Source organism: Pseudoalteromonas sp. XMcav1-K (assembly GCF_044005875.1).
Classification (GTDB): Bacteria; Pseudomonadota; Gammaproteobacteria; order Enterobacterales; family Alteromonadaceae; genus Pseudoalteromonas; species Pseudoalteromonas spongiae.
In genome coordinates this window covers 1-57,671 of record NZ_JBIPJE010000051.1, presented here as the reverse complement: position 1 = coordinate 57,671, position 57,671 = coordinate 1, and the positions used below count along the sequence as shown (strand labels likewise).

57 protein-coding genes (1 of these 57 running past the window's edge) are annotated in these 57,671 nt (G+C 41.1%); 39 read left to right on the top strand and 18 right to left on the bottom strand.

Features of this window, described 5'->3' with window-relative positions:
• The 8 genes from pilW to ACHSBP_RS20100 form a co-directional block, all read left to right on the top strand.
• Positions 1-796: the 3' portion of a type IV pilus biogenesis/stability protein PilW gene (pilW, locus tag ACHSBP_RS20135; RefSeq protein ID WP_138630037.1), read on the top strand. Its footprint begins 590 nt before the window's first position; only the last 796 of its 1,386 coding nucleotides appear in the window; its start codon lies off the left edge, out of view; it ends in the stop codon at positions 794-796.
• A complete protein-coding gene (locus ACHSBP_RS20130) occupies positions 793-1,680 on the top strand; it encodes a RodZ domain-containing protein (RefSeq protein ID WP_138630039.1) in 888 nt (295 codons plus the stop codon). The genes pilW and ACHSBP_RS20130 overlap by 4 nt, the downstream gene beginning before the upstream one ends.
• A 5-nt stretch (positions 1,681-1,685) precedes the next feature.
• A complete protein-coding gene (gene ispG, locus ACHSBP_RS20125) occupies positions 1,686-2,804 on the top strand; it encodes a flavodoxin-dependent (E)-4-hydroxy-3-methylbut-2-enyl-diphosphate synthase (RefSeq protein ID WP_395390285.1) in 1,119 nt (372 codons plus the stop codon).
• A gap of 88 nt (positions 2,805-2,892) precedes the next feature.
• Positions 2,893-4,167 carry a histidine--tRNA ligase gene (gene hisS, locus ACHSBP_RS20120; protein ID WP_395390284.1) on the top strand — a complete coding sequence of 425 codons (1,275 nt, stop codon included), beginning with the start codon at positions 2,893-2,895 and terminating at the stop codon, positions 4,165-4,167.
• A 9-nt stretch (positions 4,168-4,176) separates the two neighbouring features.
• A complete protein-coding gene (locus ACHSBP_RS20115) occupies positions 4,177-4,809 on the top strand; it encodes a YfgM family protein (RefSeq protein ID WP_395390283.1) in 633 nt (210 codons plus the stop codon).
• 7 nt (positions 4,810-4,816) lie between these two features.
• Positions 4,817-6,004 carry an outer membrane protein assembly factor BamB gene (gene bamB / locus ACHSBP_RS20110; RefSeq protein ID WP_395390282.1) on the top strand — a complete coding sequence of 396 codons (1,188 nt, stop codon included), beginning with the start codon at positions 4,817-4,819 and terminating at the stop codon, positions 6,002-6,004.
• Between the two features lie 91 nt (positions 6,005-6,095).
• Entirely contained in the window at positions 6,096-7,574 is a 1,479-nt protein-coding gene (gene der, locus ACHSBP_RS20105) for a ribosome biogenesis GTPase Der (protein ID WP_100912819.1), read from the top strand.
• 127 nt (positions 7,575-7,701) lie between these two features.
• Positions 7,702-8,079: a VOC family protein gene (locus ACHSBP_RS20100; RefSeq protein WP_010560874.1), complete on the top strand. Its 378-nt coding sequence runs from the start codon at positions 7,702-7,704 to the stop codon at positions 8,077-8,079.
• Here ACHSBP_RS20100 and ACHSBP_RS20095 read toward each other — a convergent pair.
• Together ACHSBP_RS20095 and ACHSBP_RS20090 are read right to left on the bottom strand one after the other, a co-directional pair.
• Complete coding sequence (locus ACHSBP_RS20095; protein WP_395390281.1) at positions 8,068-8,910, bottom strand: alpha/beta fold hydrolase; 843 nt, start codon at positions 8,908-8,910, stop codon at positions 8,068-8,070. The two genes, ACHSBP_RS20100 and ACHSBP_RS20095, sit on opposite strands and share 12 nt — an antisense overlap.
• On the bottom strand, positions 8,907-9,503 hold the full coding sequence (locus tag ACHSBP_RS20090; protein WP_395390280.1) for a TetR/AcrR family transcriptional regulator: 597 nt from the start codon (positions 9,501-9,503) through the stop codon (positions 8,907-8,909). The genes ACHSBP_RS20095 and ACHSBP_RS20090 overlap by 4 nt, the downstream gene beginning before the upstream one ends.
• Before the next feature lie 137 nt (positions 9,504-9,640).
• On the opposite strand from ACHSBP_RS20090, the gene ACHSBP_RS20085 reads away from it, so the two are divergent.
• Positions 9,641-10,585: a GAF domain-containing protein gene (locus ACHSBP_RS20085; RefSeq protein WP_395390279.1), complete on the top strand. Its 945-nt coding sequence runs from the start codon at positions 9,641-9,643 to the stop codon at positions 10,583-10,585.
• Here the strand turns inward: ACHSBP_RS20085 and argE are convergent.
• Entirely contained in the window at positions 10,582-11,739 is a 1,158-nt protein-coding gene (argE, locus tag ACHSBP_RS20080) for an acetylornithine deacetylase (RefSeq protein ID WP_395390278.1), read from the bottom strand. The genes ACHSBP_RS20085 and argE overlap by 4 nt on opposite strands.
• A gap of 193 nt (positions 11,740-11,932) precedes the next feature.
• Here argE and argC point away from each other — a divergent pair, with 193 nt between their 5' ends.
• The 7 genes from argC to ACHSBP_RS20045 all read left to right on the top strand — a co-directional run bounded on the left by argC (position 11,933) and on the right by ACHSBP_RS20045 (position 19,197).
• On the top strand, positions 11,933-12,949 hold the full coding sequence (gene argC / locus ACHSBP_RS20075) for an N-acetyl-gamma-glutamyl-phosphate reductase (RefSeq protein ID WP_395390277.1): 1,017 nt from the start codon (positions 11,933-11,935) through the stop codon (positions 12,947-12,949).
• Complete coding sequence (argB, locus tag ACHSBP_RS20070) at positions 12,942-13,703, top strand: acetylglutamate kinase (RefSeq protein WP_010560868.1); 762 nt, start codon at positions 12,942-12,944, stop codon at positions 13,701-13,703. The genes argC and argB overlap by 8 nt, the downstream gene beginning before the upstream one ends.
• An 8-nt stretch (positions 13,704-13,711) precedes the next feature.
• Positions 13,712-14,632, top strand: coding sequence for an ornithine carbamoyltransferase (locus tag ACHSBP_RS20065; protein ID WP_010560867.1), 921 nt, complete (start codon positions 13,712-13,714; stop codon positions 14,630-14,632).
• Positions 14,633-14,644: 12 nt separating this feature from the next.
• Positions 14,645-15,847 (top strand): argininosuccinate synthase, encoded by a 1,203-nt coding sequence (locus ACHSBP_RS20060; protein ID WP_395390276.1) that lies wholly within the window; start codon positions 14,645-14,647, stop codon positions 15,845-15,847.
• 31 nt (positions 15,848-15,878) lie between these two features.
• Positions 15,879-17,744 (top strand): argininosuccinate lyase, encoded by a 1,866-nt coding sequence (gene argH / locus ACHSBP_RS20055; RefSeq protein ID WP_395390275.1) that lies wholly within the window; start codon positions 15,879-15,881, stop codon positions 17,742-17,744.
• A 345-nt stretch (positions 17,745-18,089) separates the two neighbouring features.
• The gene (locus ACHSBP_RS20050) at positions 18,090-18,614 is read left to right on the top strand and encodes a hypothetical protein (protein WP_395390274.1); all 525 of its coding nucleotides are present in this window, start codon (positions 18,090-18,092) and stop codon (positions 18,612-18,614) included.
• 67 nt (positions 18,615-18,681) lie between these two features.
• Positions 18,682-19,197 (top strand): hypothetical protein, encoded by a 516-nt coding sequence (locus tag ACHSBP_RS20045; RefSeq protein WP_395390273.1) that lies wholly within the window; start codon positions 18,682-18,684, stop codon positions 19,195-19,197.
• 2 nt (positions 19,198-19,199) lie between these two features.
• On the opposite strand, the gene ACHSBP_RS20040 is transcribed toward ACHSBP_RS20045, so the two are convergent.
• Both ACHSBP_RS20040 and coaD read right to left on the bottom strand, forming a co-directional pair.
• Positions 19,200-20,612, bottom strand: coding sequence for a capsule assembly Wzi family protein (locus ACHSBP_RS20040; protein WP_395390272.1), 1,413 nt, complete (start codon positions 20,610-20,612; stop codon positions 19,200-19,202).
• Positions 20,609-21,091, bottom strand: a complete 483-nt coding sequence (gene coaD, locus ACHSBP_RS20035; protein ID WP_395390271.1) for a pantetheine-phosphate adenylyltransferase — start codon at positions 21,089-21,091, stop codon at positions 20,609-20,611. Before coaD ends, ACHSBP_RS20040 begins: the two co-directional genes overlap by 4 nt.
• A gap of 145 nt (positions 21,092-21,236) precedes the next feature.
• Here coaD and ACHSBP_RS20030 point away from each other — a divergent pair, with 145 nt between their 5' ends.
• Positions 21,237-21,893, top strand: coding sequence for a TetR/AcrR family transcriptional regulator (locus ACHSBP_RS20030; protein WP_395390270.1), 657 nt, complete (start codon positions 21,237-21,239; stop codon positions 21,891-21,893).
• On the opposite strand, the gene ACHSBP_RS20025 is transcribed toward ACHSBP_RS20030, so the two are convergent.
• A complete protein-coding gene (locus ACHSBP_RS20025) occupies positions 21,890-22,435 on the bottom strand; it encodes a DUF1415 domain-containing protein (RefSeq protein ID WP_395390269.1) in 546 nt (181 codons plus the stop codon). The genes ACHSBP_RS20030 and ACHSBP_RS20025 overlap by 4 nt on opposite strands.
• Positions 22,416-23,684, bottom strand: a complete 1,269-nt coding sequence (gene waaA, locus ACHSBP_RS20020) for a lipid IV(A) 3-deoxy-D-manno-octulosonic acid transferase (RefSeq protein WP_395390268.1) — start codon at positions 23,682-23,684, stop codon at positions 22,416-22,418. Before waaA ends, ACHSBP_RS20025 begins: the two co-directional genes overlap by 20 nt.
• A gap of 111 nt (positions 23,685-23,795) precedes the next feature.
• On the opposite strand from waaA, the gene ACHSBP_RS20015 reads away from it, so the two are divergent.
• On the top strand, positions 23,796-25,208 hold the full coding sequence (locus tag ACHSBP_RS20015) for a capsule assembly Wzi family protein (protein ID WP_395390267.1): 1,413 nt from the start codon (positions 23,796-23,798) through the stop codon (positions 25,206-25,208).
• Between the two features lie 26 nt (positions 25,209-25,234).
• Here ACHSBP_RS20015 and ACHSBP_RS20010 read toward each other — a convergent pair whose 3' ends face one another.
• A complete protein-coding gene (locus ACHSBP_RS20010; RefSeq protein WP_395390266.1) occupies positions 25,235-26,353 on the bottom strand; it encodes a glycosyltransferase family 9 protein in 1,119 nt (372 codons plus the stop codon).
• Between the two features lie 183 nt (positions 26,354-26,536).
• Between ACHSBP_RS20010 and ACHSBP_RS20005 the strand changes: the two genes are divergently transcribed.
• Entirely contained in the window at positions 26,537-27,118 is a 582-nt protein-coding gene (locus ACHSBP_RS20005) for an SIS domain-containing protein (RefSeq protein ID WP_010560855.1), read from the top strand.
• A gap of 9 nt (positions 27,119-27,127) precedes the next feature.
• Positions 27,128-28,573, top strand: coding sequence for a bifunctional D-glycero-beta-D-manno-heptose-7-phosphate kinase/D-glycero-beta-D-manno-heptose 1-phosphate adenylyltransferase HldE (hldE, locus tag ACHSBP_RS20000; RefSeq protein ID WP_395390265.1), 1,446 nt, complete (start codon positions 27,128-27,130; stop codon positions 28,571-28,573).
• A gap of 22 nt (positions 28,574-28,595) precedes the next feature.
• Here hldE and ACHSBP_RS19995 read toward each other — a convergent pair whose 3' ends face one another.
• The gene (locus ACHSBP_RS19995) at positions 28,596-29,318 is read right to left on the bottom strand and encodes a 3-deoxy-D-manno-octulosonic acid kinase (protein ID WP_395390264.1); all 723 of its coding nucleotides are present in this window, start codon (positions 29,316-29,318) and stop codon (positions 28,596-28,598) included.
• A gap of 101 nt (positions 29,319-29,419) precedes the next feature.
• On the opposite strand from ACHSBP_RS19995, the gene ACHSBP_RS19990 reads away from it, so the two are divergent.
• From ACHSBP_RS19990 to glpG, 6 genes are all read left to right on the top strand, one after another.
• A complete protein-coding gene (locus ACHSBP_RS19990) occupies positions 29,420-30,472 on the top strand; it encodes a glycosyltransferase family 9 protein (RefSeq protein WP_395390263.1) in 1,053 nt (350 codons plus the stop codon).
• Positions 30,472-31,029 carry a D-glycero-beta-D-manno-heptose 1,7-bisphosphate 7-phosphatase gene (gmhB, locus tag ACHSBP_RS19985; RefSeq protein ID WP_395390262.1) on the top strand — a complete coding sequence of 186 codons (558 nt, stop codon included), beginning with the start codon at positions 30,472-30,474 and terminating at the stop codon, positions 31,027-31,029. The genes ACHSBP_RS19990 and gmhB overlap by 1 nt, the downstream gene beginning before the upstream one ends.
• Positions 31,030-31,263: 234 nt before the next feature.
• Positions 31,264-32,460, top strand: coding sequence for a glycine C-acetyltransferase (locus ACHSBP_RS19980; RefSeq protein ID WP_395390261.1), 1,197 nt, complete (start codon positions 31,264-31,266; stop codon positions 32,458-32,460).
• Positions 32,461-32,507: 47 nt separating this feature from the next.
• Positions 32,508-33,533: an L-threonine 3-dehydrogenase gene (gene tdh, locus ACHSBP_RS19975; RefSeq protein ID WP_054978625.1), complete on the top strand. Its 1,026-nt coding sequence runs from the start codon at positions 32,508-32,510 to the stop codon at positions 33,531-33,533.
• A 58-nt stretch (positions 33,534-33,591) separates the two neighbouring features.
• Positions 33,592-33,915, top strand: coding sequence for a thiosulfate sulfurtransferase GlpE (glpE, locus tag ACHSBP_RS19970; protein WP_100912840.1), 324 nt, complete (start codon positions 33,592-33,594; stop codon positions 33,913-33,915).
• Positions 33,916-33,920: 5 nt separating this feature from the next.
• Positions 33,921-34,748, top strand: coding sequence for a rhomboid family intramembrane serine protease GlpG (gene glpG / locus ACHSBP_RS19965; protein ID WP_395390260.1), 828 nt, complete (start codon positions 33,921-33,923; stop codon positions 34,746-34,748).
• A 28-nt stretch (positions 34,749-34,776) separates the two neighbouring features.
• On the opposite strand, the gene ACHSBP_RS19960 is transcribed toward glpG, so the two are convergent.
• Positions 34,777-35,172, bottom strand: coding sequence for a flagellar basal body-associated protein FliL (locus tag ACHSBP_RS19960; RefSeq protein WP_395390259.1), 396 nt, complete (start codon positions 35,170-35,172; stop codon positions 34,777-34,779).
• 168 nt (positions 35,173-35,340) lie between these two features.
• Here ACHSBP_RS19960 and ACHSBP_RS19955 point away from each other — a divergent pair, with 168 nt between their 5' ends.
• Positions 35,341-35,874: a chorismate--pyruvate lyase family protein gene (locus ACHSBP_RS19955; protein ID WP_395390258.1), complete on the top strand. Its 534-nt coding sequence runs from the start codon at positions 35,341-35,343 to the stop codon at positions 35,872-35,874.
• 2 nt (positions 35,875-35,876) lie between these two features.
• The gene (gene ubiA, locus ACHSBP_RS19950; protein WP_395390257.1) at positions 35,877-36,743 is read left to right on the top strand and encodes a 4-hydroxybenzoate octaprenyltransferase; all 867 of its coding nucleotides are present in this window, start codon (positions 35,877-35,879) and stop codon (positions 36,741-36,743) included.
• Here the strand turns inward: ubiA and ACHSBP_RS19945 are convergent.
• The 4 genes from ACHSBP_RS19945 to ACHSBP_RS19930 all read right to left on the bottom strand — a co-directional run bounded on the left by ACHSBP_RS19945 (position 36,733) and on the right by ACHSBP_RS19930 (position 40,685).
• Positions 36,733-37,365 (bottom strand): 2OG-Fe(II) oxygenase, encoded by a 633-nt coding sequence (locus ACHSBP_RS19945; RefSeq protein ID WP_395390256.1) that lies wholly within the window; start codon positions 37,363-37,365, stop codon positions 36,733-36,735. The two genes, ubiA and ACHSBP_RS19945, sit on opposite strands and share 11 nt — an antisense overlap.
• A gap of 51 nt (positions 37,366-37,416) precedes the next feature.
• Positions 37,417-38,328 carry a LysR family transcriptional regulator gene (locus tag ACHSBP_RS19940; RefSeq protein WP_395390255.1) on the bottom strand — a complete coding sequence of 304 codons (912 nt, stop codon included), beginning with the start codon at positions 38,326-38,328 and terminating at the stop codon, positions 37,417-37,419.
• 298 nt (positions 38,329-38,626) lie between these two features.
• Entirely contained in the window at positions 38,627-40,144 is a 1,518-nt protein-coding gene (locus tag ACHSBP_RS19935; RefSeq protein ID WP_395390254.1) for a DUF3369 domain-containing protein, read from the bottom strand.
• Between the two features lie 109 nt (positions 40,145-40,253).
• On the bottom strand, positions 40,254-40,685 hold the full coding sequence (locus ACHSBP_RS19930) for a DUF2721 domain-containing protein (protein ID WP_138634940.1): 432 nt from the start codon (positions 40,683-40,685) through the stop codon (positions 40,254-40,256).
• Positions 40,686-40,952: 267 nt separating this feature from the next.
• On the opposite strand from ACHSBP_RS19930, the gene ACHSBP_RS19925 reads away from it, so the two are divergent.
• Together ACHSBP_RS19925 and ACHSBP_RS19920 are read left to right on the top strand one after the other, a co-directional pair.
• On the top strand, positions 40,953-42,347 hold the full coding sequence (locus tag ACHSBP_RS19925; RefSeq protein WP_395390253.1) for a hypothetical protein: 1,395 nt from the start codon (positions 40,953-40,955) through the stop codon (positions 42,345-42,347).
• Positions 42,348-42,451: 104 nt separating this feature from the next.
• Positions 42,452-43,042: a YjaG family protein gene (locus ACHSBP_RS19920; RefSeq protein ID WP_395390252.1), complete on the top strand. Its 591-nt coding sequence runs from the start codon at positions 42,452-42,454 to the stop codon at positions 43,040-43,042.
• A 12-nt stretch (positions 43,043-43,054) separates the two neighbouring features.
• Here the strand turns inward: ACHSBP_RS19920 and rsmD are convergent, their stop codons facing one another.
• Complete coding sequence (gene rsmD / locus ACHSBP_RS19915; protein WP_105170831.1) at positions 43,055-43,642, bottom strand: 16S rRNA (guanine(966)-N(2))-methyltransferase RsmD; 588 nt, start codon at positions 43,640-43,642, stop codon at positions 43,055-43,057.
• A 121-nt stretch (positions 43,643-43,763) separates the two neighbouring features.
• On the opposite strand from rsmD, the gene ftsY reads away from it, so the two are divergent.
• The 4 genes from ftsY (at position 43,764) to rpoH (ending at position 48,359) form a co-directional block, all read left to right on the top strand.
• Positions 43,764-45,626 carry a signal recognition particle-docking protein FtsY gene (gene ftsY, locus ACHSBP_RS19910; RefSeq protein ID WP_395390251.1) on the top strand — a complete coding sequence of 621 codons (1,863 nt, stop codon included), beginning with the start codon at positions 43,764-43,766 and terminating at the stop codon, positions 45,624-45,626.
• Between the two features lie 21 nt (positions 45,627-45,647).
• Positions 45,648-46,322, top strand: a complete 675-nt coding sequence (gene ftsE, locus ACHSBP_RS19905) for a cell division ATP-binding protein FtsE (protein ID WP_010560835.1) — start codon at positions 45,648-45,650, stop codon at positions 46,320-46,322.
• Positions 46,322-47,308, top strand: a complete 987-nt coding sequence (ftsX, locus tag ACHSBP_RS19900) for a permease-like cell division protein FtsX (RefSeq protein WP_010560834.1) — start codon at positions 46,322-46,324, stop codon at positions 47,306-47,308. The genes ftsE and ftsX overlap by 1 nt, the downstream gene beginning before the upstream one ends.
• Before the next feature lie 187 nt (positions 47,309-47,495).
• Positions 47,496-48,359, top strand: a complete 864-nt coding sequence (rpoH, locus tag ACHSBP_RS19895) for an RNA polymerase sigma factor RpoH (protein WP_010560833.1) — start codon at positions 47,496-47,498, stop codon at positions 48,357-48,359.
• 78 nt (positions 48,360-48,437) lie between these two features.
• Here rpoH and rdgC read toward each other — a convergent pair whose 3' ends face one another.
• Positions 48,438-49,349, bottom strand: a complete 912-nt coding sequence (gene rdgC / locus ACHSBP_RS19890) for a recombination-associated protein RdgC (RefSeq protein ID WP_395390250.1) — start codon at positions 49,347-49,349, stop codon at positions 48,438-48,440.
• Positions 49,350-49,465: 116 nt separating this feature from the next.
• Positions 49,466-51,232 carry an ATP-binding protein gene (locus tag ACHSBP_RS19885; protein WP_054978612.1) on the bottom strand — a complete coding sequence of 589 codons (1,767 nt, stop codon included), beginning with the start codon at positions 51,230-51,232 and terminating at the stop codon, positions 49,466-49,468.
• Between the two features lie 259 nt (positions 51,233-51,491).
• Here ACHSBP_RS19885 and ACHSBP_RS19880 point away from each other — a divergent pair, with 259 nt between their 5' ends.
• The 5 genes from ACHSBP_RS19880 to ung all read left to right on the top strand — a co-directional run bounded on the left by ACHSBP_RS19880 (position 51,492) and on the right by ung (position 57,505).
• A complete protein-coding gene (locus ACHSBP_RS19880; protein WP_395390249.1) occupies positions 51,492-51,863 on the top strand; it encodes a response regulator in 372 nt (123 codons plus the stop codon).
• Positions 51,864-52,085: 222 nt separating this feature from the next.
• Entirely contained in the window at positions 52,086-54,500 is a 2,415-nt protein-coding gene (gene thrA, locus ACHSBP_RS19875; RefSeq protein ID WP_395390248.1) for a bifunctional aspartate kinase/homoserine dehydrogenase I, read from the top strand.
• A gap of 9 nt (positions 54,501-54,509) precedes the next feature.
• Positions 54,510-55,469: a homoserine kinase gene (gene thrB / locus ACHSBP_RS19870; protein ID WP_395390247.1), complete on the top strand. Its 960-nt coding sequence runs from the start codon at positions 54,510-54,512 to the stop codon at positions 55,467-55,469.
• Positions 55,456-56,739, top strand: coding sequence for a threonine synthase (thrC, locus tag ACHSBP_RS19865; protein ID WP_395390246.1), 1,284 nt, complete (start codon positions 55,456-55,458; stop codon positions 56,737-56,739). The genes thrB and thrC overlap by 14 nt, the downstream gene beginning before the upstream one ends.
• 94 nt (positions 56,740-56,833) lie before the next feature.
• On the top strand, positions 56,834-57,505 hold the full coding sequence (gene ung, locus ACHSBP_RS19860; RefSeq protein WP_395390245.1) for a uracil-DNA glycosylase: 672 nt from the start codon (positions 56,834-56,836) through the stop codon (positions 57,503-57,505).
• 53 nt (positions 57,506-57,558) lie between these two features.
• On the opposite strand, the gene ACHSBP_RS19855 is transcribed toward ung, so the two are convergent.
• The coding region (locus ACHSBP_RS19855) for a DUF3545 family protein (protein ID WP_395390336.1) at positions 57,559-57,671 on the bottom strand (113 nt) is incomplete at its 5' end.

Sequence of the window (57,671 nt, the reverse complement as noted above, 5' to 3'; positions counted from 1 at the left end):
CGCGCAAACATTTATGAATCGTTATGAAAAATCAGGTCGTATTTCTTCACGCTCGTTAATGTTGTCATACTTAATTGAAAACCGTATGGGGCATATCGAAAAAGCCAACACATTGGCATTAACGCTACAGCAAACCTACAGTAACTCTATTGAAGCGCAACAGATCAAACTTAAGAAAACATCTGACAGTGAATTTGAGCGTCTACGTGAAAAATACCGCAAAAATGAGTTAAGCAAGCTTAAAAAAGAGCTTAACCCAGATGGTAAATCGGTTGTTGCTAAGCCACAAGTAAAAGTGGTTAAACGTAAAGCGCAACCAGAGCAAGCGGAAGTAACTCCAAGCAAAGCCGAGATTGAACCACAAGTAAAAGTGGAAGTTGCTAAGCCAACTACACAAGTTGCAAAAAATGAAGTGGTTGTTGCGCAAACTAAAGCACAGCAACAATCACCAGATCCACAGCGTCTTCCGCTTAAGCTGGTTGAAACACCGTATCACGTGATGAAAGGTGGTGAAAACCTGTTCTCGGTATCGGTTAAATACAATGTTAAATTAGCGAAGTTACTAGAATGGAATGGCTTAACCGAAAACGATCCGGTTTTTGCTGGCACAAAAATTTATCTTAATAATCCGAATATTTACCACTTGGTTAAAGATGGCGACACTTTATTTAGTATTTCTGTGAAGTACAACTTACGCATGAAGTCGCTTGCTGAGTGGAACGAGATTCAAGAATCGGCAACATTAAGCCCAGGTAAAAAAATCTTGTTAGTAAATCCTAAAACTTACGCACTATGACCGAAGAAGTATTAGCTCAAGAACCAACAACAGGTTTAGGTGAGCAGTTAGCAACTGCTCGCGAGCAACACGCTGTTTCAATTGATGAAATGGCACACAAGTTAAAGTTAACAGCAAAACAAATTTCAGCCATTGAATGTGACGATTACAGCCAGTTAGGGCCTGTCACTTTTGTAAAAGGCCATATTCGCAGTTACTGTCGCGAATTTAACCTAAACGAAGCGCAATTAATGTCGCAGTTTAGGCACCAAAGGGAAGAAACCGAAAAGCGAATGCAGAGCTTTTCAAGACGTACGGAACGCGAAGCAAAAGATAACCGATTAATGCTTTTTAGTTACGCAATTATTGCACTTATTCTTGGTTCATCATTGTTTATCTGGTGGCAAAACCGCGAACCAGCGCCAACGGAACCTGAGACAAGCAAAACGGTGGTTGAAACGCCAAGTCAAGAAAACAGTAATGTACCAGTTGTAACTGAGCGTAAAGTTGCAAACCAAATAAACCTTGCTGAAGTGTCTCAGTTGAGCAACGACGAATCTGAGCAAACGAGCAGTCAAGAACCTGAAACCACGTTAGCTGAGCAGCCAGAAGTAACTAAACCGGCGGTGGCTGAAAAGAAAAGAAATACTAAGAAAAACGTCAGTACTATTGTGATGACGTTTAAAGATGATAGCTGGGTCGAGATTTTTGATGCCGATGGCGAGCGTGTCGCATTTGGTGTTAAGAAAAAAGGCTATGTCATGACATTAGATGGCAAAGCGCCATTTAATGTGGTGCTGGGCAAGCACTATATTGTTGATGTTGAGTTTAATGGTGAGTTAGTTGATATGTCACATTTCCCTACTAATCGACTCGCCAAATTTAGCCTGCCGTTGAGTGAGTAATAAGTATGTTTTCAGAATCTCCGATAAAACGCCGCAAATCAAAACGCATTTATGTAGGTAACGTGCCAATCGGCGATGGCGCACCGATTGCCGTGCAGTCAATGACCAATACCGAAACGACTGATGTTGCGGCTACGGTTGCGCAAATCAATGCAATTCAAGCCGCAGGTGCGGATATTGTGCGTGTTTCTGTACCAACTATGGACGCGGCTGAAGCATTTAAAGAAATTAAACAGCAAGTTGATATTCCGTTGGTTGCGGACATTCACTTCGATTACCGTATCGCGTTAAAAGTTGCTGAATATGGTGCCGATTGTTTGCGTATTAACCCAGGTAATATCGGCAGTGAAGAGCGCATTCAAGCGGTTGTTGATGCTGCGCGCGAAAAGAGCATTCCTATTCGCATTGGCGTGAATGGTGGGTCGCTAGAGCGCGATATCCAAGAAAAATACGGTGAGCCAACACCTGAAGCACTACTTGAATCAGCGATGCGTCATGTAAATATTTTAAAGCGTCTTAATTTCGATAACTTTAAAGTATCGGTAAAAGCGTCAGACGTATTTTTGGCGGTTGGTGCGTATCGATTGCTTGCGAAAGAAATTGAACAGCCACTGCATTTAGGTATTACCGAGGCCGGTGGTTTTAGAGCGGGTTCAGTTAAATCTGCGGTTGGTTTAGGCATGTTACTAGCCGAGGGTATTGGTGATACGTTACGTGTCTCACTTGCAGCCGACCCAGTACAAGAAATCAAAGTAGGTTTTGATATCTTAAAATCTTTGCGTATTCGCTCTCGCGGTATTAATTTTATTGCCTGCCCAAGCTGTTCACGTCAAGAATTTGATGTGGTAAGCACGATGAATCAGCTCGAAGAGCGTTTAGAAGACGTTATCGAACCCGTGACTGTTTCGGTTATTGGCTGTGTGGTAAATGGTCCGGGCGAAGCACTGGTGAGCGATTTAGGTTTAGCGGGAGCCAATAAGCGTTCTGGATTGTATATCAATGGTGAGCGTCAAAAAACGCGTATTGATAATACGCAAATTGTTGACCAACTAGAAACGCAAATTCGCGATTACATCGCAAAAAAAGACACTGAACAACAAATAGACGTTAAGTTAGTTGAGTAAGTAGTCTCGTTGAGTATAATTGACAATCTTCTTTTTTCTGGGGCGATATTCGCCCCATGCATTTAATTAGCAATAGGGTAAAAGCAGCGTGGCAAAACAAATCCAAGCAGTTCGCGGCATGAATGATTGTGTACCGGGTGATACTCAGGTATGGCAAAAAGTTGAAAGCATTTTACGCGAAACAGTTGCATCGTATGGTTATCAGGAAATTCGTTTTCCAATTGTTGAATCAACTGATTTGTTTAAACGCTCAATTGGTGAAGTTACCGATATCGTTGAAAAGGAAATGTACACCTTTGAAGATCGTAATGGTGACAGCCTAACATTACGCCCTGAAGGTACTGCGGTATGTGTGCGAGCAGGTAACCAAAATGGGTTACTGTATAATCAAGAGCAGCGCCTTTGGTATATGGGCCCAATGTTCCGCCACGAAAGACCTCAAAAAGGTCGCTACCGTCAGTTTCACCAGTTTGGCTTAGAAGTTTTTGGCTTTGAAACTGCCGACATCGATGCAGAAGTAATTATTTTGACTGCACGTTTATGGAAAGCATTTGGTATTAGTGACCACGTTCGATTAGAGCTTAACTCACTTGGCTCAAATGAAGCACGCGCGCAATATCGTGATGCACTTGTGGCTTACCTTGAGCAAAATATTGATGCATTAGACGAAGATTCAAAACGTCGTATGCACTCAAATCCATTACGTGTACTCGACAGTAAAAACCCAGACGTGCAAGCAGTTTTAGTTGATGCACCAAAGCTATCTGAACACTTAGACCCAGAGTCACAACAGCATTTTGCAAATTTATGTGAACGTTTAGATGCTGCAGGCATCGAATATCAGGTTAATGAAAAACTGGTACGTGGTTTAGATTACTACAATCGCACTGTATTTGAATGGGTTACTGAAAGTTTAGGTGCACAGGGTACAGTGTGCGCTGGCGGTCGTTACGATGGCTTAGTTGAACAACTAGGCGGTAAAGCGACACCTGCAGTGGGTTTTGCAATGGGCATGGAACGTTTAGTGCTGATGTTGCAAGAGCTTAACTGTGTTGGCGAAATTCGGCGCACCAGTGATGTTTACATTGCGGCAATGGGTGATGCAGCAAGCATTCAAGCACCTGTTATTGCCGAGAAGTTACGAGAAAAAGTACCAGGAATACGCATTACAGTGCATGCCGGTGGCGGTAACTTTAAGAAACAATTAAAACGCGCAGATAAAAGCGATGCTGTATACGCACTGATTATCGGTGACAGTGAACTTGAAAATAACCAAGTGACTGTAAAACACTTACGCGAGCATCAAGAACAACAAACACTAAATTTAGATCAAGCAGCCGAGTTGCTAACAGGCTTGGTATAAGAGGTTAGAATGGAAGTTTATTCAACAGAAGAACAACAAGCAGAAGCAATAAAACGATTTTTCCGTGAAAATGGCACATCTCTGATTGCCGGTGTAGTGCTAGGTTTAGGTGGTTTATATGGCTGGAAAGCATATAACCAATCGCAAATTGATAGCGCTGAAGCAGCGTCGGATGCCTACACGCAATTAATCTCGACGGCAGGTCAAGAGAACTCTGACGTACTTGCTAAGTCAGACGCATTTTTAACTGAGTATAAAGATTCTAGCTATGCTGTATTAGCAGCGTTTGTAAGCGCACGTGAAGCAGTTGATGCAAAAGACTACAGTGCAGCAAAAGAAAAGCTAGAGTGGATTGTAACAAATGCACCAAAAGCTGAGTTGAAAGCTATTGCTACAACACGTATTGCACGTATTGAACTTGCTGAAGGAAACTTTGACGCGGCACTTGCAAAACTAAACACAACGTTGCCAGAAGCGTTCAAAGCACAAGTAGAAGAGCTTAAAGGTGACATCTACCTTTCTAAAGACGATAAAGACAATGCACGTTTAGCATACCAAGCAGCACTTGATGCGGCAGGTGAAACGCAAAATCAGCTTCTTCAAGTTAAATTGGATAATCTAGCTGTTGCTCAGACGCTGTAGGTGATTTATGAAAAAAATTACCTTAGCAACCTTGTTGCTGTTAACACTTGGCTTAACTGGCTGTTCATCAAGTGATGATGAAGAAGACGAGTTAACACTGCCTGAAATCGTTAATCAGTTTGAAGCTGATAGCGTATGGCAAACTAGTGTCGGTTCTGGTGTTGAACATTATTTTTCGCGTCTTTCGCCAGTGGTTTACAAAGACACAGTATTTGTAGCGTCACGTCGTGGTGAAATCAAAGCAATTGATATTAACAGCGGCAAAGAACTTTGGCGCAGCGATGTACGTAAAAACCCAGCGTTTTGGCCATGGGAAGATGACGATAGCGCTAAGCTATCGGGTGGCTTAAGCGAAGCGTACGGTAAAATTTTTGTAGGCACAGAACGTGGTGAAGTGATTGCACTTGATCGTGAAACCGGTGAACTTGCTTGGCGCAAACATGTGCCAGGCGAAGCACTTTCAGCACCTGCTGCAGGCGATGGCTTAATTTATGTGAATTTAGGTTCAGGTAAGTTAGTTGCACTACATCCAGATGAAGGTGAACAGCGTTGGGTGTATGAGCATGAAGTGCCAGCACTTACGCTACGTGGCATTAGCTCTCCGCAATCAGCAAACGGCGGCGTTATCTTTGGTGAAGAGAACGGTAAGCTGTCAGTAGTTATCGCAGAAAACGGCTTTTTAGCGTGGCAAGCTGACGTTGCAATTCCACAAGGTGCATCAGAGTTTGAACGTTTGGCGGATGTAGATACGCAACCAGTTGTACAGGGTTCAACGGTTTATTCACTGGCGTATAACGGCAACTTAGTAGCTGTTGATATTCGCTCAGGTAATGTGCTTTGGAAGCGTGAATACAGTGGCTACCGCGATTTTACCGTTGATGGTCGCAATATCTATTTGGTAGATAGCCAAGGTTCTATCTATGCTTTAGATGCAAGCTCAGGTATTGAACGTTGGAGTCAACCAGCTTTAAATGGTTGGTTTTTGACTGGTCCAACAGTATTTGGCAACTATCTAGTAACGGGTGACCAAGAAGGTAACCTACACTGGTTAGATAAAGAAACCGGCGATCTTGTATCGCGCAGTGAATTCGATAGTTCAGGTTTCTACGTCGAGCCAATTACAGCGGGTGATAAACTAATTGTTATCACACGTGATGGTGAAGTGAGTTTAGTTAACTTACCACTAGCGAATTAATATTTATTGCCAAGTGTGACTTGGTAAATTAAAGGCTTCGTTACGGCTTGCTCTGGACGAAGCCTTTTGTTGTTTATTTAAGAGGTTGAATATGCTTCCTGTGATTGCCCTTGTGGGCCGTCCTAATGTTGGGAAATCAACATTGTTTAATCGCTTGACGCGAACACGTGATGCACTTGTGGCAGACTTTCCAGGTCTGACACGCGATCGTAAATATGGTCAGGCGAGTTACGAAGATTACGAGTTCATTTTAGTAGATACTGGCGGTATCGACGGGTCTGAGCAGGGCATTGAATCTGAAATGGCTGAGCAATCGCTGTTAGCGATTGAAGAGGCCGATATTGTAATGTTTTTAGTTGATGCCAGAGCGGGCTTAACCGCATCTGATATTGGCATTGCAGATCACTTACGTAAACAGCAAAAGAAAGTATTTGTTGTTGCCAACAAGATTGATGGTATTGATGCGGATTCAAACTGTGCTGAGTTTTACCAATTAGCACTTGGCGAAGTATATCAAATCGCTGCAGCTCATGGCCGTGGTATTACATCGTTACTTGATACGGCACTACAGCCAGTAATTGCAGAATATGCTGAGGCGTATCGTGAAGCAAATCCGGAAGAATTTGAAGATGATCTAGTTGATTCACTTTACGATGATGAAAACGAAGGTGAAGAAGTTGATGGTGAGCGCCCAGACAAACCGGTTAAGCTTGCGATCATTGGTCGCCCTAATGTGGGTAAATCGACTCTTACAAACCGTATTTTAGGTGAAGAGCGCGTTATTGTTTACGATATGCCAGGTACCACTCGTGACTCTGTGTATATTCCAATGACACGCAACGAGAAAGAGTACGTACTGATTGACACCGCAGGTGTGCGTAAACGTAAAAAAGTATCTGACGTTGTTGAAAAGTTCTCAGTTATTAAAACACTGAAAGCGATTGAAGATGCAAACGTTGTGTTACTGGTAATTGATGCACGTGAAGGTATTAGTGATCAAGACTTAAGCTTATTAGGCTATACGCTTAATGCGGGTCGTTCATTAGTGATTGCGGTAAACAAGTGGGATGGCTTGGATACAGATGTAAAAGATCGCATTAAATCAGAGCTCGATCGCCGTTTAGGTTTTATTGATTTTGCGCGTATTCACTTTATCTCGGCACTACACGGTACTGGTGTTGGTCATTTATTTGAGTCAGTAGATGAAGCCTATGAATCGGCAACAAAACGTATCAGCACTGCGATGTTACGCCGTATTATGGATATGGCACAAGCTGATCACCAGCCACCGTTAGTACGTGGTCGTCGTGTTAAGTTAAAATACGCGCACGCAGGGGGATACAACCCGCCAATTATTGTTATTCACGGTAACCAAGTTAAAGACTTACCTGATTCGTACAAGCGTTATATGATGAACTATTATCGTAAAGCGCTTAAGGTTATGGGTACGCCAATCAAGATTGAATTTAGAGAAGGCGATAACCCGTATGCAGGTCGCACTAATAAGATGACCTTGTCGCAGCAGCGACAGCGCAAACGTATTTCTAAAATGTATAGCAAAAAGCCTTAATTTTAGATTTGTTGAAAAAAGCACCGAATAGGTGCTTTTTTCGTATGTGATGATGGAAATAGCTGCAATTACCAGCAGTTATGTGCTAATAATTAGACAATAAGAATAATTAACCATCATGTCATAAATGGATTACTTAAAAACAGTTATCTACGTTGATAATGTTGAAGAAACGTTAGATTTCTACTTCCAAGCATTTGCCGTCAGCACGGCTCAGCTCGATGAAGACGGGCAATATGGCGAGCTGGACTTCCAAGGTGCGTGTATTGCCTTCGCGGCGCATCCCTTAGCGCAATCTCACTTTAAGCAGAGTTATATTCGCGCGCAGCCAAAACAACCGGCACTTGGTTTTGAGTTAGTCTTAAAGGTTGATGACATTAATTTAGCATTTGCAAAAGCGGTAGATGCAGGCGCAGAACCACTTTCTGCACCGCATGAAATGGAAGGTAAAAACTTGGCGTATGTACGTTCTATTGAAGGTACACTCATTGCGCTAAGCGAATAAACTTTGCTTCATAAACTGCCAAGTTTCTTCAGAATTTATAATGCGGCCGTGACCAAGCTTATTAACAGCTTTTAAGTTGATATGGCTGTGCTGACTTGCTTGCTGGTTGGTTAGTTCAAACTTAGCAAATCGGTCTTTTTGGTCGTGAATAATATGAATTGGGTGGGCGTGATCTGCAACGTGTAATTCAGGCAAAATCTCACCAAAGCGCATATCGTGTTCATCTTCAACACTTTTTAGCACGCCACTAAATAAGTGTTGGTGAATGCCTGTATTTAAAATACGTTCTTCAAAAGAGTCGTAAAAGCCAAAGGTAGGCGCAATTAAAAAATGTGGTACATCTTTACTCACATTAAGCGCTGCAATGGTTCCCATAGAATGGCTGACAATTGCTTTGGGTTGCTCAATGCTTGCCATTACAGATTTTAACCCTTTGATAAAAAGCGGTAAATTGGCAAACTTACCATCGCTTTCACCATGACCGTAATGATCAAATGCCATGGCTTTAAAGCCGCTTGCTGCTACTTTCTCCATAAGTGGTAAAAATTGACGACTACTACCAGACCAGCCATGGGTAAAAACAACAGCAGGACCTTCACCAATCGAAGTAAGGTGTAAGTCACCGTGCTCGGTTGCTAGTTTTTGTTGCGTAAACTGGGCTGACAATGTTGTTCTTTTGCGATTTTTTACCGGTGTTAATAGTAATTTTCTTGTTTGATTAAAGGCAAACTTTGGAGCAATTTTAAGCGCGGTAGTCGATGCCGCTTTAATCAAATAATAGGCAAGCGGCTTTCTTTTTGCCGATGATGAAAAATAGATTTTACTGCTCATACAGATTCCTCTGCGCGGTGGCGCTCAATTAATTGGTTTAGGGCTGTTTTAAAACGGCTATGCTCAGCGTCTTCAACACCTAGCCATGACATACTTTGGCTGCCTAAGTAAAGTGCGTAGAGCTCAAACACAAATTGCTCTGCGCTTACGTCTTGTTTGAATTGCTCGGCATTTATCACTTGCGTAACTTTGTGAGTTAGATAGCCAAGCCAATTTGCAAGATCTTGCTTAACTTGGTCGTGTATAGCGCCTGGTTGGTCATCAAATTCCACTGCCGCGGAGATAAAAATGCAGGTCTTTGCTTGGTTTTCATACCAATCTAGCCAGTTCTCACACAAGCAAAGTAACTGACCAAGAGGATTAAGCTCGCGGTTGATTGGCTGAATAACCGTGCTTTGAAAAAGTTCATTGGCGAATGTTAGTACATTCAATTGCAGCGTTTCTTTTGATTTAAAATGCGAAAACAAGCCTGATTTGGACATGCCTGTGGCAACTGCAAGGCCGCCAATAGTGAGGTTATCTAAGCTTGATTGTGTAGCAATTTTTAACGCGGTTGCGAGGATCTGCTGTTTTGTTTCTTGACCTTTACTCATAAAAGTACGCTCGTGCTATTATTGAAATGATAATAGCACGAGCGTGCTAAAAGTAAATGTTTCAATTAGCTGTTTACGAACACCGCATTTAATTCAATGTTGCCTATACTGTGTGTAATGCAATATGAGAGTTCACTATGTTAGCCCCCGATTTACCAGCTAATGAAAATACAAGAATTAAAACCCTACAAAGCTTAAATGTGCTCGACACACCGCCTGAGCAAAGGCTCGATAGAGTTACGCAAATTGCCGCTAAAATGTTTAACGTACCTATCGCATTGGTATCGTTAGTTGATAAAGAGCGGCAGTGGTTTAAGTCTTGTGTTGGTTTAACGGCAAGTGAAACACCGCGTGATATTTCCTTTTGCGGCCATGCCATTTTGAGTGATCAAGCATTGGTTGTTACAGATACGTTGGCAGATGAGCGTTTTGCAGATAACCCGTTGGTAAAGGGCGAGCCGAATATTCGCTTTTATGCGGGGATCCCTCTTGAGCATGAAAATGGATGCCGTTTGGGTACCTTGTGCATTATTGATAGCAAACCTCGTAATTTTAATACAGACGATATTGCCTTATTGAAAGAGCTTGCGATACTTGTGGAACTTGAGTTAGTAAATAAATTACCAAATACCACAGACCCCGTAACAGGGTTATCAAACAAAGTTGGTTTTAAGTTATTAGCGCCGATTAGTTTAAAGGTGTGTCAAAAATTAAATCTTAAAGTTTCGGTAGTGTATTTGTTTATGAAAGGGCTGCTTAGTTATCGTCATGATCGACAGAAGTATACGACTATTTTAAAGACAACAGCTGAACTTTACAAAACCACATTTAGAGCGACTGATTTAATCGCCCGTTATGATGAAAATGGATTTGTTGCGCTAGTAAGTAATGCGGACAAACATAATACGCAAGAGCTACTTGATTGTTTGATTACGCAAATGAATGACGTTGATTTTGACGTGCACCATGATAGCCCTATTGAGTTAATAACAGGTGTCATCGACAGCTCACCATTTTGTGATATTGATGAGCTGATCTTTAACGCCTTTATTAAGCTGCATGAGCAAGGCGAGGGGCTTTAGAAACAGGATGCGACAATAAGCTTCTTAATCATCTCTTGGCTTGGTTTTATTTTTTCCATCGCTAAAAATTCATCGGGTTGGTGGGCTTGTTGTATTGAGCCTGGACCCATTACGATTGTTTCACAACCGAGTTGTTGTAAAAAAGGCGCTTCGGTGCAATAGTTTACTGCTTGTGCTTTTTCACCTGACAGTTTTTCAGCAAGTTTTACTAAACTGCTATCGGTGCTGCCTGAAAACGCGGGAATAGGTTCGTGCAAATCATGTACCGCCACCGCGTTTGGATATTGCTCATTTATCGGCGCTACCGCCAGCAACAGCATTGCTTGAAGTTCTGGAATACTAATGCCGGGAATTGGGCGCATATCAATATGTAACTCGCAACAACCACAAATGCGGTTGGCATTGTCACCACCATGGATGTGTCCAAGGTTTAAAGTTGGGTAGGGTATTTTAAAATCTGTTAGTGAATATTTATTCTTTATGTCTTCTTTTAGTTTTAATAGCTGGCTAATCACAAGCTGCATGACTTCTATCGCGTTTAAACCCGCATCAGGATCAGAGCTATGACCTGCTTTACCTGTTACACGAATTGCCGTCGACATATGTCCTTTATGAGTATAAACAGGCACCATGTCGGTAGGTTCACCAATAATACAACGAGCCGGCTTTAGTTTATTCTGTTTGGCGATTTCAATTGCGCCAGCCATTGTAGTTTCTTCATCTGCGGTCGCTAAAATTGTAATAGGCTGTTTTAGATTAGCGAGTCCAGTATCGTTATCTATTTCTTGTAATGCATTTAAAACAAAAGCAAAAAAGCCTTTCATATCGATACTGCCTAAGCCATAAAACTTATTGTCTTGTTCGCTTAATTTGAACGGGTCGAATTGCCAACGACTATCGTCAAATGGCACTGTGTCTGTATGTCCTGCCAGCATTAAACCGCCTTCACCCGTACCTAACTTTGCCGCTAAATTGTATTTTCCCAGATTATTATCAAGTTCTGTAATTTCGACTGCAAAGCCAAGTGATTCACACCAAGTTGCCAATAAATTGATGACTTCGCGGTTACTCATGTCGAGTGATGGCACCGTTGCGCTAATCGACGGTGCAGCAATAAGTGCACCATACATATCAAGAAAGTGTAATTGCGACATGATTACCTCAAAATATTTAATAAATAATTATGCAAAAAAGTTGAATATAAATTTACATTGGTTTATTCTGCATTTCAATTCATTATTTTGAAATAATTAGTACCGAGACTAACAGCATGCAGAACTCAATTTTACGACGATAACACTTTTTGAAAACTTGTCTTTATACCCTTAATAGTTTTTTGGAAAAAATATGAATATCGTTATCGTTGGTGCAAGCGGTTACTCAGGTGCTGAGCTTGCCAAATTAATCTCTCTACATAACTCACTAAAGTTAGTGGGTATGTATGTGTCTGAAAATAGCTTAGATAAAGGTAAATCGCTTGCTAGTCTTTATCCTGAACTAAATGGCATTGTTGCAGGTGAAATAGCGCCGTTAAATAGTGAGGCATTTTCAGTAATCGAACAAAATGCCGATGCCATTTGCCTATGCACAGAACATTCAGTCAGTGTCGAACTTGCCCCTCAGTTTTTAGCAATGGGCAAAAAAGTATTTGATTTATCTGGAGGCTTTCGTCTGTCATCAAATGATGACTATGAAACCTATTATGGCTTTAAACACACTAGCCCTGAGCTATTAGAACAAGCTGTTTATGGTCTTGTTGAATGGCAAAAAGATCAAATCAAAAATGCACAGTTAGTAGCAGTACCTGGTTGTTACCCAACCGCTGCGCTAAATGCGCTTAAACCATTAAAACAAGCCGGCTTACTTACTGATGATACTGTGATTATCAATGCGGTTTCTGGTGTTACTGGCGCTGGGCGTAAAGCCAATGTGGCAACGCATTTTTGCGAAGTGAGCTTAAAACCATACGGTTTATTTAATCATAGACATGGCCCTGAAATTGAAAAATACCTTGACCACAAGGTGTTGTTCACACCGCATTTAGGCAATTTTAAACGTGGTATTCTTGAAACTATTTATGTCAAAGTAAAACCAGGCACTACTGCAAAGCAAATAGCTGAGTCATATCAGGTGCTTGCTGATGAGCCTTTAATTCGCTTACTTGGCGATGTTATTCCATCAATTAAAGGTGTTGAGAACACGCCGTTTGTTGATATTGGTTGGCAGTTACAGGGTGACCAACTTATTGTTATTTCTGCGATTGATAATTTACTTAAAGGCGCGTCAGGCCAAGCACTGCAATGTATTAATTTAACTTTAGGACTGCCTGCTCATAGTGGCTTTCAAGGAGTGAATCATGGCTAATTGGGTAATTAAGCTAGGTGGCGCGGTATTAAATAATATTGATGCTGCAAAAGCGTTAATTGATGTGCTTCATCAAAAGCCAAAAGACAAATTTATTTTAGTGCATGGCGGTGGCTCATTAGTAGATAGCTGGTTAAGCGATGCGGGCTTTGTTACGTCAAAGCACCTTGGTCTGCGCATTAGTCCGCGTGAACAAATGCCTTACATTGTCGGTGCGCTTGCGGGTTGTGCAAATAAGCAATTAATGGGCGCGGCAATTAGTAATGGTTTTAAGCCTGTTGGTTTAAGCCTTTATGAAGCAGGTCTTGTTAGTGAGCAAAAGCTAAAAGCCCTTGGTCAAGTTGGTACTTGCATTGAAAACGATGCCAGTATTCTTAAATCGCTGCTAAATGCGGGATGTTTTCCGATTGTGAGTTCAATTGGTTTTGACTTAGAAGGCAATTGGTACAACGTAAACGCCGATGAAGCAGCAGCTGGTATCGCTCAATTGCTTGATGCGGAGCTTGTTTTTATGACAGATGTAGAAGCTGTATTAGATCACAAGCTTAATCCATTACATCAGTTATCAAGTGCTGATATCAGCACATTAATCGAAGAGGGAGTCATTAAAGGCGGCATGCAGGTAAAAGTAAATACCAGCTTGCAAGCTGCTCAACATTTACGACGTGGCGTGTATATCTCGAGCTGGCAAAAGCCAGATAACTTAATCGCATTGCTCAATGGTGAGCATGTGGGAACCAAGATTACGCCATAGGAAAAACAATGACTCAACAATTTATTACGGGCTTAGAGCTAAACAAAGAAGCCAACTTAAAATTACTTAACTTAGCATTACAAATTAAAAATAACCCAATGGATTTTGCCGATGCTCTTAAAGGGAAATCGGTTGTTACGCTATTTGAAAAACCAAGTTTACGTACTCGCCTGTCGTTTGATATCGGCATTAACAAACTCGGTGGTCATGCGGTTTATCTTGACCAGCAAAACGGTGCTATGGGGCAACGTGAATCGGTAAAAGATTTTGCCTTGAATATTTCGACGTGGGCGGATGGCATTGTGGCGCGTGTAATGGCACATAGCACATTAACTACGCTTAGCGAATTTTCTTCTGTGCCGGTTGTAAATAGTTTGTGTGATTTATATCACCCGTGCCAAGCACTCGCTGACTTTTTGACATTGACTGAAATTTACGGCGACGTAAGCCAACTAAAATTGGCCTATTTAGGTGAAGGTAACAATGTCACGCACTCACTGATGCTGTTAGCAGCAAGCTTAGGTACTGACTTTGTTGCGGTATGCCCTAAAGGCGCATCACCTGATGCACAAATTGTAAAACAAGCTGAAGCAATCGCAGCACAAAATGGTGCATCGGTCTCGGTAAGTGACCGCGTAGAAGCTGCAGTTGGGTCGAACGCACTCTATGCTGATACTTGGGTATCAATGGGCGATAACACACCATTAGAGCTGGTAAAAGAAAAGTACATGCCGTACCAAATTAATCAAAAACTGCTTGATATGACAGGCGCATCAAGTGTGCTTCATTGCCAGCCAGCGCACCGTGAATTTGAGATTACCTCTGAGGTAATGGACGGTGAAAAATCATTCATAATACAACAAGCTGAAAATCGTATGCATGCGCAAAATGCTCTGCTTGTAAGTTTATTAAACCCAAATTTTGTGTAAGGAATCGGTAACATGAGTTCTATTAAAAAAGTTGTACTAGCATACTCAGGTGGTCTTGATACATCGGCTATCGTGCCATGGTTAAAAGAAAACTATAACTGTGAAGTAGTAGCATTTGTTGCAGATGTCGGCCAAGGCGCTGAAGAGTTAGAAGGCGTAGAAGCAAAAGCAATTGCATCGGGCGCATCTGAGTGTCATATCGTTGATTTAAAAGACGAGTTAGTTGCCGATTATATTTATCCAACGCTTAAAACCGGCGCAATTTACGAAGGTACTTACTTATTAGGTACGTCAATGGCGCGCCCTATTATTGCTAAAGCACAGGTTGAAGTTGCGCGTAAAGTAGGCGCTGATGCACTTTCTCACGGCTGTACCGGTAAGGGTAATGACCAAGTGCGTTTTGAAAGTTGCTTTGCAGCCCTTGCACCCGATTTAAAAGTAATTGCACCTTGGCGTGAATGGGATTTATCAAGCCGTGAATCATTACTTGACTACCTTGCTGAGCGCAATATTCCATGTTCGGCGTCGGCGACTAAAATTTATAGTCGTGATGCAAACGCGTGGCACATCTCACACGAAGGTGGTGAGCTTGAAGATCCGTGGTGCCAACCGAGCGATCAAGTATGGACATGGACAAATTCGCCAGAGCAAGCGCCAAATGAGTCACAACTTGTTCAGTTAAGTGTTAAAAATGGTGAAGTAGTTGCGGTAAATGGTGAGCAAATGTCACCGTTTCAAGTACTCACTACGCTAAACGAAGTTGCAGCGCCCCATGGTATTGGTCGTGTTGATATCGTTGAAAACCGTTTGGTAGGTATGAAGTCGCGTGGTTGTTATGAAACACCTGGAGGCACTGTAATTATGGCGGCACTTCAAGCGATTGATGAGTTAGTGCTTGATAAAACCAGCCGCAAATGGAAAGACACTTTAGCGAATGAGTTCTCACACCTTGTTTATGACGGTCGTTGGTTTACGCCACTAAAAGATTCAATCTTAGCTGCAGCAGAAGCGTTTTCGACTCTTGCAACCGGCGAAGTGGTATTAAAGCTTTATAAAGGTCAAGTTACTGCAGTTCAAAAGCAATCTGAAAACTCATTATATAGTGAAGACTTTGCAACGTTTGGTGAAGATGATGTGTACGACCAATCACATGCAGAAGGCTTTATTCGTCTATTTTCATTAAGCAGTAGAATTTCTGCAATGAATAACAAGTAATCTTGCCGAGAATTAGTGAGAGGATAGAGTTATGGCACTGTGGGGCGGACGTTTTTCTTCGGGACCAGATCACGCATTTAAGCAATTTAATGACTCACTGCCATTTGATTATCAAATGGCAGAAGAAGACATTATTGGTTCTGTGGCTTGGGCTGGTGCGTTACAACAAGTTGATGTGTTAACAGCGGACGAACATCAAAAATTAGTAGCAGGTTTAAACGAACTTTTACATGAAGTTCAGCAAAACCCAAATGCAATTGCAACGGCTGGGGATGAGGATATTCACTCGTATGTAGAGGCAAAGCTAATTGAAAAAGTGGGCGATCTTGGTAAAAAGCTGCACACAGGTCGTAGCCGAAATGACCAAGTAGCTACTGATTTTCGCTTGTGGAGCCGAAAAACTGCGAAGCAATTACTTGCGGCCATAGCGTCATTAAAAAATGCCTTAGTCACCCTTGCGGAAAAAGAGTTTGGTACTGTGCTACCTGGATATACACATCTACAGCGTGCGCAACCTGTGTTGTTTAGTCATTGGTGTATGGCATATTTTGAAATGCTGGAACGTGATGAAGCGCGTTTAGAAAGTGCGCTTAGCCGCATTAATGTCTGTCCGCTAGGTTCCGGTGCGCTGGCCGGTACTGCCTATGCCATCGACCGTGAACAACTGGCTGCTAATTTAGGTTTTGATAGAGCAAGCCGTAATAGCCTTGATGCCGTGTCGGACCGCGATTTTGTGGTAGAGCTTTTAAGCTGTGCGTCAATTTCAATGATGCACTTATCACGCCTTGCAGAAGATATGATCTTTTACAATTCGGGTGAAGCAGGCTTTATTGAACTGGCAGATAGCGTGACGTCTGGCTCAAGCCTGATGCCGCAAAAGAAAAACCCAGATGCGCTAGAACTTATTCGGGGGAAAACTGGTCGTGTATTTGGCGCTTTTAGTGCAATGATGATGACCTTAAAAGCACTACCGCTAGCGTATAATAAAGATATGCAAGAGGACAAAGAAGGGCTTTTTGATGCAATGCCAACTTGGCTTGCTTGTATTCATATGGCTGAAGCTTGCATTAAAGGTGTTAAGGTTAATGCGGATAAAACCAAAGCTGCGGCACAAGGCGGTCATGCTAATGCGACAGAGCTTGCAGATTACTTAGTTGCCAAAGGTATTCCATTCCGTGAAGGACATCACATTGTTGGTGAACTGGTACAAGTGGCAATTTCAGAGGGTAAAAACCTTGAAGATTTATCGCTTTCGCAGTTTAAAGCTGTTTGCGAAGTAATCGCAGAAGATGTGTACCCCGTGCTTGAACTACAAGCGTGTTTAGATGCGCGTTTAGCACTTGGTGGTACATCGCCGACGCAAGTTCAATTTGCCATTAGCAACGCAAAAAAAAACGCTGAATTTACGGTAAGAGATGCCACGCTAAACGATGTAGAAGCAATTGCTGAACTTATCCAATATTGGGCGCGCGAAGGCGAAAACTTACCACGTGCAAAAAGCGATATGATCCACAGTATCAATGAATTTGCTGTTACAGAAGTGAATGGCAAAGTGACAGGGTGTGCATCGTTATATATTTACGATACAGGCCTTGCTGAAATTCGCTCGTTAGGTGTTAATCCTGAATCGAATGTGAAAGGGCAGGGACGAGCGTTGGTAAATCACCTAATTGAAAAAGGTGGTAAGTTGGCGCTAGGGCGTATTATCGTATTGACTCGAGTGCCTGGTTTTTTTAGTAAGTTAGGTTTTGCTGACAGCCATAAATCTCAATTACCTGAAAAGGTAATGAAAGATTGTGAGTTATGCCTTAGAAAAGATAATTGTGATGAGGTTGCTATGGACTATTTGATTGCACGGCCAAATTCGTTGCGTATTGATTGTCGCAATGTAGCCTAAATTCATTTCAAATTTAATCGCCATTAAAAGCACAACAGCTATGCTGTTGTGCTTTTTTACGTTTAACACTTTTTGTACTTTACTCAATAGGTATAGTGCTATGTAGATTGCAGTTGTTATTCAATTTGATTTTATTGTTATATAAAACAGTAAATTAAATTTAACCCTTTATTCGTATATTGCGAGTAATTCGCATTTCTGGATCGCTAATTGCTAAATTTGAGCACCTGATGTTTAGTTGTCAGAAAAATGACAGTTAAAGGCCCTAGGTATATAGCAGTATAAATAATTAAAAAAATAATGCTTAGGGGTATCTTTAAAAATTAGTTTATAAGGAATTGAAAAATGCAAATTAACGGTACCAATAGCTTAAATGCTACACAATATGCTCAAACGCAAAACAGTCAGTCAACTGCAGTTAAATCAGAGGGTTCACAAAACACCCTACAAAATGATAAGGTGACTTTATCTACTGATTTGCAACGCGGTGGCGGTATAATTAAAACCGACTCTTATGCAAATTTAAAGCGTGGCGGTGGTATAATCAAAACTGACTCGCAAGCAGATTTGAATCGTGGCGGCGGTATCATCAGAACTGACCCACAAGAAAATTTAAATCGCGGTGGTGGCATTATTAAAACTGATTCACAAGCAGATTTAAATCGTGGCGGTGGCATCATTAAAACTGATTCTTACGCAAATTTAAATCGTGGCGGCGGTATCATTAAAACAGATTCGTACACAGATTTAAATCGTGGTGGCGGCATTATCAAGACCGATTCTTACGCCGATTTAAATCGTGGTGGTGGTATTATTAAAACTGATTCACACGCAAACTTAAATCGCGGTGGCGGTATTATCAAAACGTAAAGATTAAATGATTTGGACGACTAACCTGGCACTAACTATGGGAACACTTGTTGTTTGGGGGTTCCTAATGGCATTTTTGTTTAATATATTTATGCGTACTGTTTCTGCTAAAACAGATAACTATTTAGTCTGGGTTAGTGCCATTATGTTTGCGTCATATTATTTCAGTGACTTATTTCACGATCTCAGCTCAGGTACTGAGATTTACTTTACGTGGTTTATTTATGATCTGCTCACGTTGCTTGTTGTTCTTTTTCCGCTTCTGTTTAAACGTCGTCTAAATCTCATTTTAAAACCAGCTTCAATTTATATTTTTATTGGTTTAATCGTAAATGCAATTTTGTTTTTAGCCATGTTTATTGATATGAACTTACTAGGCAATAGAGAGCCATGGTTGTTGTGGTCTATTTATAGCTTTACGGTGAATGCGGTTGATTATGCAATGATTATTACATTAATTATTGGTCGTGATTGGTTAGGCTTAATTAGATTAGCTCGTTACGTGTACTCAAGAGCCCTTAAATCAGAAGCCAAACATGAAGCACGCACTGAACAGTGCGCTCATATAGTATTACACGCTTAATATCAGAAGCGATATTCCCAACTGCCACTTAGTGCGAATTCTGTATCCGAATTATTAGCAAACTTATCGCGCCAAGTTGTTGCTTTTAGCTTTAACAAACCGTCAAATAACCCTTGCTGATAACCCACCTCTAGTTGCAAGCGCTTTGTATCAAGTTTTTCAAAATCCATATGACGTAGTTTTACAAATCCAGCATAGCCATTTGTAGTTTGGTAGCTGCTTGATAAACTCACGCCTTTAACATTCTGACCGATACTTGCCGCGATATTTTCACCTAAGTGCGCGTACCCTTGCTCATAATATGGGTGCTGATATTGGCAATGGCTCAAGGTTGCAATATAACGACAGTTTGAAATCGTATCTGAGTATTCAATATAGTTTTTAACTAAGAAATCTTGGCCACCAAAAAAGTGTTCAGCGCCTAAGGTGTACATTGTATCTTCAGGTAAAAAGCTTAGCTCGTTGGTACCAGCATATTCACCATAAAGTGCAATAGACTGATTAAACAGTCGTGTACTGTATTTAACATCAATGCTGGTTAATTGGTTATATTCATTAACCCCATTGTTATCGAGCTTATTCTTGGTCAGTATGACATCTGATAGCGCACCAAAGCCATGATCTGTATTTGGACTATCAAATTGCGCAGTTTGGTTTACACCTAACTCTAAACCCGTAATCGGGGTTGATGAAAAGCGCATAGCCCAAAATAGGGTGTCTTTGTCATCGTTTTTGAGGTGCTTATCTTGACCAACAAAGGCTGAAAAATTCCACGGACCAATAAATGAGAGAAAACTCGGTCCATAGTAATCGGTATTTAAACGGCTAAAGCGTAGTCCCGGCATTGGATCGGCGTTGTTTGAGAGTAACAACGCGTTATCATTACTTGGGCCAAACCATTTGTTAATTTGCTCAACACTGACGCTCCAATTGCCGTATAAAACCGCCAAATAAGAACCGTCATAGTTGAGTTCCTTTTGGCTGGTGGCATCTTTGCTATAGCCAATAGATACTTTTGCAGTCACTCTGTCACCCATTAGTACAGAGGTACCTTGAATGTTACCTTTATGCTTATTGCGTTCGCCAAAACTTTGTAAGCTGCTTGGCTCACTGTTACCACTTAGTTTAACTGATGAATAGGAGCCTGATTTTGCAGCTTTAAGCGCATGTTGTACTTTACGAAGTGCGAAAATACCATCATCAGATAGCTTATTGCGATTGATCATTGATAAATCTTGCGCAATACCTTGCCACATAAGCGGATAGCTATTTACAGGGCGTTTAATCGCGCCCTCACTCACTAATTGCTCAATCGCGGCGCGTAAAAATGGGTCATCGGTGCCAATCCAAGGCTCAGCAAAAACGTTTGCTGCAAAAACTAAACTACATGATGCAGCAATATGGCTTAACTTCATTTTGCCAACTTTTCCTTAAGGGCGTTTACGACAATAGGGTCTACAAATTCATGAACATCACCACCATGAATTGCCACTTCTTTTACTAGGCTTGATGAAATAAATGAGTTTTTCTCAGCAGGTGTTAAAAACACTGTTTCAAGCTCTTTATTGAGTCGGCGGTTCATATTGGCTAATTGAAATTCAAATTCAAAATCCGATACAGCACGTAAACCGCGTACTAATACGTGTGAATTTTGTTCTCTTGCTAAGTCTGCAAGCAAACCAGAAAAACCAATTACCTTTACGTTATCTAGGTGTGACAAAATAGATTTTGCGATTTCAACACGTTGTTCTAATTCAAAAAATGGCTTTTTATTTGGGTTGTGTGCAACGGCTAAAATTACTTCGTCGAACATTTTAGCGGCGCGCGCTACTAAATCTGTGTGGCCATTTGTGATTGGATCAAAGGTTCCAGGATAAATCGCTTTTACTTTCATGGTTTTGGTAACTTAGTGATGATGCTGGCATTTTATCAAGCTTTAATTGGAATACCAATCGCCAAGCGAGACATTTTGCCAATTGGTATTCAACACTAGATTGTTTATACTGCGCGGTATTAACGTTAGGCATAATAGGATATTTATGAGTACCAAGGATAAGATAATTCAAACAAGCATTGCATTGTTTAACCAGCATGGAGAGCGTGCGATAACAACCAACCATATCGCATCAGAAATGGGTATTAGCCCAGGTAACTTGTATTATCACTTTAAAAATAAAGAAGACATTTTACGCAATATCTTTAGCCTTTATAAAAATCACCTTAAAGATAATTTTATCCCAATGGATAAAAATCAAGATGTGATGGCGCAGCTCGCCGGCTATCTTGATTCACTGGTTGAATTAATGTGGCGTTTTAACTTCTTTTATAACAACTTAACCGATATTTTAAGCCGCGATAATGAGCTTAAAGCGCAATATTTAGAGCAGCAAGCACAACTGTTAGAACAAGTAGCAGCGGTTATTGCAGGGCTAAAATACGCCGAAGTTATTGAGATCGATGACAGCGATATCGTTGAACTTGCACATATGGTGAAACTAACAGTGAGTTTTTGGACGCCGTATGTAAAAGCGCATAGCGAAGATGGTCGCTTGTCAAAACAGGATATTTTTGGTGGTATTGTTAAAGTGATATTACTGTTTAAGCCTTACGCCAAAGGCGCAGGCTTAGAACAGCTAAAAGAATTACAACAAGAATACATTAATAAGCAACTTGACGTTGAGCAGGTGGTTGCTTAACGGTCTGTTTGGCAGTGCGTTAACAGTTGCTGCCAAAACGCGATACCTTTTTCTCGCGCGAGATTAATGTTCGTCTCTGGAATACCTTCCGGATCAGGGTGAATATCAAGTACCCTTGCCATTGAAGCTTCTCTTATTAAATGTAATGTAGGATAAGGTGCTCTGTTGGTGTAGTTCGCTGCATCTTGCTCATCACTATCGGCAAATACATAGTCTGGGTGGAAATTGGCGATTTGAATAAAGCCTTCATAACCGCTTGATACCAACATCGCATTAGCTAAATCAACCAAATCTAAAAAATCGTCAAAATTTTGAAAGCCTTCGCTAAAAATATGCAGGCAGGTTTCAATATCGTCGTTTTCACGCATTTCTTGTATTAATGAGAGCATTTCAATTACCGCATCTTCATGCGACTTTATTTTGCTATCTACATAGTTAATTGTATTGTTAACCACTTCTTTTTTGGCAAAAGGGCAAAAGTTATACCCAACAATAACGCGGCTAACCCAGTTTTTAGTTTGTTCAATCGGTGATAATGTCATGAAAAATCTCGTTTTCGATAAGCGTTATTGTGCGTTTAACCGCGCCACTGTTAGCATTCAATATAGCTAACGCATTGTCACCTAGTTCTTTTTGCTTGCTAGGGTCGTTTGCAATTGAAAGCAGGCTTTTACAAAGCGCATCGGCACTATCAACACACAAGCAGGCATTACTGTCTAGTAATTGCGGGTAGACATGTAAAAAGTTGGTGTAGCTTGGTCCGGTAATAATTGGAATACCAAATGCCGCAGCCTCAAGTGGATTATGACCGCCGCGCTCAATTAAACTACCGCCAATAAAAGCACTGTTTGCGGCCCCAAACAATGTGAGCATTTCCCCCATGGTATCTGCGAGTAGTACTGCTTGCCCATTGTGTAGCGCTTTACTGCGTTGGCTAAAACTAATATTTTGTTGTGTTAAATAGGCTGCTACTTTGGCAAATTGCTCAGGATGGCGCGGAGCGATAATCAGTAGGGCGTTTGGCTGTTGCTCTAACAGTGATAAATGTGCAGCAATAACCTGTTCATGTTCGTTAGGGTGAGTTGAACCTGCAACCCAAATAAAATCATGTGTTGTAAGCTCAGATTGAAACTTTGCTACGTTGTTTGTTATTTCATTATTTAACGTAATATCAAACTTAATCGAGCCAGTCACATGCGCATTTTTTGGGTTTAAACCGAGTGCTAAAAAGCGTGCTGCATCCTCTTTATTATGCGCTGCTAGCAAGCCTATGTTATGCATGATTTGTTTGCTTAAAGGCATTATGCGCTCATAGCCTTTTTGCGATTTTTCCGATAAACGCGCATTAATAACACACACAGGTATGCCATGTTTACTTGCTTTAATAATCAAATTTGGCCAAAGCTCAGTTTCTAAAATAACAATGGCTTTTGGTTTTAATTGTTTTATAAAACGTGAAACAGCGCCAGGAAAATCGAGTGGCAAATACACATGTTGCACGCTGTCATTAAATTGCTTTTTTATTTCCGCTGAGCCCGTAGGTGTATTGCAGGTTATAGTGACAAGGTGAGTCTGTTTTAATGTGTTAATTAATTTACATGCGGCCATTAACTCACCGACAGACGCGCAGTGAATCACTAGACTGTTTGGTTTTAAATTATCATCATAAAAACCAAGACGTTCAGCCCAACGTTTACGATATTCAGGCGCTTTTTTTCCGCGTAACCATAAGTGCAAAAACACCAGCGGTGATAAAAGATATAAAACAAAACTGTAAATGATGCGTGCCATATCGACCTCACGAGATAGAGCGGCGAGTTATAACATATTTATACAATTTTTGCTGCGCTATGTGATGGCGTTTTGTTATCATGAATGGATAATTCTATAACGACTTCGCCTATGAAACTCAGTAATTTACTTATTATTGCAGGGGCATTTGTTGCAACAGAAAGTGCTGCAAAACCTACTGTATATTTGCCTTTGGGCATAGACGCCCACTTAGAAAGCCAACTTGATCGCATGTTTGTACTTACCCGTGGTACGCCTATGCATAAGCCGTATGCGTTAAGTGAAGTCGACCTTGCACTAAGACAGCTAAAACAAAAAGATAGTAGATTGTATCGTTACTTAGTGGGCGAGCTTAAACGTTATCGTGGTGAAGACAAGATCAGCCGTTATGGTTTACGAACTACAGCAAGCAGCGGTGATACGATGCCGATTGCTAACCAGCGCGGTTTAACAACCGATGAATATGCGCAAGGTTTTTTCGAAGGTATTTGGCGCCCTAATGACTTTATGTTGGCACAAATAGGTGTAGATTACCGGGTTAAAGGTCAAGACTTAGTTGCTTATAATTCGACACTGAGCATGGCTGCAGCTAACCTGCAACTAGATATTGGTTACAGAGATCACTGGTACTCGCCATTTAAAAATTCGGCGCAAATTATGTCGAATAACGCACAAATGCCAATGAGTATTTCACTAGGCACGGTTGAGCCGCTTAATAACTGGTGGAACCTTGATTTTGAATTGTTTTATACCGAACTCGATGAAGTAAAAGAGGGTATTCAGTATCAAGGTGAATGGCACGACGGTAGCCCTGAACTTGTTGGCATGCATGGTTCAATTGAACCGCTACACGGCTGGAAAATAGGCTTTAACCGTGTGATGCAGTTTGGTGGTGGTCCGCGTGAGACGGATATCAGTGATATCTTTAAAGCATTTTTTGACCCATCAGGTAACGATAATGCTGATAATGACTTGAGCACAGACGATGAATTTGGTGACCAAATGATCTCGTTTACCTCTAGCGTTTATTTTGATTGGGTAACACCAATTGAAATTTACGCAGAATATGGTGCTGAAGATACCTTGCATGGCAGCAATTTTAAATTTGGCAATCAAACCATTTCATTTGGTACGTATTTACCAAAATTAACTAACAACTCTTCATTAAGATATGAATATAACAAGTGGAATACACTTTGGTATGTTCACCACTTGTATAAAAATGGTAATACTAATGAAGGTTTCACATTTGGTCATTTTGCTGCTGATAATCGTAATTTCGGCGATGGTGTACCGGCTGATGTACACACCATTAATTATGACTATTTTGAATCAGTATTGAGCTCTTGGCAGTTTAAGCTAAGCACGCAAAATAACGACAGCGATGATTATCAGCGCGCTTATTCGTTATCAGTGCTTAACAGTCGTAAAGTGGGTGAATACCGGGTTGAAACCAGTTTAATGGGTGGGAAAAACGTTTACGATGAAAGTTATGGTTATTTATCTGTAACCATGTTTTGGTAATCATTGATTATGGCCTAGAGTTCGCTCTAGGCTAACTTCAGAATATTCTCAGCAGCAACGACGACTTCCGAAGCAGCAATATTATCAACTCGCTTTTTCCCTTCAAGAACTGAATTAGCCTTAAGTGGGCGCCAGCTTGATGCCGACTCTCTGATCAATGCGATTTGTGGCAGTGATAAGCTGCTTGCGATATGCATAATCGCAGTTTCAACAGAAATCACTAAGTCGCAGGCTTGCATAACACTCGGCAGCTCAAAGAAATCCTTAGTTGCTGAAAATGCTTCTACAGCAATGTTTGTTTGCTGTGCACACCAGTTAGAAACTTCATCAAATTTATGTGGCGGCGCGTTTAACACAAACAGTGTATTAGGTGACTTTTCAGTTAGTTTTGCTGTTAATTCAGCTAATTGCGATAGTTGCCAGTCACGTTTTTCATTAGTCGAAATATGATTAATGAAAATAGTCGGCCCATTACTTAAGTTCTTAGCGTTACGCCATGCGTTAATTTGTTGTTTGCCTTGTTCACCCAATGAGTTTGTGACCAAAATTTCGCGAGAGCGCTGTTGTTCGTCAAGCGACACAGCAAACAGGCGAGAGAAAATATGGTTATAAAAATCACTAATGTGCTGGCTGGTAGCTAATTCAGACAGTGCAATTGTAGTACTTAATGATTTGTACTGGTTGCGATAAAACAAACGCGACAAAAGGCTTTTAGGCTCAGTGCCAACTATGGTGGCATTTGCGTTGATAGCCTGTGCCACTTTTAAATAGGCCGGTGCGCGTGTAGTGGCAACAAATACAATAAAATCATACTGCTGATTTTTTGCATCAGCGATTAATTGTTCTCTGTGCTCGTTACTACTGGCAATGGGATATATGGTATTTAGGTGGTTTTCTTTTGCTAGCCACTGCTGCAAAGTAGAATTCCTGCCTGAATGCCAAGATTTTTTCTTATTGCGACAATCATCAATCCACACGTCAATTTGCACATCAGTGTACTGCTTTGATAGGGCTTTTAGAAACGCGCCCTGATAGACATAATCACCTAATGCAAGGTGAGTCATGTACAGTACTTTACTGCCTTTTTTGAGAGTCAGTTCAGGAACTTGTATTTGAGTTGTGGTTGAATGCTTGCTTTGATGCACTTAAATCTCCCTGCGCATGAACGGGAATTGTAACAAACAACCCTGCTGCAAGGGTAGTAAATTTAAAGATTCTTAAAAGTTTAACAAAGCCATTTGTTAAGATTGGTTAACAAGCCTCGCCATTTTAAGACGATTCGTTATAAAATGAAGTTAACTATTTATAGATGCAATAAACAAAGACCTATGGAAGCGATTACAAACTCATACTTAGCAAGCTTAGAACGTCACCGCAAAGTGTTTGCTATTATGGAGCAATACCAACAACAATCACTATTACTGCTACAAGCTTGCCAAGAAACCTTAGATAAAGGCGGCAAAGTAATTTGGTTTGGTAATGGCGGCAGTGCAGCCGACTCGCAACATTTAGCCGCTGAGTTTGTAGTGCGTTATAAGAATGAACGTGGTCCTTTAGCATCCATTGCACTTACAACGGATACGTCAATTTTAACCGCGCATGCTAATGACTATCACTTTGATACGGTATTTGAACGCCAAGTTCAGGCTCTTTGCAAACCAGAAGATTTAGTGATTGGTTTAACGACTTCAGGCACCAGTGCCAATATTAATCTCGCACTAGAAGCAGCAAACAAAATTGGTGCCTACACGGTAGCATTAACCGGTCGTGATGGCGGTAAGGTAAAAGATATAGCACGTTTACCAATTATTATTGCAAACGATGAAACTGCGCGTATTCAAGAAGCGCATATGTTTATTGGCCATTGGTTGTGTGAAGCAGTTGATATGCTAGTTGCCGAAAAGAGCTAAGTGTTGATTATGGATTTATCGTATTTTAATCAGTTATCAAACAGCAAAATTTTAGTTGTTGGCGATGTAATGCTAGACCGTTACTGGCATGGTGATACTGGGCGTATTTCACCTGAGGCGCCGGTGCCAGTGGTAAAAGTCAGTGGTCTTGAAGATAAAGCCGGTGGTGCGGCAAACGTTGCAAAAAATATCGCACACCTTGATGGCAAGGTAAGTTTGCTTGGCATTATCGGCGATGATGATAACGGACAAAGTCTTGAGGCGTTACTAAAGTCAGAGAACATTGATTCTCAGCTTATTCGTCAGTCAGAGGCGCCAACAATCGCGAAAATGCGTGTGATTAGCCGTCACCAACAAGTCGTGCGCTTAGATCTTGAAGAGCGTTTTAGTGAAGCCCATTCACAGCTTTTGCTTGAGCAGCTTAAAACCCTGATTAACGATTTTGATCTGGTGGTATTTTCTGACTACAACAAAGGCTCACTGCATTTAATTGCGGATATGATTGCCGTTGCAAAAGACGCAGGCAAAACGGTTTTAGTTGACCCGAAATCAAAACAGTTGGCAGATTACCGCGGCGCGGATTTTATTACGCCAAATCTTACAGAGTTTAAAGCGGCTGGTGGTGTTGTCGGTGATGAAGCAACCATCACGCAAAGTGCACGCGATATTATTGCTGAGTGTGGTTTAGGTAGCATGCTGTTAACGCGTTCAGAGCAAGGAATGTCGCTTATTACGCCGAATGAAAAATACGATTTTGCAGCGCAAGTATTAGAAGTGTCAGATGTAACTGGTGCCGGTGATACGGTAATCGCAACGTTGGCGGTAATGTTAAGTACAGGCATGCCAGCAGCGCAAGCCGTTGAAATTGCAAACATTGCAGCAGGCTTAGTAGTTGCAAAACTGGGTGCTGCCACCGTATCACCAGAAGAGCTAAGTGCCAAACTAACGCAATATTTACGTGATACCGGTGAGCAGTACCAAGCGCCAGCACAAGAGGTATTGCATCATATTGAGCTTGCGCGTCAACGCGGTGAAAAAATTGTCTTTACCAATGGCTGCTTTGATATTTTACACGCGGGGCATGTGCGCTACTTGGCGCAAGCTAAAGCGCGTGGCGATAAGTTAGTAGTGGGTTTAAACAATGACGAGTCGATTAGCCGTTTAAAAGGGCCAACGCGACCTATTAATCCTCTTGATGAGCGTGCCACCGTGATCAGTGCGTTAGCATCAGTCGATTGGGTGATCCCGTTTGGCTCTGAAGCTGAAAATGATACCCCAGCTAAGCTGATTGAACTTGTAAAGCCTGATGTTCTGGTGAAAGGCGGTGATTATAAAGTGTCGGAAATTGCCGGCGCTGATTTTGTACTTGCAAACGGTGGTCAAGTTGAGGTGCTGGAATTTGTAAATGGCTGCTCAACATCGAACGTTATTCATAAAATTCAAAGCGATAGCTAGTAACCACCTCTTTATTGGCGCACTAAGCTGTTTTTAGTGCGCTGTTATACACTTCAATAAATACCTTCCAATCCTTTTCTAACCAATAAAATTGTGCGTTGCGATTAGCTTCTTTATCAAATGAGCGCTTTAGGCGTGTAATATTACTTTGCGCTTCTTGTGGGTTGAATGCGGCGCGAGTGCCACGGTCAAAATCAATTAAGAAAACGCGTCCATCACTAATTAAAATATTATTGATATTAAGGTCGGCATGATTAACGCCGTGATTATGAAAATCGGCAATTGTTTTTGCACAGTCAGCAAGCTCTTTTTGACTTATTGATCGGGTTTTTAGGATATCGAGCAGGCTTTGCGAGTGTGGTAGTGCCTCAGTAATGATATCTCCACGATAGATTAGTCCCGATTTTACTACCTTAGCCGCAATGGGTTTAGGTACGGGTAGGCCAATACCTTCAAGCTCTACTAATAACTTGAATTCTTGGTATGTTCTTGTTTTTTCAAAGCCTAAATACAGGTATTGGTCGGATAATAGTTTACCAATTAAGCCGCCACGCCAGTAATGGCGCAGTACACCCGTTGTGTTACCACAATCAAAAAAGTAAGTTGTTGCACGGCCACGTTTTTTGGCGCTAATCAAATCATTACGGCTTAAATACTCAACATCAAATAAATTAGGATCGAACGTGCCCTCCAAGTTGCTTGGGGTAATGATGGTGGCTGAACCGTGTTTTTGAAATGACAGCATGGCGATTTAAACTAAATAGTAATTGCGTGCAAAAAGGGATTATACCAAGTTTTAATTTACGTTAAACTGCACGCATCTATTTATATGTTTTTAGGTAAATTGTGAGCTTACAAGGGCCGTTCAACGATATTTGTATTTTACGTCTTTCAGCAATCGGTGATGTATGTCATGCCGTTTCTACGGTGCAGGCAATTCAGCGTCATTATCCAAACGCTAAAATTACATGGGTTGTTGGAAAAATAGAGGCGATGTTATTAGCTGATTTACCGGGAGTTGAGCTGGTTGTTTTTGATAAAAAACAAGGCAAAGCGGCTTATCACTCACTTAAAGAACATTTTAAAGGGCGTAAGTTTGATGTGTTATTGCACATGCAAGTTGCGCTGCGTGCCAATTTAGCGGCGCGTGTTATTCCTGCAAAAGTAAAAGTTGGATTTGATTGGCAGCGCGCTAAAGAAGGGCACTTTTTATTTACCAACCACCGTATTGCAGCTGAAAAAGAAGCCCATGTACTTGAGGGGTTTCGCGGTTTCGCAAAAGCCATAGGTGTGCCTCATTATGAGCCATCGTGGCAGATGCCAGTAACCCAAGAAGACAGAGACTTTGCTGAAGAAACTTTATCGCCACTTGGCGATAAAGTATTGGTGCTTTCGCCTGCTGCAAGTAAAGCTGAGCGCAATTGGTTACCAGAGCACTATGCCGAAATAGCGGATTATGCGGTGCAACAAGGATTTAGTGTTGTTATAACGGGTGGGCCTACAGAGCTCGAGGTCACACTTGCAAAGCAAATTGAAAGTGCGATGAAATCAACAGCACTTAACCTTGTTGGCAAAACAAACTTAAAACAATTGTTATGTGTGTTAGAAAACGCTTCTCTTGTCATTGCGCCAGATACTGGCCCCGCACATATGGCGGTGACTATGGGCACGCCGGTGATTGGGCTATATGCACATTCGAATCCGGCGCGTACCGGCCCTTATTTATACCAAAATTATGTGGTTGAGGTTTATCATCAAAACCTAAAAAAGCAAACCGGCAAAACAGCAACCCAATTGCCATGGGGTACACGTGTAAAAGGCAAAGATTTAATGCAACAAATTAGCGTAGACAGCGTTAAAGAGATGTTTGACCGTGTTGTAAACGAAAAGGCATTGTAATGAGTGATAAGGCTGTTTTTCTCGATAGAGATGGTGTTGTTAACGTTGACCACGCCTATGTTTATAAAATTGATGATTTTGAATTTATTGCTGGTGTATTTGAGGCGTGTCAGTTATTTCAGGCCGCGGGTTACAAAATTGTGATTGTAACGAATCAGTCAGGTATTGGGCGCGGTTACTATACCGAACAAGATTTTCATACGCTTACCGATTGGATGGTGGCGCAGTTTAAACAACGTAATGTGGAAATCAGCAAAGTCTACTTTTGCCCGCATCACCCAACTAAAGGTGTTGCACAATATAAACAGCAATGTGATTGCAGAAAACCTAAGCCAGGCATGCTATTGCAAGGTGTGAAAGAGCTCGGGCTGGACCCATCAAAATGCATTATGTTTGGCGATAAAGGCTCAGACATGTTAGCAGCAAAGGCGGCAGGGTTTAGTAAGAAGATTCTTGTTCTGTCTGGGCAATCGTTTGACGCGCAAACTATCACGCTAGCTGATGACGTATGGCAATCGCTGAATTGTGCTAGTGAAAAGTTTAGTGAAAACACCTAGGATTAATTAGTGAACTATTTAAAATGCAGTTTATTAAACTGCATTTTTGTTTAGTTGTAGTTTTATCTACTTTTCTAATCGCATTTACTAGTATTAAGTGCATTTATCAACCTAACCTTTTACAATTACCCCTTTAAATATAAGCTACAATTTTAAGGCTTAGCATTCGTCGTTTTTAACGTATGTGTGGAAAACGCGCGAGCAACCCGTTCTATTAGGCATTGGAGACTTTGGATGAGAGCATCTGCATTTTTTGATCAGCTTAAACAACAGATTGAACAAGTAAAAGAAGATGGATTATACAAAAGTGAACGTGTAATCACGTCACAACAACAAGCTGAAATTGAAGTTGCATCTGGCGACTCAGTAATCAACTTTTGTGCAAATAACTACTTAGGTTTAGCAAATCACCCAGAGTTAATTAATGCAGCAAAAGCTGGATTAGATGACCACGGTTTTGGTGTGGCATCGGTACGTTTTATTTGTGGTACGCAAGACATTCATAAAACGTTAGAAGCAAAAATCAGTAACTTCTTACAAACTGAAGATACCATTCTTTATTCATCTTGCTTCGATGCTAACGCAGGCCTTTTTGAAACAATTTTAGGCCCAGAAGATGCGATTATTTCAGACTCGTTAAACCATGCATCAATTATTGATGGTGTGCGCTTATGTAAAGCAAAACGCTTCCGTTATGCCAATAACGACATGGCTGATTTAGAGCAGCAATTAATCGCAGCTGATGAAGCGGGTGTTAAAACCAAACTAATTGCTACAGATGGTGTGTTCTCAATGGACGGCGTTATTTGTAACTTAGAAGCGTTATGTGATTTGGCTGACAAATACGATGCACTGGTTATGGTTGATGATTCTCACGCGGTGGGTTTTGTTGGCGAAAACGGTCGTGGTACACCTGAATACTGTAATGTAATGGACCGCGTTGACATTATCACGGGTACACTAGGTAAAGCGCTAGGTGGTGCATCGGGCGGTTATACGTCAGGTAAAGCTGAAATTGTAGAATGGTTACGTCAGCGTTCTCGTCCTTACTTATTCTCAAATTCTCTCGCGCCTTCAATCGTTACAGCATCAATCAAAGTACTTGATATGCTTACCGATGGTAAAGAGCTGCGCGATACACTTTGGCAAAATGCGGCGTACTTCCGTGAGCAAATGGAAGCGGTTGGCTTTACTTGTGCAGGTAAAGATCACGCAATTATTCCAGTAATGTTAGGTGATGCTAAATTAGCAGCTGAAATGGCTGATAAGTTACTGGCTGAAGGCATTTACGTAACAGGTTTCTCATTCCCTGTAGTACCAAAAGGGCAAGCGCGTATTCGTACACAGATTTCCGCTGCGCATACCCGTGAGCAACTAGATAAAGCAATTGCTGCATTTACCCGTATTGGTAAAGAATTAGGTATCATTTAATTTGATATTGGCCTGTTAGATAACAGGCCTTTTTTGTGAGTAAAAAGATGAAAGCATTATCAAAACTTAAAGCTGAACCAGGGATCTGGATGACAGAAACGGCTAAACCGGAAGTTGGCCACAATGACTTATTAATTAAAATCCGCAAAACAGCGATCTGTGGTACGGATGTACATATCTACAAGTGGGACGAATGGTCACAAAATACCATTCCTGTACCTATGGTTGTGGGTCACGAATACGTTGGCGAAGTAGTGGATATGGGCCAAGAAGTACGTGGTTTTAAAGTGGGTGATCGCGTATCAGGTGAAGGCCATATTACCTGTGGCCACTGTCGTAACTGTCGTGCAGGCCGTGTTCACTTATGTCGTAACACCACGGGTGTAGGTGTAAACCGCGAAGGTGCATTTGCAGAGTACTTAGTTATTCCTGCATACAATGCGTTTAAGATTCCTGACAACATCCCAGATGAATTAGCATCAATTTTTGACCCATTTGGCAATGCTGTTCACACAGCGCTATCGTTTGATTTAGTCGGTGAAGATGTATTGATCACAGGTGCTGGCCCGATTGGTATAATGGCTGCAGCGGTAGCTAAACACGTTGGTGCCCGCCATGTGGTAATTACGGATGTAAACGAATACCGCTTAGACCTTGCACGTAAAATGGGTGCAACACGCGCTGTAAACGTGGCGAACGAGAAATTAGAAGATGTGATGAATGAGCTTGGCATGACAGAAGGCTTTGATATTGGCCTTGAAATGTCGGGTGTACCGAGCGCGTTTAACAGCATGCTAAATAACATGAACCATGGCGGTAAAATTGCCATGCTAGGTATTCCACCATCAGATATGGCGGTTGACTGGAATCAGGTTATTTTTAAAGGGTTAATCATTAAAGGTATTTATGGCCGTGAAATGTTTGAAACTTGGTACAAAATGGCAAGTTTGATTCAATCTGGCTTAGATTTATCACCAATTATTACTCACGAATTCCACATTGATGACTTCCAACAAGGCTTTGATACCATGATTTCAGGCCAGTCAGGCAAAGTTATTTTAAATTGGGATTAAGCTATCGCTTGATGATATTATAAAGGGAGCATTTGCTCCCTTTTTTATTGAGGTATATATGTCATACAAACATATTTCAGTGTCGCAAACAGCAGCACTTCTTACAAATGACAATGTTGTTATTGCCGATATTCGTGATCCAAATAGTTTCAGCTCCGCGCGTATTCCTGGCTCTGAGCGTCTGTCGAATGAGAATTTGGCACAATTTTTAAATGAAAAAGATTATGAGCAACCAATAGTTGTTGTGTGTTATCACGGTATTAGTTCACAAAGTGCTGCGAACTATCTGGTTGAGCAGGGTTTTGAAGATGTTTACAGCATGGACGGTGGCTTTGCCGCGTGGGGTACTGAGCAAGCAGACAATGTTGAGTCAGGTGCGTAATCATTGTGAAGCAACTTACCACGCTAAGTAATGTAAGGGCTGCACAAGGTTTTTGTGATTACCTCAATAGCATTAATATTCACTGTGAATCAAAGCCAATTAACAGTGAAACCGTTGTATTGCTGGTGTCAGAAAGTGATTTTGAAGCCGCTGAAAAAGAATTGGCGCACTTTCAAATCAACCCTAACCAAGCAAAGTATCTTGAGGCATCTTGGCAAGTTGGTTCAACCAATAGTGGACTAAGTTACGGCGGCAGTTCGCTTAATTTGATACCGCGATTTTTAAAGCTTTCATTACTTATTCAGAGCGTGTCATTGTTATCGATTTTGGTATATGGCGCGTTTGTTTTAGGTGGTTTTGAGTGGTTATTTCCATATCTTCAGTTTGCCCCTAACGCACCGCATACTTGGCTTGCGCCCACTATTATGCATTTCTCAGCAATGCATTTGATCTTTAACTTGATGTGGTGGATGTATCTTGGCGATAAAATAGCCCAACAATTAGGTAAACGCTTTTTAGTATTGATATTTATTATTACAGCACTTGCCAGTAATTGGCTGCAGTTTGCGTTTGTCGATGCAAATTTTGGTGGCTTATCAGGCGTGGTGTATGGTTTACTTGGGTTTTGCTGGTTGTATGGTCATATTACTGGCAATAGCAAATTAGCTGTTAGCCCATCCATTGTTGGCTTTATGTTGGTGTGGCTTGTACTTGGTTTTGCTGACGTGTTGTTTATCAATATGGCGAATTGGGCACATTTAGGCGGATTGATCGCCGGTGCTGTGCTTGGCGTGTTAGCGGCGAATAGTCATAAAAAAAGCAAAGTTAATTAACTTTGCTTTTTTCTAAGCTATATTTAGCTTAATAATACAGGTACTTAGTAAAAAGCACATCGTGCACAACTTCTTGCCCTGTTTCTTCTTTTAATAACTCTTTTATTCGCTCGCTGCAACGTTTGCGAATTTCCTCACGGCCAGTTAATGATTTAACGTGTTCTTCTTGCTCTTTGCTAATAATTTCAACAATCGCGTCGCGTAGTAAAGGTGAGTGGTGTTCAACCACTTCTAAATTGCCCATATCTTTAATCATTAGTTCAACGGTAACTCGCACATAGCCAAGCTTTTTATTCGATGTCGCAATGTAGTTTGTAATGATATCTGGCTCAAAGCCAAAATAACCAAAGTTAGACGCAGCCTCGGCCTTAGGCGTTGATAGTGATAAAAAAAGTGTAATTAGAAATATCGATAGGCTACGCATTGCGTGACTAACACCTTGTTTTTCCCATAGTAACTTAACAATAATAATACTTGATTATGGGCTTTTTACTAGTCACTTAAACGTAATTTAATTGAAAATTTAATTTACCATTTAGCTCACTGTTATCCAGTGCTAAAATGGTGCGATTTTTTTTCGCAGCAGGTTATTGTGGTAACTTTCCCTTTAGATATTTCGGCGCAGTGGCATCAAAACTTTACCCAGCTAAATAGTGTGCAGAGTGAGTGGTTGTTAGAAACCGGCTCGCTTACTGCAAAGTTGAAGCGAAGGTTTTCACAATTTAGTGTGCGCGTACTTAGTGAAAAGCACATTACGCTAAACGTACAGCAAGCCAATGTGTTAGGTACTAAACAGCAAACTGCGTTATGCCGCGAAGTTATTTTATATGGTGATGAAAAACCACGGGTGTATGCGCAAAGCTGGATCCCGCTTGAGCAATTAACTGACAATAGTCTGTTTTTAAATTTGGGGGAGCGTCCACTCGGTGAGTTTATTTTTCAGCACCCTAATTTAGTGCGGGAAGATTTAATGATCACCCAGTTTTCGGGCAGTGCACAACTTCACTCGTTATTACAAGACTTGTCACTTGAAATCTCTGATGTTTCAGCTCGCCGCAGTGTGTTTCATTTAGCAGACCTAAAACTGATGGTGTGTGAAGCCTTTTTACCAGGAGCATTTGAATAACCATGATCCAGCTAACATGGCAAAATCGTGATGCCTATAAAGCGTTAATGCGCACTGATAAACCAATCGGTACCTTGCTTTTGTTATGGCCAACATACTGGGCACTATGGCTAGCGAGTTCTGGTGTGCCAGATTTAACGATTTTGCTTATTTTTAGCGCAGGTGTATTTGTTATGCGCAGCGCTGGCTGTGTAATTAATGACTTTGCTGATCGTAAAGTGGATGGTTTGGTTAAACGCACTCATATGCGCCCATTGGCATCTGGTAAAGCAACACCAGCAGAGGCGATACAACTTTTTACTCTACTGATTTTAATAGCATTTATCTTGGTGCTATTTTTAAATTGGCAAACCGTATTACTGTCGCTTGGGGCGTTAGCATTAGCATTTTGTTATCCCTTTATGAAACGCTATACCCATTTGCCTCAAGTCGTGCTCGGCGCCGCATTTAGTTGGTCGATTCCAATGGCGTATATGGCTGTGCTTGGTGAAGTACCTGAAGAAGCGTGGTGGCTGTATTTTGCTAACCTCGTTTGGACTGTGGCATACGATACCATGTACGGCATGGTGGACAGGGACGATGATGTGAAAATTGGGGTTAAATCTACCGCTATTTTGTTTGGTCGTTTCGATAAAGCCGCGGTATTTATATTGCAAATCGCTTTTTTACTGACCTTAGTATTTATTGGTTTCAACCGCAATTTGCCATGGCCATTTGACGTTGGCGTGCTGCTATCAGCATTTTTGTTGGCGCATCAGCAAGTAAAAATTAAGCACCGCGACCGCGATGCTTGTTTTTGGGCGTTCTTAAACAATAATTACGTTGGGCTATTTGTCTTTATGGGCATAGCTGCAAGCTTTATTGGTTAGGGTCAACAAAGTTCGCACTTGAATTATTCTTTCTAAACCAACCAGCAATAGAGTAGCGTGTGCTACCAGCTGCTAATACTTCGTGCGGAAAACGTTCACTTTCAAAACAAATTAACGTACCAGCCTTAGGTGCTACTTTAGCGAGTGGTTCTTTGCCTTTTTCAGGGTAAATTAATAACTCGCCGCCTTGGCTTGGGGTATTTAAATAGCAAACTGTGGTAAATACACGGTTTGATTTACCTTTAAACGCATCTAAATGTTTTTTGTAAAAGTCACCTTGTTGATAAATTGCAAAATGGCATTCGTAATCAAATAGGCCAAGGTAGAAGCTTTGATTGATTGCTACTCTCATTTGCTCCATAAGGGCGAGGTAACTCGTTTCGGCAGCTGTGTCACCATTAAACCATTTTGTTTTATCGCTACGAATTGAGCTTGCTTGCTGTAAATCCTGATGGCGTCCAATTTTAGCGTGTTGAAATTGTGTTTCTTGCGCTTCACATTGCTGCTGTAATTGAGTTATTAACTCTGCAGAAATCGCATTTTCGATAATGCAATAGCCGTTTTCCGCTATGTTATCGAGCAGGTTGTCGAGGTGTAAAAAGGTCTCGGGTGAGCAGTTCATAAATAACGCCAAATGTAAAAATTGGCGTTATTTTAAAGAACATTGAGTCAGTTAGAAAGTTGCTTTTGCAAGTTCAATTTCAGGGCGAGCACCCGCTTCTAAAGTAATAAAGTTTAAAAGCTCAGAAATATTAGGTGCCGTTAGATTCGCTTTTGCAATTTGCAGCTCTAAGTTGAGTTTTTCAGATTGCTCAATCATTTCGCTTAAATTTACAAGTTCTTCATTGTTCGTCACTTGCTGCATTAAATCGAGTGTAGTGAGTGCTATGTGATTACGGTCGCTTAATTTATTAACCACTTGCTCAAACGTACCTAATCGCAATGAATCTTGTTTGTTAAGATTAGTTGCTGCCTGATTAATTAATTTACCAAGTGCTTGATTAGTACTTACTGTCGCCAACATAGGTAGTTTGGTTATTTGTGATAACTGTACCGGTGAACGTTGTAAAATAGGGTGCTCTTTATGGCAGAACATCACCACTTGTTCTGGCAGGCAAAACATTTCACCTGAGCTTGTTGTGATAGGCGCATTAATTGCTAAATCAAGTTGACCATTTCGAATATTCTGCAATAACGTGTCGGTATCTTGTAGTTGCATTTCAATTGAAATGTTCGGAAATTGTTGCATAAATTTGCCACACGCCTGTGGCACTAGGCCAATAGCTTCTGGGCTATACCCAATAACAATTTTTTCGTTTTTGGCTTCGGTAAATTTACTTAATTTTTGTTTAAGTAATGCATGATTATCGAGCGCTTGTTGGCAGTACTGTAAAAATACTTCGCCCGCGGCGGTTAGCTTAACCGAGCGCGTCGAACGTGTTAATAAATTGCAAGCGAGATCTAATTCAAGCGTTTGAATGCTGCGGGTAAGGGCTGATGTGCTTAAGTTACACACCTCTGCAGCTTTGCGAAAATGTTGATGATGGGCAAGTGCAATAAATTGTTCAAATTGCTCTATACGCATGATTACTCCTGTAAACTAAAATCCGTGATTGTTGCTAATGAGAACATAATTAGGGTACAAATACCATTGCTAAAGTGTAATTAATTATTAGAGTTATCATTCTACGTAAATGAATGATAACGAAGTTAAAAGTTACACATTAGAGCAAGACTTTGGACTTAGTAAAACACTACTTTAGTTTGTTGTGTTTTTTATTCAGTTTACCGACGTATTTTTAATATTGGTTAATGCGTCATTAGGAATAGTCGCAACCGTAAAGTTAAAACGTAAAAGTAAATAAAAAGGCTAAATGTTTTTCTTAATCGGGGAATTGATCTCTAATTGCTAAAAATTCATCGAGGTTATCAATAAAAATCTCAATTAGTTTGGGATCAAACTGCTTACCTTTTTCATCTTTTAACAGTGTAAGTATTTTATCGAGCGGCCAAGCGGGTTTGTAGCAGCGTTCGCTGCCAAGGGCATCAAACACATCTGCAAGTGCGGTAATACGTCCTGAAATATCAATATCTTCACCAGCAAGTTGCTGCGGATAACCCTTGCCGTCCCAGCGTTCATGGTGTTCGTACGCAATCGTCGCACCCTGTTTTAAAATTTCATTAGTTGAGTTTTTAAGTATGTCATAGCCAATCTCAGCGTGTGATTGCATGATTTCCCATTCTTGCGCGTCATGCTTGCCGGGTTTATTGAGGATATGATCTGGGATGGAGATTTTACCAATATCGTGTAGCGGTGAAGCAAGCTTGATAATTTCCGCCTGATACGGGGTTAACCCATACTTAATTGCAAGCAAATAACTATAATGGGCGACACGTTTTACGTGGCTGCCTGTTTCTTTACTGCGTTTTTCAACGGCTTCCCCAAGAATATAAGAGAGCTCTTTTTGTGATTCTCTAATGAGTTCACGCAACCGTAGGTTGTCGTATGCTAGGGCAATGTTATGAGCAAAAAACTCTAATAGTTGATGGTCTGACGCGTTTAAGTCTGACGATTTACTGACGTACAGCATAGTCTCTAAGCCGCCTTTTGTTGGGAAATAGCCAACATATTCCTGCGGTGTTTTAAACGATGACTTCGTATTGTGTGCTTGCTCGAATAAATTGCCAATTTCGCTTGGTATGTCTTGCTTTGTGTTATCAGCACCAGAGCAAGCTAGTAGTTTAAAATCTGTTGCATTATCGGTCTGCGAGTTGATTGCTGCGGCACAGTAAATCTCTTTATTGCTGTGGCCAATTACACCTGAAACATGCTCTAGGATCGAAGATGCAAATTCGTTAACCGTTTCACACTCTAAGAATTTAGCAGAAGCATTAATGATGTTTTCAAGTCCCAATTTATGTTGTTCAATAATGCAAATATCACGATAAGAACGAAGAGCAGAGTACAACAATGTTTTGAGTTTTATTGCAGTGAGTTCGGTTTTATTTTTGTAATCGTTAATATCATAATCACGAATCACAGACTCTTCGGGGGCTTCACCCGGTTGTCCGGTACGTAAAATCAGGCGAATATCGTGATTATCGGCGTCTTCGCGAATATAACGAATGAGATCCAAACCAGCGTGGCTTGTTTCCATCACTACATCCACTAACGCTACGGCAACCTCAGGCAACCCTTTAAGCATTTGCATTGCTTCAGCGGCAGTATATGCGTGGTGAAAAATCAGCCGCTTATCTTCAAACGTAAAGCCGTTTAGAACTAGCTTGGTGACCTGATGAATGTCTTCTTCATCGTCAACTACCAAAATATTCCAACTTTCGTCGTTTGACGCTTTTGCAATGTCATCAATTTGCTCGTCGGCAAATAGAAAGTCCGTCACAGTCGCTGCTCTAATTTATGAATCTTATTTAAAAGTATAGAAGCAAAAAACTAGAGTAGTGAAATATTAAATGTCACGAATATTACGCAGCATTTCAAGGCTAGGGCTGTTATGTGGCACTGTCGTCATTATCAATAACAGGTTTACTTTCGATATTATTGAGTTCGATTTCGATAGCCTGACAAGAGATGTGAATTTCGTAAAGTGACAACACCAAAGAATACAGCAAACACGCTAAACTTAAACCAAATAAGCCTGTACCCAGCAAGTTTTGTGTGAGAAATACAGCGAACATGGCTGCGGTGCAAAGCAAAAAGGAAAGAACACCAAAAAACTGCATGCGCCGAATCAAATTTAGGCGGTCGCGAAGGTTGGAGATTTGTGCTTTCACCATAGCGCGAATTTCATTGCCATTTTCACGTGAATTTAGTTGCCTAATAAGCTGTGCAAGTACCAAAAAACGGTTGGTATATGCTAGTAAAAGCAATGATATTGCTGGAAAAAGCAGTGCTGGGGTGGTTAAGTTTAGTTCAATTGTCATACCGTTTTAATAATTTCTTTTTTAGTAATAAATACTTATTTTCTTTATTTTACAACTAGGTTATTCCATCCGACTATATTGTAGGCTAGACTAAAGCGCAAAAATAACACGATTAAATCTCATCGCTATAGTAAGCAGTGCCAGATTTTATTGTCTACACTTATCTTTGATTTTTATTATTCATAACAACGAATGATAACAAAGAAACTTTATACGTAAATTGGATTACATTAGAGCAATAATAATAAAAAGCTCAAAGGGGGATACATGGGTGAAAATAAGAGCAAGCAGTTAAATGAAGTGCTGAGTGCTTTAAACAGTTTATCGCCTAGTGATGTGTTTAATCTTGCAGCAGAAAAAGTGAATGCAAGTCAAGAAAGTATCGAGCAACAGGTTGCTGACGCAATTGAGTTCGAACATCCGTATATTTCTGAATTAAGTCAAACCTTTACGACGAATATCGCGCCGATATTGCAAACTCTTTTACTGAGCGCGAGTCAACAGGCGCTAGAAAAAGGTCATCAAGCGGCAATGGTTCAACATCAAAATGATGAAGATGAGCACATTCAGCAGCTTGAAGCGCAACTTGCCGAATTTAAAAAGAAAGCAAATCAATTAGAGCTGGATAACGAATCGCTAGAAGAGGCGATTGCAGCGAAAGAAGCTGAGCTTGAAAAGGTAAGTGACGAATTAAGCTCTCAATCAGAGCAGCAACAAGGCGAACTAAGTGACAAAATTGCCGAGCTTACAGAAAGCCTTGAGCTTGCAGAGTCGCAGCTTCACAAACAAAAAGAACAGAACGAAGCGCAGTCGAACAAGCTAAAACAGCTGATTGAAGAGCGCAGAACAGAGCATCAGAGCCAAGATCAAAAGCTGGTTGAAGTGAAAAAAGTGTTTACAGATGAAATTGAGCTATTAAAGCAAGAATCAACCAGTAAAGACGAAGTTATCGCGGAATTAAAACAACAACTTGATGATGTAAGTGGTGAATTAGATTCAGTGCATGAGAAGCATCAATCACTGTCACAAGAAGCGAATAAAGACAGTGAAACATTGCGCTCGATGTTAGAAGATAAAGAGCAGTCACTACAACAATACGAGAAAGATAAAGCTGAACTTGAAAGCCAAGTGAAAGAGCAATCAGAGGTTGTTGGTAAACTTGAAGAGCAAAACAAACTGCTTTCATCTGATATTGAACAGCACAAAGAGCAAGTTAGCGAACTGTCTGAGAAGTTAACGCAAATCAGTCAAGAAAGTGAAGGTCGCTTCAACGATTTGAAGAAAGACTTGAGCCAAGAAGCAAGCGCGCTTAAAGAAAAAGTGAAAGCGCAAGCAGATGCACTTTCTGAAGAAACATCTAAAAACCAAGAGTTAATGGAAAAACTCACTCTGCTTGAAAACGCGAAGCAAGATGACCAAGATTTGATTTCGCAGTTACGCCGTCAGTTAGAAGCGCAAGATACTGCGCTTAACCGTGAACAAGGTCGTAACTCAAGCTTGCTAAGTCGTATTGAAAAAGATACTCAACAAGCACGTGGTGCTTATGAGTCAATACGTAGCGAAAACATTGGTTTAACGGACCGCGTGGAAGAGCTTGAAGCAAAAGTAACCGAATTTAAGCTTAAGTTTGAATACGCACAGAAACAGCTTAATCAAGAATAATAGTTAGAATAGAAAAAAGGCGTGCTATTTAGCACGCCTTTTTTTATGTGTTTTAAGCTGAATCTTGCTACAATTCGCCTAATTAAATTTTAGACTGAACAATAATGAAAAAACCTAATAACTTTCAGCGCATTCGCGAACTAAACTATGTACAGCAGGCATCATTAGCAGCGGCAATGATTGAACGAATGCTGCCTAATTATTTGTTATTTAGTGAAGCGTTAGAGTTTGGTAATGGCACAGAGTTGCGTAATGCTCTTAACTCATTGTGGGAAAAACTATTATTGCCAAAAGCTAAAATTAGCTTAGAAAAATTAAACGAAAAGGTTGAACAAAATACGCCTGATCTCAACGACTTTGATATGTTTGGCGTATACCCTGCAATTGATACGTGTACTGCGTTAATTACCTTAATTAATGGTATGCAGCAAAAAGAAGAAGCTAACTTTGTTGATGTGTGCAAAATATCACAAGCAAGTGTGGCGAAGTTTATCGAATATCAATTAACATCTGAAGGTGAAATAGCCGATAACGCAGCGCTTCGTGCTCACCCTCTAATGGCATACGAAATGGAAGTGCTGGCAGAGTTGATTGATAAAGTTGAGTCGTTTGAACGTATCGATAAAGATGCAATGAAAGCGTTAAAACAATTAGCAATTGCTGATGGTCAAAGCAATATCGGTATTGAAATTTAACGCTTTTATTGGCTACTTGGTCGCTAACAAGTAGCTCGTAACCTGACCAAAATTCTTTTCCTTTAAAATTTGCCAGCCGTCTGGGAAATTCAAGTTTACTAATTCTTTTTCGACTTCCAAATACACAACCGCATCGTTATTTAGCAAATTATTGTCAGCTAATAAGTGACAGGTTTTTTCTGCTAAATTTTTGCGAAAGGGGGGATCAATAAATACTAAGTCGAATTTATCAGCTAGTTTGGGCAGAACCTCTAAACTGTTCCCATGTTTTAATGTGGTATTTTCTGCTTTAAGTACATTGATATTTTCAGCGATCTGTCGATGTGCTGTTGCATCCAGTTCAATAAACGTTACTTTGTCGGCGTAGCGAGACAGAGCTTCGAATCCTAAACCACCTGAACCTGCAAAACAATCTAACACATTGGCATTGCTGGTGTATGGCATCAACCAGTTAAATACGGTTTCCTTCACTCTATCTGTTGTAGGTCTCAAGCCTTCAACATCATGCACTTTTAACTTTCTCGAACGGAACTTGCCGCCAATAATTCTAATTTGACCAGAATTGTTTGTTGGCTTGTTTTTTTGCTTGTGTGATCGCATTACAAATTTACTTACAGAATTAGACTAAAAAACCAATATGATTTTTTTCATTCACCGGTGAAAGTGATACCATATTGGGAATTGTAGTTTATCAGAATTTTGTGATTGGTATTTAACTTAAATGGCAAAAAATAAATTTTTATCTTGGCTTGGCTTCGGCAAAAAAGACGAGCAACAGCAGCAAGAAGAAGCACGCCTAGCGGCAGAAGAACAAGCGCGATTAGAAGCGGAAGAAAAGGCACGTTTAGAAGCTGAGGCTGAAGAAAAACGCCAAGCGGAAGAAGCAGCACGTTTAGCAGCTGAGGCGGAAGAAAAACGCCAAGCTGAGCAAGCTGCACGCTTAGCAGCTGAGGCAGAAGAAAAACGCCAAGCAGAGCAAGCGGCACGTTTAGCAGCTGAGGCGGAAGAAAAACGCCAAGCCGAAGAAGCGGCACGAATAGCTGCTGAGGCGGAAGAAAAACGCCAAGCCGAAGAAGCGGCACGTTTAGCTGCTGAAGCGGAAGAAAAACGCCAAGCAGAGCAAGCGGCACGTTTAGAAGCTGAAGCAGAAGAAAAACGTCAGGCTGAGCAAGCAGCTCGTTTAGCAGCTGAGACGGAAGAAAAGCGTCAAGCAGAAGAGGCCGCTCGTTTAGCTGCTGAGGCGGAAGAAAAACGCCAAGCAGAAGAGGCTGCACGAATAGCTGCTGAGGCGGAAGAAAAGCGCCAATCAGAAGAAGCTGCACGATTAGCAGCTGAGGCAGAAGAAAAGCGCCAAGCAGAAGAAGCTGCACGAATAGCTTCTGAGGCGGAAGCAAAGCGCCAAGCGGAAGAGGCTGCACGAATAGCTGCTGAGGCGGAAGAAAAATGCCAAGCAGAAGAAGCGGCACGAATAGCTGCTGAAGCGGAAGAAAAACGCCAAGCAGAAGAAGCTGCACGAATAGCTGCTGAGGCTGAAGAAAAGCGCCAAGCAGAAGAAGCTGCACGAATAGCTGCCGAGGCGGAAGAAAAACGCCAAGCGGAAGAAGCAGCTCGTTTAGAAGCTGAAGAACAAGCTAAACAGCAAGTTGAAAAAAGTACAGAACCTAAACTTGGCTTCTTTGGTCGCTTGAAAAAAGGCTTACTTAAAACAAAGCAAAACATCGGTGCAGGTTTTGCCAATATTTTTAGCGGTAAAAAAATCGATGATGAGCTATTTGAAGAGCTCGAGACACAACTGCTTACAGCTGACGTAGGTGTTGATACAACGCTCAAACTAATTGATAGCTTAACGGATGCAGCCGACCGTAAACAGCTAAAAGATGGTGATGCACTATACGGCTTATTAAAAGAAGAAATGTCTTCAATGTTAGCAAGTGCAGATAAACCGCTTGTGATTGAAAACAGCGATGGTCCATTTGTTATCTTAATGGTGGGTGTAAACGGCGTAGGTAAAACAACAACCATTGGTAAGCTAGCTAAGCAATTCCAAGCTGAAGGTAAGTCGGTTATGTTAGCTGCGGGTGACACATTCCGTGCAGCTGCGGTAGAGCAGTTACAAGTGTGGGGCGAACGTAACGATATTCCTGTTATTGCGCAGCACACCGGCGCTGATAGTGCATCTGTTGTGTTTGATGCATTGCAAGCAGCGAAGGCTCGTAACGTGGATGTATTAATTGCCGATACTGCGGGTCGTTTACAAAACAAAGATCACTTAATGCAAGAGCTAGAAAAAATTGCACGTGTGATGAAAAAGCTTGATGTGAATGCGCCACATGAAGTGATGCTAACTATCGATGCAGGTACTGGTCAAAACGCAATTAGCCAAGTAAAACTATTTGATCAAGCTGTAGGCCTGACAGGGATCAGCTTAACGAAATTAGACGGTACAGCCAAAGGTGGTGTTATTTTTGCGGTGGCCGACCAATTTAACATTCCAATTCGCTACATAGGTGTGGGTGAAGGTATTGATGATTTACGTACCTTTAATAGCACAGACTTTATTGAGGCTCTGTTTAGCGAAGAGTAATTCAACGACATAATTATAATAATGATAAAATTTCAACAGGTAAGTAAAACATACCCAGGTGGCCATAAAGCAATTGAGAAAGTTAGTTTTCACTTACAACCCGGTGAACTCGCTTTCTTGACTGGCCACAGTGGGGCAGGGAAAAGCACCTTACTTAAACTGATCAGCTTGATGGAACGTCCATCTGCTGGTGAGGTATATATAAATGGTGTGCTACTAAATAAAGTAACGGCAAAGCAAGTGCCTTATGTTAGGCGCGATATTGGCGTTATTTTTCAAAACCACCGATTGCTCGACCGTTACTCGGTATTCGATAATGTGGCGTTGCCACTGGTTATTGCTGGCAGTCATCGCCGTGATATCGAAAAACGAGTGCATGCAGCCCTCGATAAAGTAGGGCTGTTAAATAAAGCACGCTGTGCACCAGAAACCCTATCGGGTGGTGAACAACAACGCGTTGGTATTGCGCGGGCAATTGTTAATTCACCGCCTATTTTACTAGCCGACGAACCTACCGGTAACTTAGATCCTGAGTTGTCAGTTGAAATTTTAAAACTGTTTGAAGAATTCAATCAACATGGCACAACTGTGCTTATTGCTACCCACGATTTAGGCTTAATAGCGCGTATGAAGTACCGCAGCTTAACCTTGAAGGCAGGCAATTTAGTCACCGATCCACTTATGGGAGGTGCATAATGAGTTTATTGTTTAAAGGCCGTAAAAGTCAGGGTGAACAGGTTCAACACTCTTATTTTATGGGGCTGTACTTTGCCTTTATGAATACCATTCGCCAAGGTGTACACAGCCTAGGTGAATTGTGGCGAACGCCAGTTGCATCACTGATGACTATTGCAGTTCTCGGGCTTAGTTTAACCCTGCCTACCACTTTGTATGTGGTAGTTAAGAATGTGCAAAAGGTAAGTAGCGGTTTTGACAATGCAGCTGAAATTTCACTGTTTTTAAAACAAGACATCTCTGACAAAGAATCAAGTGCACTGATTAAGCGCCTGTCTCTTTATAACGAAGTAAAAGATGTGCGTTTTATTTCAAAGCAAGATGCATTAGAAGAGTTTAAAGTGGCGTCGGGTTTTGGTGAAGCGCTTAATTACCTCGACGAAAATCCACTACCCAGTGTTGTTTTAGTCACACCGAATAGCCAATTTACCAAACCAGAAGCGGCACGCGAATTGCTCGATAAACTCGAGCGAGAGCGAGATGTTGATTTTGGCAAACTCGATATTGAGTGGTTAGAAAGACTTAATGCACTACTTAGTTTATTGCGTGAAAGCGTGCTTACAATTGCATTTTTGCTATTAACTTCAGTGGTGTTGATTGTAGGTAATACTATTCGCTTGTCTATTATGGATAAGAAACAAGAAATACAGCTAATGAAGCTCGTTGGTGCAACCAACCATTTTATTCAAGCCCCGTTTTTGTGGACAGGCATTTGGTATGGCATAGTAGGTGGTTTTATTGCTTTTCTAGCGGTATTGATGATGTTGCTTTGGCTTGATAATGCCGTTACGCAAGTTGTGGGCGTTTATAACGCTAACTTCAACTTACAGGGACTCAATTTTAGTGAATTTCTTGTACTGCTAGGGCTTGCTGTTTGTTTAGGTTTATTTGGTTCGTTTTTATCTGTTAAGCGCTATATCGACGCCATTGAACCAAACGAAGTGTAATGCCAGTATTACGTTTTACAATAAAACTACATTTAAAATTGTCGATATTTCAGGTCATTAGTTTTTTCTTACAAGTTTCACGGAACTTTAACTTGAATTCCTGCTCAAAACCTGTAAATTCAGATTAGCACTCTAGTTAAGAGAGTGCTAAAATTGAGAAAGTTTGTTACTCCACCTGAGGTGAAATATGACAAAAGAGATGAATGCCCTAACACTTAGTATGCCGCAAAACGCAGGTAGCATTGAAAGCTATCTACAAGCTGTAAGCACTATTCCTATGCTAAGTGCGGATGAGGAAAAGGCATTGGCAGAGAAGCTACAGGACAGTGGCGACCTTAATGCAGCACGTGCGTTAATTATGTCACACCTTAGATTTGTAGCGCATATCGCGAAAAGTTACTCGGGTTATGGTTTACCGCAGGCAGATCTTATCCAGGAAGGTAACGTTGGCCTAATGAAGGCTGTAAAACGTTTTGACCCAACTGTAGGTGTACGCTTAGTATCGTTTGCTGTTCACTGGATTAAAGCTGAAATTCATGAATATGTGCTGAAAAACTGGCGCATCGTAAAAGTAGCAACAACTAAAGCACAGCGTAAGTTGTTCTTTAACCTTCGTAAAAACAAAAAGCGTTTAGGCTGGTTTAATCACGAAGAAGTACAAACGGTTGCTAACGAATTAGGTGTATCTGAAAAAGATGTACGTGAAATGGAATCACGTATGAGCAGTCAAGATATGGGCTTTGACCTAAACGCTGATGAAGACGACGGCGCAACACAGTCACAGTTTTCACCTGTTCAGTACTTAACAGACCAATCGTCTGACTTAGCTGAAACAGTTGAAGAAGAGCAGTGGCAAGATAATTCAAACCAACGTTTATTCTCAGCGTTAAATACGTTAGATGACCGCTCACAAGATATTATTCGTGCACGCTGGTTAGCTGAAGAGAAAGAAACGCTGCAAGACCTCGCTGCTAAATACCAAGTATCAGCAGAGCGTGTTCGCCAGTTAGAAAAATCAGCTATGAAAAAGCTACAAAACTTAATGGCGTAATTGCTAATTACAGCCAAAGAGAGAAAAGCCGCATTTGCGGCTTTTTGAATATTTAGCGTCGGCTACAAAAAGGAAACCTTAAATTGTATCTTCCGGTTCACCTAGTGCAGTAATCAGCGCTTCTAGCATTTGCTTAATTTCATCGCTTGAAAGCATAAAGTCAGCATCTAGCTTAACTGCCATATCTTCTTTTGGAATATCAGCGTTTTCTTCTTTTAACAGCTCTGCGTAGTTTACACGTTTAATTGAGCCATCTTCTTGCAGTACAAAGCGAATGCGCTCCATCCAATCTAGCGCTAACTTTGTAACCACTTTACCGTTATCTAAGTGATTTTTTACTTCGTCAGAGGCAAGGTCATGCTGTTTAAGTACTACCTTAGCGCCGTTTTCTTCTGGTTCAACAAGCTCTGCATCAAGACCAATGGTAAATTGCTCTGGAGCTTCGTCTTTCGCTAACCAATTTGTTAAAAATAAGCCTAAATCATAGTTTACGAAAGCAGGTACTACAGGCAGTGAACCAAGTGATTTACGAAGTAGTGCAAGTAACTCTTCTGCTTTATTGAAACTTGCACTGTTAACTACCATCCAGCCTTTTTCTAAGTCGATAAAGGCAAACTGTAAGCTTGATTTTTTAAACGCCTGAGGTAGTAAAGAATGCACTAAGTTTTCTTTTAACTCGTCTTTCTCTTTTTTCTTAACAGGGCGGTTTTCGCTGTTTTCGATTTGTTCTACTTTCTCTGCTAGAAGATCATTGATCACAGCTGGCGGTAGTACTTTTTCTTCACGTTTAGCGCAAAGCAGAATGCTTTTTTTACTAAAGTGCGACAGCATTTGGCCATGTTTACCAAGTGCTTTGGTCCAGCCAAAGGTGCTTAAATCTTGGCTGCCACATGGGCGAAATTTATCTTGCTCGAGTGCTTTTTCAAATTCGTCTTGGTTGTAATCAACATCTTGTTTGAAGCGATAGCAAATTAGGTTACTAAACCACATGAAAGGATCCTTGAAATTGTATTGGCAAAACCAATTTCGTTATAAATTTTGCTAAGCGTATCAGGGTTACAAACAATAAAAAAGCGCCTTTCAGCGCTTCTTTATCAATTGAGCAATTAATCCACCAATGGGTAAGAGTCTGGACTTGGCATATCCTTAGGGAAGGTGATTTTATAGCACAAGCCTTTGCCTGGTTCGCTGGTTGCTGTGATATCGCCAGCTAGCGTTTGTTTTACTAAGTTAAAAGTAATGTGCGTGCCAAGACCACTGCCACCTTGCTCGCGACGTGTTGTGTAGAATGGGTCAAATAGATTTTCTAGCTGCTCAGCTTCAACACCACGGCCGTTATCTTTAAAGGTAATGGCAACTTCGCCATCTTGCTCTTGAATATTAATATCAATGGTACCTGCATTGATGCCTTCAAAACCATGAATTAGTGAATTCATAATCAGGTTGGTAAAAATTTGACTAATTGCCCCAGCAGGCAAGTTGAGTAGTAAATCTTCCGGACAATGAATATTAATTTTATGCATTGTCTTTTTAAGTTTCGGGTGAAGCGAGCGAATAATCTCGTTAAGGTATTCTTTTAAGTTAATTTGACGCACCGCTTCACTGGCTTGGTCTACCGCAATTTGCTTAAAGCTAGCAACAAGCTCAGATGCGCGCTCTAAGTTAGTCGTTAATAGGGCAGTACTTTGTTTTGCGTCGGCAATAAACTCTTCAAGCGCTTTTGGTGAGAGAGTTTTTTCTGCGTATGCCGCTTCTACTTGTGCCAAGCGCTCTTGTAAAAACGATGTGGCGGTTACGCCAATACCAACGGGTGTATTAATGTCGTGGGTAATACCTGCAACTAAACCACCCAATGCCGCCATTTTTTCAGAGCCAACTAAGCGCTCCTGCGCCATATTTAATTCATCTACATACTTAGTAAGTTCGTCCTGCTTAACGAGTAATTCGCCTTCCGTGGTTTTGCGGCGATCGACTTCTTCCGTAAGTACCAACTTTTGTTTTTCAAGTTCGTATTTCTGTTGCTGTAAATCCATCATTGCTTGGCTTAGGTTTGATGTTTTGCGTGCAACTTCTTGTTCTAAAAGTAAGTTTTGTTGGTCGAGCTTTTCGTTTGTTTTTACAAGCTGTCGTTGTGTTGATTCGAGTTGGTCTTTATAACTTACCACTTTATCAATCAGCTTATTGAACGAATGCTCCATAATTTTTAGTTCGTTGTGCTCAGTGGTTTCTATGCTTACGCGCGCACCTTCAAGGTTATCGAGCTCTAATTCTTCAATTTGCTGGGTTAAGTCTGTTAATGGCTCGGTAAGCAGGCGTCTGAATGCCATTAAAAATAAAATAATTAGGAAAGTAGTTTTGATTAAGGCATTACCGACTAAAAAGTACAGCGATACCATAATGCGGCTAAACACCACTTCGCGGCTTGAAAATAGTGTTACGTCACCTACTTGTGTCGCGCGACCTGAAAATTCAAATACTAGCGGAAAGGTGTAACCAAATAGGCCTGAACTGGTATGTTGAACAAGCACGGCTTCTTGCACGAGTTGCGACTCGTAGCGTTCAACAATATCAATTGATTGACCTATTTGTGAAATAATTTCACCGTTATCATCGCGAACAATTACCCCTTCGATAGAGGGGATTGCAAGTAAACCCTCGGCAATAGTGCGGGTTTGCTGCGTATTTAGCTCCCAAATGGCGCGCGTTAAGCTGCCGGAAAAGGTTTTTTGTAAGGTGGAAAGTTCGTTTTGAATGTGATCTTTTGAATTATGGTATTCAGCGATTACTTGACCGCAAGTTACGATAAACGTAAGTACAAAATATACTGAGAGTACGCTGGTTAACAAGCGTTTAGAAAGACTTTTGCTTAACATTGAATTAACCAGAACCTCATTATTGTAATTTTATCATGTTCGCCATTAAAGTTAGCTAATTTTGACCTAAAAATAAATACGAAAGTGGTTAAATAAATCGAATAAATAAAAGCTTAGTTCATTTTAACCAGCTCTACTGACATTTTTGTTAAATAATTTGATCTAATCACGGCATAACGTAACTAGCACGCATAAATCTTGCAATTACCGCGTTTACTCATATTATGGCTATATTATTACGGTTTTTATTGGTTTTATTTTGTCTAGTACATTTCCCGTACTTGTGTGTGATGACTCGTTAATTGCGCGAAAGCAAGTAGCGCGTTATTTCAAAAATCACAATGACTTTGTTGTTAGCCAAGCCCAGAACGGGCAAGAGGCACTCAACTTATTGCGCCAGCAAGAGTTCGGTTTGTTGTGCCTAGATTTGACTATGCCAGTTATGGACGGTCTTGGCGTGTTAGCTAATTTAAAAGCCGAAAAAATTCACTTACATACCATTATTATTTCTGCCGATATTCAACCTGAAATGAAACAGCGAGTGGCTGAGTTTGGCGTACTAGGATTTATTGAAAAACCATTTAAAGATGAAGCGTTTTCATCACTTTTGCATAAATTTGGCATTCGTTGATTTATTATAGTGCTAAATGGAATAAATTATCTTTTTTTTATAGTTGACATATCTTTGACGATTCGGCAGTCTAAAGGCCATGAAACAAATCAATTTAGTACACACCACCATTATTACAACCATTATCCTAACTGGATAGTGGCATAGGTCTGTACGCAAAATTTAAAGGCCTGTGCTCACTACGAGCACAGGCCTTTTTCGTTTTTGGAATGGGGAAAAAGAATGAAGGTATTAAAATTTGGAGGCTCGTCTCTTGCTGACTTTGCCTGTTTAAAGCAGGTAGCTGAACTTGCCAAAGGTCAACTTGAAGACCAAATGTTGTTAGTGTTATCTGCACCTGGCGGTATGACTGACAGTCTTGTTGAGCTATCTGAACTAGCTGAAAAAGGGCAAGATTATTCAGCAGCATGGCAAGCACTCGTTACGCGTAGTGAAGGCCTTAAAGCGCAGGCGTCAGAGGTTGCAGTTGTAACTAATTGGCCTAATTTTGATGAGCTAAAACAAAAACTCGATGGAGTTGCGTTAATCGGGTATTGCCCAGCACAAGTAAAAGCTTACGTTATAAGCTTTGGTGAGCGCCTCAGTGTATCGCTGATGCAAGCGCTGTTAAATGAGTTATCGCCTGTTTACCTTGAAGCCACTAAGTGCATTGCATCAAACAACAACTATTTAGATGCTGAAGTTGATTTAACACAATCAAAACAGCAATTTGCAAAGCAATTAGCAGAGCAGCCAAGCAAGGTTTATATTATGCCGGGCTTCACTGCCGCAAGCGAGCAAGGTGAGTTAACAACCCTTGGTCGTAATGGTTCTGATTACTCTGCAGCGATAGCTGCAGTCTGTGTTGATGCTAAAATCTGCCAAATTTGGACAGATGTAGACGGTGTTTATAGCGCTGATCCGCGTTATATCAAATCGGCAATGAAAATTGATAGCTTAAGCTACAAAGAAGCCATGGAGCTTTCTTACTTTGGCGCTAAAGTACTTCACCCTAAAACAATTTTACCGTGTGCAAAATATGGCGTGCCGTGTGAGATTAAAAATACGCATGATCCTGATGTACCAGGCTCGCTTATCAGTGCGCAGTCAAGCTCAAACGGTGAGCCTGTAAAAGCGCTTTCGAGCTTACAAGATCTTGCAATGATCACGGTGTCTGGCCCTGGTATGAAAGGTAAAGTGGGCATGGCATCGCGCGTATTTAGCGCATTAGCGCAAGATGAAATCTCAATTGTGTTAATCACACAGTCATCGTGCGAATTCAGCATTAGTTTTTGTGTATATCAAGCTGATTTAGCTAAAGCCACAAATGCACTTGAGCAAGCATTCGCGTTAGAAGCGCAAGCAGGCCTGATAGAACCATTCCAAATCGAACAAAATTTAGCAATTGTGACTTTAGTTGGCGACAACATGAAAGCCCATAAAGGCCTTGCTGCTAAGTTCTTTGCATCACTTGCGCAAGCACAAGTTAACATTGTTGCGATTGCGCAAGACTCGACAGAAAGCGCGATTTCAGCGGTAATTGATGGTCAATCTTGTAATGATGCAGTGAAAGTATGTCATGAAAACTTCTTTACTCATGTGCCTTCTATCGATGTATTTTTACTCGGCTGTGGTTTGGTTGGTAAAGAGCTGGTTAGCCAGCTACAACGCCAGCAAGAATGGCTGCAAAAACGTAATATCAAACTAAATTTGTATGGCGTTGCAAACTCGCGTCAAATGCTACTTGATAGTGACGGCGTAGATTTTGAAAACTGGCAAATGCAACTTGCTGATTCACAGCAGAGCTTTGATTTAAAAGCGGTTGAGCAATTTGTTAAAGAAAACCATTTAATTAACCCTGTGCTTGTTGATTGTTCATCATCACAGTTCTTAGCAGAGCAGTATTTAGACTTTATTAATGCAGGCTTCCACGTAGTAGCTGCAAATAAAAAAGCAAATACAAGCTCTCAGGCATATTACCAATCGCTGGTATCTGCCACACAAAAAACAGGTCGTAAATTCTTATACGAAACAAATGTAGGTGCTGGCTTACCTGTGCTTGATAACTTGCAGCTGCTGTTTGGCGCAGGTGACAAATTACTTAGCTTTAACGGTATTTTAAGTGGTTCACTGTCGTATATGTTTGGTGTAGTTGAAGATGGCTTAAGTTTAAGCGCAGCAACTAAACAAGCAAAAGACAATGGTTTTACAGAGCCTGATCCGCGAGATGATTTATCCGGTATGGATGTAGCGCGTAAGTTACTTATTATTGCCCGTGAATCTGGACTACAGCTTGAGCTTGATGATATTGACGTTGAACCTGTGGTATCACCAGAATTTGCTGAAGGTGCAAGTGTTGATGAGTTTATGGCACGACTACCTGAACTTGATTCTGAATTTACAGCGCGCGTTGAATCAGCAAAAGCGGATGGCAAAGTACTGCGTTATGTTGGTTCAATCGAAGATGGCAAATGTAAAGTAGGTATTCAAGCAGTAAGCAAAGAAGATGCGCTTAACAGTGTACGCGACGGTGAAAATGCACTGGCAATCTTAAGTCAATACTACCAGCCAAAACCATTTGTCATTCGTGGTTATGGCGCTGGCGCAGAAGTTACTGCGGCAGGCGTATTTGCTGACATTTTAAAAACATTGCCGTAGGAGAGGGTGATGATTGAAGTTTATGCACCCGCATCCAGTGGTAATTTTGCCGTTGGTTTTGACTTACTTGGCGCAGCACTTGCGCCAGTAAGTGGCGCGCTACTTGGTGATATTGTTGCAATTGGCGCAAGCGATTCAGGCCAAGACGAATTTGTATGTAGTGGAAAATACGCTGAAAAGCTGGCTGGTCCTAAAGAGGATAACCTTGCATATCAGTGTTTAGTGCATTTCCGTGAAAATGTTTCAAGCGATATGCCAGCATGTAAACTGGAATTAAAGAAGAACTTACCGGTTGGCTCGGGCTTAGGTTCAAGTGCGTGCTCTGTGGTTGCTGCATTTGCGGCACTTGATAAGTTTGCTAACACTAATCTTTCACAAAAACAGTTATTGGCATTAATGGCTGATTTTGAAGAAAAAGTTAGTGGCGGTCGCCACTACGATAACATTGCACCTTGTTATTTGGGTGGTTTGCAATTGTGCGGTGATTTAGTACCAAACAATTCATTGGCATTACCAACAGATGAAAATTGGCAATTAGTTGTTGCCTACCCAGGCTTTGCACTGAATACCGCAAAAGCACGCGCTGTGCTGCCAAAAGAAGTCAGCATGCATACCAGCATTAATTATGGTCAGCGCTTAAGCGCGTTTACCGCGTTATGTTTTAGCGGGCAATTTGATAGCGCAATAGAACTAATGAAAGACGAGCTTGCTGAGCCATATCGCCAATCATTAATTGCAGGGTTTAGCGAAGCCAAAGCGGCATTACCAGAATTAGGTGCAGAAGTGGTTGCCATTTCTGGCGCAGGTCCAACGCTTTTGGCTTTAACAAAAAGTGAAGCGCAAGCACAAGCAATAGACGCTTGGTTAAAAGAAAATTATTTGAATGAAAACGGTTTTAGCCACATTTGTAAAATAGATAACCGTGGCACACGTGTACTAGAAAAAGGAGAAAGTGATGTTATTGCATAATCTAAAAGACGCCGAGCAGAAGGTATCGTTTGTAGAGGCGGTAAAAGTAGGATTAGGCAACAATCAAGGTGTCTTTTTCCCAAATAGCCTAGTACCGCTAAGCAATGTTGATGAATTACTTGAGCTTGATTTTGTCGCGCGTAGCAGCAAAATTTTATCGCATTTAATAGGTGATGAGTTGCCAGAAAGTACCGTACAGCAAATGGTACAAAATGCCTTTAACTTTCCAGCAGAACTGGTAAAAGTTGAAGATAATGTTTACTGCCTTGAGCTGTTTCATGGTCCAACGCTTGCGTTTAAAGACTTTGGCGGCCGTTTTATGGCGGAGTGCTTGTCGGTATTCAATGAAGGTAACAAAACCACAATTTTAACGGCAACAAGTGGCGACACAGGTGCTGCTGTGGCACATGCGTTTTACGGTAAAAAAGACATTGATGTGGTGATTTTATACCCGAAAGGTAAAATCTCACTAGCGCAGCAAAAACTGTTCACAACGCTTGGCAATAATATTCATTGCTACGCAGTAGATGGCAGCTTTGATGATTGCCAAGCGATGGTTAAACAAACGTTTTTAGATGATGAAGTAAAACAGCGCTTAGGTTTAAACTCAGCAAACTCAATCAATATTAGCCGATTACTTGCACAGGTATGTTACTACTTTGAAGCAGTGGCAAAATTACCTAAAGCAGCGCGCGCAAAAGCGCATATCTCGGTACCAAGTGGTAACTTTGGTAATGTGTGTGCTGCAATGATTGCTGCAAGTTTAGGTTTACCAGTGGCTAAGCTTTCAGCAACGACAAACCAAAATGATACAGTACCGCGCTATTTAGCATCAAAAGAATGGACGCCAAATGCAACGCTAGAATCGTTATCAAATGCGATGGACGTAAGTAAGCCAAATAACTGGCCACGCGTGCAGTTTATGCTAGATAACAACTGGTTTAGCTACGATAACTTTTATTCGCACAGTGTTGATGAAGCAGAAACGAAAGTGGTAATGCACGATGTTTATGCTAAAGGGTACTTAGCTGAGCCGCATACGGCAATTGCTTACCAAGGCTTAAAACAAGATTTAGCTGCTGATGGGGTTGGCATCTTTTTATCAACAGCTCACCCAGCTAAATTTAAAGAGTCAGTTGAAGACATTCTTTCGATTGAATTAGATATGCCAAAACCACTTGCTGATGCATTAGCAAAACAGTGTTTAGCAGAAGACCTAGTTAACGACTATCAAGTGCTTCGTGAAAACATTTTGGCAAAACTTGGTTAATCCTTTTTAATCTGTTGATTGAAATACCCAGCCGCTACAAGTTAGCGGCTTTTTTATGGCATACTGACAGCAAAAATAACCGACAAAGAATTTTATGACTACTTGGACAGATGTACTCGCAGTTGAAAAGCAGCAAGACTACTTTAAAGACACACTCGACTATGTTGCCAAAAAGCGCGCAGAGGGGGTTAATGTATTTCCGCCTGCGGATGAAGTGTTTAGTGCGTTTTCAAGCACCGCGTTTGAAGATGTGAAAGTAGTGATTTTGGGGCAAGACCCATATCATGGCCCAAACCAAGCGCATGGCTTGGCGTTTTCAGTAAAACCGGGTATTAAAGCGCCTCCATCTTTGGCCAACATGTATAAAGAATTAGCAACTGATATCGACGGTTTTACTATACCCAATCATGGTTATTTGCAGGCGTGGGCAGAGCAGGGAGTGCTATTACTCAATACGGTATTAACCGTTGAGCAAGGCCAAGCCCATTCGCATAAAAAACTCGGTTGGGAAACGTTCACCGACCGTGTTATAGCTGCATTAAATGAACATGGTGATGGTATAGTGTTTTTACTTTGGGGTTCGCATGCGCAAAAAAAAGGACGTCATATCGATACTACTAAGCATGTTGTTTTCAATGGGCCGCATCCGTCACCGCTTTCTGCCTATCGCGGCTTTTTTGGTTGTAAGCATTTCTCTAAAGCAAATGGTGCTTTAATTGCGATGGGTAAAACTCCAATTAATTGGCTGTTACCAAAAGAGGTTTAACAAGCAATAAAAAAGGCTCGTAAGAGCCTTTTTTGATTTGACCTTTATATTGTTTAGATGACTAAATCATCAAGGTCAATGTCGTCTAAAGAACCGTATTCTTCGAGTTCTTTTTTCAGTCTATGTCTTTCCTTTAACGCTTCTATTTCGCGCCATTTGCGCTTTT

Coding starts and splice junctions, on each gene's coding strand:
- ACHSBP_RS20090 (WP_395390280.1), bottom strand. CDS start 9,503: ATGAGTAAAGGTCAAGAAACAAAACAGCAGATCCTCGCAACCGCGTTA.
- ACHSBP_RS20115 (WP_395390283.1), top strand. CDS start 4,177: ATGGAAGTTTATTCAACAGAAGAACAACAAGCAGAAGCAATAAAACGA.
- ftsY (WP_395390251.1), top strand. CDS start 43,764: ATGGCAAAAAATAAATTTTTATCTTGGCTTGGCTTCGGCAAAAAAGAC.
- ACHSBP_RS20085 (WP_395390279.1), top strand. CDS start 9,641: ATGTTAGCCCCCGATTTACCAGCTAATGAAAATACAAGAATTAAAACC.
- ACHSBP_RS20130 (WP_138630039.1), top strand. CDS start 793: ATGACCGAAGAAGTATTAGCTCAAGAACCAACAACAGGTTTAGGTGAG.
- ACHSBP_RS20015 (WP_395390267.1), top strand. CDS start 23,796: ATGAAACTCAGTAATTTACTTATTATTGCAGGGGCATTTGTTGCAACA.
- rdgC (WP_395390250.1), bottom strand. CDS start 49,349: ATGTGGTTTAGTAACCTAATTTGCTATCGCTTCAAACAAGATGTTGAT.
- ACHSBP_RS19925 (WP_395390253.1), top strand. CDS start 40,953: ATGGGTGAAAATAAGAGCAAGCAGTTAAATGAAGTGCTGAGTGCTTTA.
- waaA (WP_395390268.1), bottom strand. CDS start 23,684: ATGGCACGCATCATTTACAGTTTTGTTTTATATCTTTTATCACCGCTG.
- ubiA (WP_395390257.1), top strand. CDS start 35,877: ATGATCCAGCTAACATGGCAAAATCGTGATGCCTATAAAGCGTTAATG.
- thrA (WP_395390248.1), top strand. CDS start 52,086: ATGAAGGTATTAAAATTTGGAGGCTCGTCTCTTGCTGACTTTGCCTGT.
- ACHSBP_RS20060 (WP_395390276.1), top strand. CDS start 14,645: ATGAGTTCTATTAAAAAAGTTGTACTAGCATACTCAGGTGGTCTTGAT.
- tdh (WP_054978625.1), top strand. CDS start 32,508: ATGAAAGCATTATCAAAACTTAAAGCTGAACCAGGGATCTGGATGACA.
- ACHSBP_RS19885 (WP_054978612.1), bottom strand. CDS start 51,232: ATGTTAAGCAAAAGTCTTTCTAAACGCTTGTTAACCAGCGTACTCTCA.
- ACHSBP_RS20095 (WP_395390281.1), bottom strand. CDS start 8,910: ATGAGCAGTAAAATCTATTTTTCATCATCGGCAAAAAGAAAGCCGCTT.
- thrB (WP_395390247.1), top strand. CDS start 54,510: ATGATTGAAGTTTATGCACCCGCATCCAGTGGTAATTTTGCCGTTGGT.
- der (WP_100912819.1), top strand. CDS start 6,096: ATGCTTCCTGTGATTGCCCTTGTGGGCCGTCCTAATGTTGGGAAATCA.
- ACHSBP_RS19995 (WP_395390264.1), bottom strand. CDS start 29,318: ATGCTGTCATTTCAAAAACACGGTTCAGCCACCATCATTACCCCAAGC.
- ispG (WP_395390285.1), top strand. CDS start 1,686: ATGTTTTCAGAATCTCCGATAAAACGCCGCAAATCAAAACGCATTTAT.
- ACHSBP_RS19945 (WP_395390256.1), bottom strand. CDS start 37,365: ATGAACTGCTCACCCGAGACCTTTTTACACCTCGACAACCTGCTCGAT.
- ACHSBP_RS19960 (WP_395390259.1), bottom strand. CDS start 35,172: ATGCGTAGCCTATCGATATTTCTAATTACACTTTTTTTATCACTATCA.
- ACHSBP_RS20030 (WP_395390270.1), top strand. CDS start 21,237: ATGAGTACCAAGGATAAGATAATTCAAACAAGCATTGCATTGTTTAAC.
- ACHSBP_RS20065 (WP_010560867.1), top strand. CDS start 13,712: ATGACTCAACAATTTATTACGGGCTTAGAGCTAAACAAAGAAGCCAAC.
- bamB (WP_395390282.1), top strand. CDS start 4,817: ATGAAAAAAATTACCTTAGCAACCTTGTTGCTGTTAACACTTGGCTTA.
- ung (WP_395390245.1), top strand. CDS start 56,834: ATGACTACTTGGACAGATGTACTCGCAGTTGAAAAGCAGCAAGACTAC.
- argB (WP_010560868.1), top strand. CDS start 12,942: ATGGCTAATTGGGTAATTAAGCTAGGTGGCGCGGTATTAAATAATATT.
- argE (WP_395390278.1), bottom strand. CDS start 11,739: ATGTCGCAATTACACTTTCTTGATATGTATGGTGCACTTATTGCTGCA.
- hldE (WP_395390265.1), top strand. CDS start 27,128: ATGGATTTATCGTATTTTAATCAGTTATCAAACAGCAAAATTTTAGTT.
- ftsX (WP_010560834.1), top strand. CDS start 46,322: ATGAGTTTATTGTTTAAAGGCCGTAAAAGTCAGGGTGAACAGGTTCAA.
- ACHSBP_RS20040 (WP_395390272.1), bottom strand. CDS start 20,612: ATGAAGTTAAGCCATATTGCTGCATCATGTAGTTTAGTTTTTGCAGCA.
- rpoH (WP_010560833.1), top strand. CDS start 47,496: ATGACAAAAGAGATGAATGCCCTAACACTTAGTATGCCGCAAAACGCA.
- ACHSBP_RS20025 (WP_395390269.1), bottom strand. CDS start 22,435: ATGACATTATCACCGATTGAACAAACTAAAAACTGGGTTAGCCGCGTT.
- rsmD (WP_105170831.1), bottom strand. CDS start 43,642: ATGCGATCACACAAGCAAAAAAACAAGCCAACAAACAATTCTGGTCAA.
- ACHSBP_RS19980 (WP_395390261.1), top strand. CDS start 31,264: ATGAGAGCATCTGCATTTTTTGATCAGCTTAAACAACAGATTGAACAA.
- glpE (WP_100912840.1), top strand. CDS start 33,592: ATGTCATACAAACATATTTCAGTGTCGCAAACAGCAGCACTTCTTACA.
- thrC (WP_395390246.1), top strand. CDS start 55,456: ATGTTATTGCATAATCTAAAAGACGCCGAGCAGAAGGTATCGTTTGTA.
- ACHSBP_RS19940 (WP_395390255.1), bottom strand. CDS start 38,328: ATGCGTATAGAGCAATTTGAACAATTTATTGCACTTGCCCATCATCAA.
- argH (WP_395390275.1), top strand. CDS start 15,879: ATGGCACTGTGGGGCGGACGTTTTTCTTCGGGACCAGATCACGCATTT.
- ACHSBP_RS20100 (WP_010560874.1), top strand. CDS start 7,702: ATGGATTACTTAAAAACAGTTATCTACGTTGATAATGTTGAAGAAACG.
- argC (WP_395390277.1), top strand. CDS start 11,933: ATGAATATCGTTATCGTTGGTGCAAGCGGTTACTCAGGTGCTGAGCTT.
- ACHSBP_RS20045 (WP_395390273.1), top strand. CDS start 18,682: ATGGCATTTTTGTTTAATATATTTATGCGTACTGTTTCTGCTAAAACA.
- coaD (WP_395390271.1), bottom strand. CDS start 21,091: ATGAAAGTAAAAGCGATTTATCCTGGAACCTTTGATCCAATCACAAAT.
- ACHSBP_RS20005 (WP_010560855.1), top strand. CDS start 26,537: ATGGAAGCGATTACAAACTCATACTTAGCAAGCTTAGAACGTCACCGC.
- gmhB (WP_395390262.1), top strand. CDS start 30,472: ATGAGTGATAAGGCTGTTTTTCTCGATAGAGATGGTGTTGTTAACGTT.
- ACHSBP_RS20050 (WP_395390274.1), top strand. CDS start 18,090: ATGCAAATTAACGGTACCAATAGCTTAAATGCTACACAATATGCTCAA.
- ACHSBP_RS19930 (WP_138634940.1), bottom strand. CDS start 40,685: ATGACAATTGAACTAAACTTAACCACCCCAGCACTGCTTTTTCCAGCA.
- ACHSBP_RS19920 (WP_395390252.1), top strand. CDS start 42,452: ATGAAAAAACCTAATAACTTTCAGCGCATTCGCGAACTAAACTATGTA.
- ftsE (WP_010560835.1), top strand. CDS start 45,648: ATGATAAAATTTCAACAGGTAAGTAAAACATACCCAGGTGGCCATAAA.